Source organism: Jannaschia pohangensis (genome assembly GCF_900113875.1).
GTDB lineage: Bacteria > Pseudomonadota > Alphaproteobacteria > Rhodobacterales > Rhodobacteraceae > Jannaschia > Jannaschia pohangensis.
This window is the reverse complement of record NZ_FORA01000003.1, coordinates 220057-274261: the sequence shown is the minus strand read 5'-3', so window position 1 is coordinate 274261 and position 54205 is coordinate 220057. Positions and strand designations below refer to the sequence as shown.

At 66.4% G+C, this 54205-nt stretch carries 62 protein-coding genes (1 of these 62 cut by a window edge); 24 read left to right on the top strand and 38 right to left on the bottom strand.

Annotated features, from left to right (window positions below; all coding sequences use genetic code 11):
- Nucleotides 1-25: the 3' end of a calcium-binding protein gene (locus tag BM002_RS12495; RefSeq protein ID WP_139212364.1), read on the top strand. The gene continues 959 nt to the left of window position 1, outside the view; the window shows 25 of its 984 coding nt (coding positions 960-984); the start codon falls outside the window, past its left edge; the stop codon is at nt 23-25.
- Nucleotides 26-67: 42 nt separating this feature from the next.
- On the opposite strand, the gene BM002_RS12490 is transcribed toward BM002_RS12495, so the two are convergent.
- The 4 genes from BM002_RS12490 to cobU all read right to left on the bottom strand — a co-directional run bounded on the left by BM002_RS12490 (nt 68) and on the right by cobU (nt 3474).
- Nucleotides 68-1501, bottom strand: a complete 1434-nt coding sequence (locus tag BM002_RS12490) for an efflux transporter outer membrane subunit (RefSeq protein WP_139212363.1) — start codon at nt 1499-1501, stop codon at nt 68-70.
- Between the two features lie 159 nt (nt 1502-1660).
- On the bottom strand, nt 1661-2344 hold the full coding sequence (locus BM002_RS12485) for a glutathione S-transferase (protein ID WP_175484888.1): 684 nt from the start codon (nt 2342-2344) through the stop codon (nt 1661-1663).
- Nucleotides 2345-2401: 57 nt separating this feature from the next.
- Nucleotides 2402-2947, bottom strand: a complete 546-nt coding sequence (locus tag BM002_RS12480) for a histidine phosphatase family protein (protein WP_245749236.1) — start codon at nt 2945-2947, stop codon at nt 2402-2404.
- 11 nt (nt 2948-2958) lie between these two features.
- Nucleotides 2959-3474, bottom strand: a complete 516-nt coding sequence (gene cobU / locus BM002_RS12475; RefSeq protein WP_092781456.1) for a bifunctional adenosylcobinamide kinase/adenosylcobinamide-phosphate guanylyltransferase — start codon at nt 3472-3474, stop codon at nt 2959-2961.
- A gap of 99 nt (nt 3475-3573) precedes the next feature.
- Between cobU and BM002_RS12470 the strand changes: the two genes are divergently transcribed.
- Entirely contained in the window at nt 3574-4452 is an 879-nt protein-coding gene (locus tag BM002_RS12470) for an RNA polymerase factor sigma-32 (RefSeq protein ID WP_092781453.1), read from the top strand.
- Nucleotides 4449-5165: a ChaN family lipoprotein gene (locus tag BM002_RS12465; protein ID WP_092781450.1), complete on the top strand. Its 717-nt coding sequence runs from the start codon at nt 4449-4451 to the stop codon at nt 5163-5165. The genes BM002_RS12470 and BM002_RS12465 overlap by 4 nt, the downstream gene beginning before the upstream one ends.
- Before the next feature lie 4 nt (nt 5166-5169).
- Here BM002_RS12465 and BM002_RS12460 read toward each other — a convergent pair whose 3' ends face one another.
- Nucleotides 5170-5532: a hypothetical protein gene (locus tag BM002_RS12460; protein WP_092781447.1), complete on the bottom strand. Its 363-nt coding sequence runs from the start codon at nt 5530-5532 to the stop codon at nt 5170-5172.
- Nucleotides 5533-5641: 109 nt separating this feature from the next.
- Here BM002_RS12460 and coaBC point away from each other — a divergent pair, with 109 nt between their 5' ends.
- From coaBC to BM002_RS12420, 8 genes are all read left to right on the top strand, one after another.
- On the top strand, nt 5642-6835 hold the full coding sequence (coaBC, locus tag BM002_RS12455) for a bifunctional phosphopantothenoylcysteine decarboxylase/phosphopantothenate--cysteine ligase CoaBC (RefSeq protein WP_092781444.1): 1194 nt from the start codon (nt 5642-5644) through the stop codon (nt 6833-6835).
- Nucleotides 6832-7296, top strand: a complete 465-nt coding sequence (gene dut / locus BM002_RS12450; protein ID WP_092781441.1) for a dUTP diphosphatase — start codon at nt 6832-6834, stop codon at nt 7294-7296. The genes coaBC and dut overlap by 4 nt, the downstream gene beginning before the upstream one ends.
- Entirely contained in the window at nt 7293-8345 is a 1053-nt protein-coding gene (locus tag BM002_RS12445; protein WP_092781438.1) for a HesA/MoeB/ThiF family protein, read from the top strand. Before dut ends, BM002_RS12445 begins: the two co-directional genes overlap by 4 nt.
- Before the next feature lie 88 nt (nt 8346-8433).
- Entirely contained in the window at nt 8434-9222 is a 789-nt protein-coding gene (locus BM002_RS12440) for a transporter substrate-binding domain-containing protein (RefSeq protein WP_092781435.1), read from the top strand.
- A 21-nt stretch (nt 9223-9243) separates the two neighbouring features.
- Nucleotides 9244-10032 carry an amino acid ABC transporter permease gene (locus tag BM002_RS12435; RefSeq protein WP_092781432.1) on the top strand — a complete coding sequence of 263 codons (789 nt, stop codon included), beginning with the start codon at nt 9244-9246 and terminating at the stop codon, nt 10030-10032.
- A gap of 73 nt (nt 10033-10105) precedes the next feature.
- A complete protein-coding gene (locus BM002_RS12430; RefSeq protein ID WP_092781429.1) occupies nt 10106-10657 on the top strand; it encodes a GbsR/MarR family transcriptional regulator in 552 nt (183 codons plus the stop codon).
- Nucleotides 10654-12084 carry a cytochrome ubiquinol oxidase subunit I gene (locus BM002_RS12425; RefSeq protein ID WP_245749235.1) on the top strand — a complete coding sequence of 477 codons (1431 nt, stop codon included), beginning with the start codon at nt 10654-10656 and terminating at the stop codon, nt 12082-12084. Before BM002_RS12430 ends, BM002_RS12425 begins: the two co-directional genes overlap by 4 nt.
- Before the next feature lie 4 nt (nt 12085-12088).
- Nucleotides 12089-13105, top strand: coding sequence for a cytochrome d ubiquinol oxidase subunit II (locus tag BM002_RS12420; protein ID WP_092781423.1), 1017 nt, complete (start codon nt 12089-12091; stop codon nt 13103-13105).
- A 27-nt stretch (nt 13106-13132) separates the two neighbouring features.
- Here BM002_RS12420 and BM002_RS12415 read toward each other — a convergent pair whose 3' ends face one another.
- From BM002_RS12415 to BM002_RS12325, 20 genes are all read right to left on the bottom strand, one after another.
- Nucleotides 13133-14188 carry an ATP-binding cassette domain-containing protein gene (locus BM002_RS12415; protein WP_092781420.1) on the bottom strand — a complete coding sequence of 352 codons (1056 nt, stop codon included), beginning with the start codon at nt 14186-14188 and terminating at the stop codon, nt 13133-13135.
- Nucleotides 14188-15225 carry an ABC transporter permease gene (locus BM002_RS12410; protein WP_092781417.1) on the bottom strand — a complete coding sequence of 346 codons (1038 nt, stop codon included), beginning with the start codon at nt 15223-15225 and terminating at the stop codon, nt 14188-14190. The genes BM002_RS12415 and BM002_RS12410 overlap by 1 nt, the downstream gene beginning before the upstream one ends.
- Before the next feature lie 95 nt (nt 15226-15320).
- A complete protein-coding gene (locus BM002_RS12405) occupies nt 15321-16307 on the bottom strand; it encodes an ABC transporter substrate-binding protein (RefSeq protein ID WP_092781414.1) in 987 nt (328 codons plus the stop codon).
- Between the two features lie 160 nt (nt 16308-16467).
- Nucleotides 16468-17277, bottom strand: a complete 810-nt coding sequence (locus BM002_RS12400; protein ID WP_092781411.1) for a division plane positioning ATPase MipZ — start codon at nt 17275-17277, stop codon at nt 16468-16470.
- Between the two features lie 176 nt (nt 17278-17453).
- A complete protein-coding gene (gene rpmE / locus BM002_RS12395) occupies nt 17454-17675 on the bottom strand; it encodes a 50S ribosomal protein L31 (RefSeq protein WP_092781408.1) in 222 nt (73 codons plus the stop codon).
- An 11-nt stretch (nt 17676-17686) separates the two neighbouring features.
- A complete protein-coding gene (gene rplS / locus BM002_RS12390; protein WP_092781405.1) occupies nt 17687-18061 on the bottom strand; it encodes a 50S ribosomal protein L19 in 375 nt (124 codons plus the stop codon).
- Between the two features lie 211 nt (nt 18062-18272).
- On the bottom strand, nt 18273-19058 hold the full coding sequence (gene trmD, locus BM002_RS12385; RefSeq protein ID WP_092781402.1) for a tRNA (guanosine(37)-N1)-methyltransferase TrmD: 786 nt from the start codon (nt 19056-19058) through the stop codon (nt 18273-18275).
- Nucleotides 19059-19099: 41 nt separating this feature from the next.
- Nucleotides 19100-19852: a hypothetical protein gene (locus BM002_RS12380; RefSeq protein WP_092781399.1), complete on the bottom strand. Its 753-nt coding sequence runs from the start codon at nt 19850-19852 to the stop codon at nt 19100-19102.
- Nucleotides 19853-19883: 31 nt separating this feature from the next.
- Entirely contained in the window at nt 19884-20405 is a 522-nt protein-coding gene (gene rimM / locus BM002_RS12375) for a ribosome maturation factor RimM (protein ID WP_092781396.1), read from the bottom strand.
- Nucleotides 20402-20584 (bottom strand): hypothetical protein, encoded by a 183-nt coding sequence (locus BM002_RS19135; protein ID WP_139212362.1) that lies wholly within the window; start codon nt 20582-20584, stop codon nt 20402-20404. The genes rimM and BM002_RS19135 overlap by 4 nt, the downstream gene beginning before the upstream one ends.
- Nucleotides 20585-20605: 21 nt before the next feature.
- Complete coding sequence (gene rpsP, locus BM002_RS12370; protein WP_092781393.1) at nt 20606-21025, bottom strand: 30S ribosomal protein S16; 420 nt, start codon at nt 21023-21025, stop codon at nt 20606-20608.
- A gap of 27 nt (nt 21026-21052) precedes the next feature.
- Nucleotides 21053-21349: a chorismate mutase gene (locus tag BM002_RS12365; protein ID WP_092781390.1), complete on the bottom strand. Its 297-nt coding sequence runs from the start codon at nt 21347-21349 to the stop codon at nt 21053-21055.
- 102 nt (nt 21350-21451) lie between these two features.
- Entirely contained in the window at nt 21452-22054 is a 603-nt protein-coding gene (locus tag BM002_RS12360) for a GNAT family N-acetyltransferase (protein ID WP_092781387.1), read from the bottom strand.
- Complete coding sequence (locus tag BM002_RS12355) at nt 22051-22542, bottom strand: GNAT family N-acetyltransferase (protein ID WP_092781384.1); 492 nt, start codon at nt 22540-22542, stop codon at nt 22051-22053. Before BM002_RS12355 ends, BM002_RS12360 begins: the two co-directional genes overlap by 4 nt.
- Nucleotides 22539-22871, bottom strand: coding sequence for an NIPSNAP family protein (locus BM002_RS12350; RefSeq protein ID WP_092781381.1), 333 nt, complete (start codon nt 22869-22871; stop codon nt 22539-22541). The genes BM002_RS12355 and BM002_RS12350 overlap by 4 nt, the downstream gene beginning before the upstream one ends.
- Nucleotides 22868-23425, bottom strand: a complete 558-nt coding sequence (locus BM002_RS12345; RefSeq protein ID WP_092781378.1) for a GNAT family N-acetyltransferase — start codon at nt 23423-23425, stop codon at nt 22868-22870. Before BM002_RS12345 ends, BM002_RS12350 begins: the two co-directional genes overlap by 4 nt.
- 85 nt (nt 23426-23510) lie before the next feature.
- On the bottom strand, nt 23511-24038 hold the full coding sequence (locus BM002_RS12340; RefSeq protein WP_092781375.1) for a GNAT family N-acetyltransferase: 528 nt from the start codon (nt 24036-24038) through the stop codon (nt 23511-23513).
- Nucleotides 24035-25528 (bottom strand): signal recognition particle protein, encoded by a 1494-nt coding sequence (ffh, locus tag BM002_RS12335; protein ID WP_092781372.1) that lies wholly within the window; start codon nt 25526-25528, stop codon nt 24035-24037. The genes BM002_RS12340 and ffh overlap by 4 nt, the downstream gene beginning before the upstream one ends.
- Before the next feature lie 205 nt (nt 25529-25733).
- Nucleotides 25734-25985, bottom strand: coding sequence for a hypothetical protein (locus BM002_RS12330; RefSeq protein WP_092781369.1), 252 nt, complete (start codon nt 25983-25985; stop codon nt 25734-25736).
- Between the two features lie 300 nt (nt 25986-26285).
- Nucleotides 26286-26864, bottom strand: coding sequence for an FMN-dependent NADH-azoreductase (locus BM002_RS12325; protein WP_092781366.1), 579 nt, complete (start codon nt 26862-26864; stop codon nt 26286-26288).
- A 213-nt stretch (nt 26865-27077) separates the two neighbouring features.
- On the opposite strand from BM002_RS12325, the gene BM002_RS12320 reads away from it, so the two are divergent.
- Both BM002_RS12320 and BM002_RS12315 read left to right on the top strand, forming a co-directional pair.
- Nucleotides 27078-27971, top strand: coding sequence for a LysR family transcriptional regulator (locus tag BM002_RS12320; RefSeq protein WP_092781362.1), 894 nt, complete (start codon nt 27078-27080; stop codon nt 27969-27971).
- The gene (locus BM002_RS12315; RefSeq protein ID WP_092781359.1) at nt 27938-28843 is read left to right on the top strand and encodes a DMT family transporter; all 906 of its coding nucleotides are present in this window, start codon (nt 27938-27940) and stop codon (nt 28841-28843) included. The genes BM002_RS12320 and BM002_RS12315 overlap by 34 nt, the downstream gene beginning before the upstream one ends.
- Nucleotides 28844-28855: 12 nt before the next feature.
- On the opposite strand, the gene BM002_RS12310 is transcribed toward BM002_RS12315, so the two are convergent.
- Entirely contained in the window at nt 28856-31120 is a 2265-nt protein-coding gene (locus BM002_RS12310) for an adenosylcobalamin-dependent ribonucleoside-diphosphate reductase (protein ID WP_092781356.1), read from the bottom strand.
- Nucleotides 31121-31198: 78 nt separating this feature from the next.
- Between BM002_RS12310 and BM002_RS12305 the strand changes: the two genes are divergently transcribed.
- Nucleotides 31199-31624 (top strand): DUF1489 family protein, encoded by a 426-nt coding sequence (locus BM002_RS12305; protein WP_092781353.1) that lies wholly within the window; start codon nt 31199-31201, stop codon nt 31622-31624.
- A 10-nt stretch (nt 31625-31634) separates the two neighbouring features.
- On the opposite strand, the gene BM002_RS12300 is transcribed toward BM002_RS12305, so the two are convergent.
- A complete protein-coding gene (locus BM002_RS12300; RefSeq protein WP_092781350.1) occupies nt 31635-31823 on the bottom strand; it encodes a hypothetical protein in 189 nt (62 codons plus the stop codon).
- Nucleotides 31824-31991: 168 nt separating this feature from the next.
- On the opposite strand from BM002_RS12300, the gene BM002_RS12295 reads away from it, so the two are divergent.
- Both BM002_RS12295 and BM002_RS12290 read left to right on the top strand, forming a co-directional pair.
- The gene (locus BM002_RS12295) at nt 31992-34490 is read left to right on the top strand and encodes a GcvT family protein (protein WP_092781347.1); all 2499 of its coding nucleotides are present in this window, start codon (nt 31992-31994) and stop codon (nt 34488-34490) included.
- The gene (locus BM002_RS12290) at nt 34453-35022 is read left to right on the top strand and encodes a hypothetical protein (protein WP_139212361.1); all 570 of its coding nucleotides are present in this window, start codon (nt 34453-34455) and stop codon (nt 35020-35022) included. The genes BM002_RS12295 and BM002_RS12290 overlap by 38 nt, the downstream gene beginning before the upstream one ends.
- Here the strand turns inward: BM002_RS12290 and BM002_RS12285 are convergent.
- Nucleotides 35017-35970 carry a DUF2125 domain-containing protein gene (locus BM002_RS12285; protein WP_092781341.1) on the bottom strand — a complete coding sequence of 318 codons (954 nt, stop codon included), beginning with the start codon at nt 35968-35970 and terminating at the stop codon, nt 35017-35019. The genes BM002_RS12290 and BM002_RS12285 overlap by 6 nt on opposite strands.
- Before the next feature lie 67 nt (nt 35971-36037).
- Between BM002_RS12285 and BM002_RS12280 the strand changes: the two genes are divergently transcribed.
- The 3 genes from BM002_RS12280 (at nt 36038) to BM002_RS12270 (ending at nt 39792) form a co-directional block, all read left to right on the top strand.
- On the top strand, nt 36038-36586 hold the full coding sequence (locus tag BM002_RS12280; protein WP_092781337.1) for a gamma-glutamylcyclotransferase: 549 nt from the start codon (nt 36038-36040) through the stop codon (nt 36584-36586).
- A gap of 85 nt (nt 36587-36671) precedes the next feature.
- Nucleotides 36672-37886, top strand: a complete 1215-nt coding sequence (locus BM002_RS12275; protein WP_092781334.1) for a biopolymer transporter ExbB — start codon at nt 36672-36674, stop codon at nt 37884-37886.
- Between the two features lies 1 nt (nt 37887).
- Entirely contained in the window at nt 37888-39792 is a 1905-nt protein-coding gene (locus tag BM002_RS12270) for a peptidoglycan -binding protein (protein WP_092781331.1), read from the top strand.
- On the opposite strand, the gene BM002_RS12265 is transcribed toward BM002_RS12270, so the two are convergent.
- From BM002_RS12265 to BM002_RS12245, 5 genes are all read right to left on the bottom strand, one after another.
- Nucleotides 39789-40646, bottom strand: a complete 858-nt coding sequence (locus BM002_RS12265) for an extensin-like domain-containing protein (protein ID WP_092781328.1) — start codon at nt 40644-40646, stop codon at nt 39789-39791. The genes BM002_RS12270 and BM002_RS12265 overlap by 4 nt on opposite strands.
- Entirely contained in the window at nt 40643-41563 is a 921-nt protein-coding gene (locus BM002_RS12260) for a prephenate/arogenate dehydrogenase family protein (RefSeq protein ID WP_092781325.1), read from the bottom strand. Before BM002_RS12260 ends, BM002_RS12265 begins: the two co-directional genes overlap by 4 nt.
- On the bottom strand, nt 41548-42630 hold the full coding sequence (gene hisC / locus BM002_RS12255) for a histidinol-phosphate transaminase (protein ID WP_092781322.1): 1083 nt from the start codon (nt 42628-42630) through the stop codon (nt 41548-41550). Before hisC ends, BM002_RS12260 begins: the two co-directional genes overlap by 16 nt.
- Before the next feature lie 68 nt (nt 42631-42698).
- Nucleotides 42699-44888 (bottom strand): primosomal protein N', encoded by a 2190-nt coding sequence (locus BM002_RS12250; RefSeq protein WP_092782178.1) that lies wholly within the window; start codon nt 44886-44888, stop codon nt 42699-42701.
- 44 nt (nt 44889-44932) lie between these two features.
- Complete coding sequence (locus BM002_RS12245; protein WP_092781319.1) at nt 44933-45562, bottom strand: LysE family translocator; 630 nt, start codon at nt 45560-45562, stop codon at nt 44933-44935.
- 66 nt (nt 45563-45628) lie between these two features.
- Between BM002_RS12245 and fsa the strand changes: the two genes are divergently transcribed.
- The 4 genes from fsa to BM002_RS12225 all read left to right on the top strand — a co-directional run bounded on the left by fsa (nt 45629) and on the right by BM002_RS12225 (nt 48268).
- Nucleotides 45629-46282 carry a fructose-6-phosphate aldolase gene (gene fsa, locus BM002_RS12240; protein WP_092782175.1) on the top strand — a complete coding sequence of 218 codons (654 nt, stop codon included), beginning with the start codon at nt 45629-45631 and terminating at the stop codon, nt 46280-46282.
- Nucleotides 46279-46578 (top strand): hypothetical protein, encoded by a 300-nt coding sequence (locus BM002_RS12235; protein WP_092781316.1) that lies wholly within the window; start codon nt 46279-46281, stop codon nt 46576-46578. The genes fsa and BM002_RS12235 overlap by 4 nt, the downstream gene beginning before the upstream one ends.
- Before the next feature lie 62 nt (nt 46579-46640).
- Entirely contained in the window at nt 46641-47345 is a 705-nt protein-coding gene (locus BM002_RS12230; protein WP_092781314.1) for a DUF484 family protein, read from the top strand.
- Entirely contained in the window at nt 47342-48268 is a 927-nt protein-coding gene (locus tag BM002_RS12225; protein WP_092781311.1) for a tyrosine recombinase XerC, read from the top strand. The genes BM002_RS12230 and BM002_RS12225 overlap by 4 nt, the downstream gene beginning before the upstream one ends.
- Before the next feature lie 37 nt (nt 48269-48305).
- Here BM002_RS12225 and BM002_RS12220 read toward each other — a convergent pair whose 3' ends face one another.
- The gene (locus BM002_RS12220) at nt 48306-48650 is read right to left on the bottom strand and encodes a RidA family protein (protein ID WP_092781308.1); all 345 of its coding nucleotides are present in this window, start codon (nt 48648-48650) and stop codon (nt 48306-48308) included.
- Nucleotides 48651-48653: 3 nt separating this feature from the next.
- The gene (locus tag BM002_RS12215; protein ID WP_175484887.1) at nt 48654-49391 is read right to left on the bottom strand and encodes an SDR family NAD(P)-dependent oxidoreductase; all 738 of its coding nucleotides are present in this window, start codon (nt 49389-49391) and stop codon (nt 48654-48656) included.
- A 69-nt stretch (nt 49392-49460) separates the two neighbouring features.
- Between BM002_RS12215 and BM002_RS12210 the strand changes: the two genes are divergently transcribed.
- Nucleotides 49461-49838, top strand: a complete 378-nt coding sequence (locus BM002_RS12210) for a rhodanese-like domain-containing protein (RefSeq protein WP_092781302.1) — start codon at nt 49461-49463, stop codon at nt 49836-49838.
- A gap of 6 nt (nt 49839-49844) precedes the next feature.
- Here BM002_RS12210 and BM002_RS12205 read toward each other — a convergent pair whose 3' ends face one another.
- From BM002_RS12205 to gloB, 3 genes are all read right to left on the bottom strand, one after another.
- The gene (locus BM002_RS12205) at nt 49845-50777 is read right to left on the bottom strand and encodes a M23 family metallopeptidase (protein WP_092781299.1); all 933 of its coding nucleotides are present in this window, start codon (nt 50775-50777) and stop codon (nt 49845-49847) included.
- A 149-nt stretch (nt 50778-50926) separates the two neighbouring features.
- Nucleotides 50927-53263: an ATP-dependent Clp protease ATP-binding subunit ClpA gene (clpA, locus tag BM002_RS12200; protein WP_092781297.1), complete on the bottom strand. Its 2337-nt coding sequence runs from the start codon at nt 53261-53263 to the stop codon at nt 50927-50929.
- A gap of 151 nt (nt 53264-53414) precedes the next feature.
- The gene (gene gloB, locus BM002_RS12195) at nt 53415-54197 is read right to left on the bottom strand and encodes a hydroxyacylglutathione hydrolase (protein WP_092782172.1); all 783 of its coding nucleotides are present in this window, start codon (nt 54195-54197) and stop codon (nt 53415-53417) included.
- Nucleotides 54198-54205 lie beyond the last annotated feature (8 nt).

Below are 54205 nucleotides of genomic sequence, written 5' to 3'. Positions count from 1 at the left end.
CTATGATGACGTGCTGACCTCCTGATCGAAGCCCTGGTTCCGGGCGCGCCTGCCGTGCCCGGAGCGACTATTTCGCGGCGACGAAGACGTCCGGAGCAATCGGTGCGGCGACCGGATCTCCGGGTCTTGGGTCCGCACCCGGTGCGATGCGCACCCCATGCCCGCGTCCGGTCGCAACCGCCAATTGCGCCGCGGCCAGTGCCAGATCGCGCCGCGCCTGGATCAGATTGAGGTCGACCTGACGGATGTCCTGCTCCGCATCCAGAATCTCCAGAACCGTCGAAGCCCCGATTTCCAGCGTTTCCCGCGAGATGCGCAGCAATTCGTCGAACCTGTCCCGCGCCCGCCCGAACGCCGCAATCTCGGCCCGGGCCGTCTCCATCGACACCAGTGCCCGTTCTACATCGGACACGGCCCCCCGGATGGTCGCGCGCCAGGCCAGTTCGGCCTGATCGGCCTGGGCCATGGTTGCGTCGCGGCGCGCCAGAAGACGTCCGCGCCCAAGGATCGGCACCGAAAGACGTGGCCCGAGGATGAACTGCTCGCTCCCGTCCAGCAGGATCGAGCCATTGAGCGACAGCGCCGGATAGAGATCGGCCTCGGCCACGCCGATGGCGGCGAAGGCGGCCGACAGGCGGTATTCAGCGGCCAGCACATCGGGCCGGTTGCGCAAGAGATCGGCGGGCACCCCGACGTCCTGGCTCTGGCTCGGAACCGGTTGCCGCGTGCCCTCGGTGGCTTTCAATCGGGCCAGAATCGGCCCCACGGGCGCGTCCAGAAGCGTGGCGACGCGCAATGCGCTCAGGTGCAGACCGCTGCGCAGGGACGGGAGGTCGGCTTGCGTGCTTGCCAGATCCGCTTCGGCCCGGACGATATCCTGACGTGTCAGCTGTCCCCGCTCCAGAAGCTGCCGTGTCAACGCAAGGATCTGGGTCCGTGTCCGGATACGAAGGTCCGTCGACCGGATCGCCGCCTGGAAGAAGCGCGCATCGATCACTGCCCCGGCCAGGTCCGCCTGATACGCCAGTCGGGTCGACTCCGCCTCGAATGTCGCCGCATTGAGCGCCCGTGTCGCCTGTTGTCGCCGTCGCAGCGCCTGCCCGAAAAGGTCAAAGACGAAGTTGCCATTCAGCGTTGCGCGTTCTGCCCCGATGGTATTGCCCGATCCATCCAGAACCACGCGCGGCACTTCGATTGCCAACGTCCCAGAGGCCTGCGCATCCCGTCCGCCTTCGGCCCGCAGGAGCGCCGCTGATTCCGCGATCCGGGCCTGCGCCGTGCGAATGTCGAGGTTGCTCCGCAGTCCTTCGTGCATCAAGGCATCCAGTGCCGGATCGTCAAGAATGCGCCACCAATGCTCTTGCGCGGCGGCCTGCTGCGCCGGGGTGGGCGCAAAGGCATAGGACGAAGTGAGCGATGTGGGCTTGCGCTGAAAGTCAGGGCCGACAACAGAACAGGCCGCCAGCATGCTCACGCTGCATAGCAGGAGAAAAGGTTTCAAGGCGACTACCCAATGGTTTCTTGTTTTGAAACGACCCTACGCCAGAATCGGCTTTGTGTCGCAGATCGCCCGGTTCACGGGGGGCTGATTGTCGCGATGCGGCCACAATTGCGGCAAAGTCGTGGCAACCCCCGGGGTCGCCGGGGATGCCGGATGTCCCTAGCGCGTGCCAATCGGGAAGGGCGAGGTGGGCAGACCCATGTCGTAGTTGGACAGGGTGCGATCCCGCGCCTCGCCCGCGTCGCGCCATTCGATCAGGGGGGCGTGGTTCAGATGCGCCCTGACATAGGCCTCGGCCTCTGGCGACGCGGGCAGGCCATAGCCCGCGATGCGCACGGCGACGGGGGCAAAGAAGGCGTCGACGGCGCCATAGCGACCGAAGAGCCATGGACCGTCCCCGGCATGGGTCCGCGCCTTGGCCCAGATCGCTTCAAGCCGGGCCAGATCGGACAGGACGTCTTCGGAGGGCGCGAACCCCTCCCATTTGACGCGCAGGTTCATCGGACAGGCGCCGCGCAGGGCCGTAAACCCCGAATGCATGTCGGCCACCATGGACCGGGCCATCGCACGGGCGGGGGGCGCGTCTGGCCAGAAGCCCGCGTCCGGGTGACGTTCGGCCAGCCCTTCGGCGATGGCGATGCTGTCGGTCCAGATGGACCCGTCGTCTGCCTTGGCAATCGGCACGGTGCGCCCGCCCCAGGTCTTCGCCAACTGTGCGAACTCGGGCCGGTACATGTCGTTCACCTCGACCCGTACGGGGATGTCGAAGGCCGCGAAAAGGAGCCAGCCGCGCAGGCTCCAGGAGGAATAGGATCGGTCGCCGATCAGGATGTCGTATGTCATGGGCGCAGTCTGCCGAAGGGACGTGGCCAGGGGAAACGCCGATTTGTCATGCCGCCATCACGGATGGTGATTGGCGAAGATGGGGACGGCCCCCGATGCCGCAAGGTCGATGCGCGTGACGCTCAGGTTGTCGATCTTCTGGGCCAGCGCACGGTAGGGGCTCAGCCCGGTGGCGCGGGCCCATTGGGTCAGGATGACGCCCATATGTGTGACGACAATCAAATCGTCCTTCCCCCGCGCCAGCCCGTCTATCGCGGCACAGGTGCGCGCCGACACATCGTCCCAGGATTCGCCGCCCGGTGCCGGGATCGCGCCAGGCGCGTCAAAGAAGGCGCGGAGCGCGGGGCTGTCGATCCGCTCAAACGGCTGATCCTCCCAGTCTCCATAGTTGAACTCCCGCAGGTCGGAATCATGGGCGAGACGTGGGCGGCCGTGCGCGATGGCCGTGGCGGTATCGACGGCGCGGGCAAGATCGCTGCTGACGATGGGGGCCATTGGAAGCGAATTGTGCAAACTGCCCAAGGATTCAGCATCCGAAAGATCTGCGGGCAGGTCGGTCCAGCCGACCATCCGCGCCGCGTGGGTCGGGGCGTGACGGACCATCCAGACCCGCGTCACTTGAGCACCTGCGCCAGCCCTGCCGTCACCAGAATTACCCGGTCGGCAAGGGCGGCCAGCTCCTGATTGAGTTGCCCCTGCATCCGCTGGAACTGGCGCGCCATGGCGTTGTCCGGAGTCACCCCGCCGCCCACGTCATTTGTGACGACAACAAAGGTGGCGGGGCTGTCCGACATTGCGGAAAACCATTTCAGTGCAGCGGCTTGCCAATCGATGTCATCCATCATCAGGTTCGTCAGCCAGAGCGTCGCGCAGTCGATCAACACCACCTCACCGGCCTGACGGGCGGCGCAGACGGTGGCCAGATCCAGCGGCTCCTCGATCAGGGCCCAGCCGGTCCCGCGCCGCGCCGCATGTGCCGCCACCTTCGTCCCCATTTCCGCGTCCCAGATGCGGGCCGTCGCGACATAGATTGCCGCACCATCCAGGCGGTCGACCTCGTCCTCCGCCCAACGTGATTTCCCCGATGCTGCGTGGCCGAGTACAACAGTGATGTGAGAGGAATCTGACATGGGTTGGAACTTTTTCTGATCCGGGCGCGTAAATGAGACGTAACGTGAAGTGAGAAACCGGGCACCCGGTCGGCTTAACCAACCCAGGGGGTTCGCGAGATGGCTTTCGATTTCAGGAGCGACACGTCCATGTCAAGGCGCGCCATGAAGGCGGAATTGCTGGACGCCGAGACAGAACTCCGTCTCGCCTATGCGTGGCGCGACGAGCGATGCGAGGCGAGCCTGCATCGTTTGATCACCGCCTACATGCGTCTTGCGATCTCCATGGCTGCGAAATTCCGGCGTTATGGCGCTCCGATGAATGACCTCATTCAGGAAGCCGGCCTCGGTCTCATGAAAGCCGCCGAAAAGTTCGACCCTGATCGCGGTGTGCGGTTCAGCACCTACGCCGTCTGGTGGATCAAGGCCTCGATCCAGGACCACGTGATGCGCAACTGGTCCATGGTCCGCACCGGTTCGACCAGCAGCCAGAAGTCGCTCTTCTTCAACATGCGCCGGGTCCAGGCCCGTCTGGAACGCGAAGCCGCCGCCGAAGGGGTCATCCTCGACCGTCACACGATGCGCGAGCGCATCGCCAAGGAAGTCGGCGTGCCGCTTCATGACGTCGAAATGATGGAAGGACGTCTTTCTGGGTCCGATTTCAGCCTTAACGCCACGCAATCCTCGGATGACGAAGGGCGCGAGTGGATCGATGCCCTCGAAGACGACAGCGAACAAGCCGAGCAGACCGTAGAGCTCAAGCATGACACCGCAATGTTGCGGGAATGGCTGCTGACGGCACTTTCCGCGCTGAATGAACGCGAGCGGTTCATCGTGCGGGAGCGAAAGCTGCGCGAAGAGCCTCGGACGCTGGAGTCGCTCGGCATCGAATTGTCGCTCTCCAAGGAGCGTGTCCGCCAGCTTGAGGCGGCGGCCTTCGCCAAGATGCGCAAATCGCTTGAAAATGAAAGCAAGGAGGTGTTGGGCTTCCTCGGGTGATCCGGGCGTTTCCCTTCATAGTTCTTGCCAGTGCGGCCTCGGGGCAGGATCTGCCCCGGGCCGATATCTACGTTTTGGGCGAAATCCACGACAATGCGGCGCATCACGTGGTGCAAGCCGATCTGGTCGCCCGGATCGACCCAACCGCCGTAGTGTTCGAGCAATTGACCGATGAGCAGGCGGACCGCATCACACCGGACACGCCCCGTGATGCCGACACCCTTGGCGTTCTGCTTGATTGGGCAGAGAGCGGCTGGCCCGACATATCACTTTATGCGCCGATCATGGCCGCCGGCGGTGCCGTGATCCGGGGAGCCGAGGGCGCACCTGGTGATCTGTCGGCCTATGGACTGGATCAACCCTTGGCAGATGATGAACAGGCGCGGCGCGAAGCCCTGCAAGCCGCCGTTCATTGCGATGCCCTTCCGCCCGACATGCTGCCCGAATTCGTGGCGCGCCAACGGGCCCGCGACGCGCAGTTCGCCGCCCGCACGCTCGAGGCGTTCGATACCTTCGGGCCGCCCGTCGTGCTGATTACCGGGAATGGCCATGCGCGGACCGACTGGGGCGTGCCCGCCGCCATCGCGCGGGTCAGGCCCGAGGTGTCTGTCTTTGCCTTGATCCAGGGCGAGGGCGGAGAGACGCCACCGGGCGACATGACCCTGCAAGCCGAGCCAGAACCACGGCCCGACCCCTGCGACGCCTTCCGCTAGGGTATCATCCGATCCGGTAGCGGGTCGCCGTCGTGCCATCGGGGCGCAGGAAAGCGACCGTATTGCCCATGATCTGCACCGTCTGGCACTCGAATTGCAGCGCCGTCGCGCCAAGGGTTCCGCTGCGGCAGAATTGATCCCCTTCCTGCGTCCAGCTCAGGAACAGCGGCTCGCCCTGCGTTGTACCCGTTCCTGTTCCATCGGCGCTGAGCAGAAGGCTGCCTTGCCCATCGACCTGCGTCAGGGGGCGTCCGACAAGGCTGTCGATGCCGGTCGCGGCGGCGGGGGCGGTGCCGACCGCATCGGGCGTGGCATTGCAGCCGGTCAGCGCCAGGGCCGCCGCAAACAGGATTGCGCATCGGATCACATCATCTCTCCCTCTCGACAGTACCATCCCTTGCTAGTCCGTCCGTCCCGCCCCCGTCAAACCGTCTGCTGGCTGGACGGTCCCGCAGACCTCGCCTAGGTGTCGGTGCATGATGAATGGCAAGAGAATCCTCCTGATCATCGGGGGCGGCATCGCCGCCTTTCGAGCGCTCGACCTGATCCGCCGCCTGCGGGAAAGGGGGGCGAGCGTGACGCCCGTCCTGACACCGGCCGCCGAACATTTCGTGACGCCATTGTCGGTGTCCGCGCTGGCCGCTTCCAAGGTCTACCGCGACCTCTTCGACCTGACGGACGAGGCCGAGATGGGTCATATCGAACTTAGTCGTGCCGCCGATCTGGTGGTGGTGGCGCCGGCCACCGCGAACCTCATGGCGCGAATGGCCCATGGGTTGGCCGACGATCTGGCCGCCACGCTCCTGCTGGCGACCGACAAGCCGGTGATGATCGTGCCCGCCATGAACGTGAAGATGTGGGAGCATCCGGCCACACAGCGCAATCTGGCCACGCTGACCGGCGATGGCATCCGCACCGTCGGGCCCGTCGAGGGTGCCATGGCCTGCGGCGAATTCGGCCCGGGGCGCATGGCCGACGTCCCCGATGTGGTCGCCGCGATCGACGCCTTCTTTTTGGGCGGGCCGCTGGCGGGCAAGCATGTTCTGGTGACCTCCGGCCCCACGCACGAGCCGATTGACCCGGTGCGCTATATCGCCAACCGCTCGTCGGGGGCGCAAGGTACGGCGTTGGCCGCGGCCCTCCGTGATCTGGGCGCGCGGGTGACATTCGTCACCGGCCCCGCCGATGTGCCGCCCCCCGCAGGCGTCGACGTCCGGCGGGTCCAGACGGCGCGCGACATGCTTCAGGCAGTGCAGGCGGCCCTGCCTGCCGATGTGGCCGTGATGGCCGCCGCCGTGGCCGACTGGCATGTGTCGAATGCCAGCGGCTCCAAGATGAAGAAGGACGGCAGCGGGGCCGCGCCGGCGCTCGCCTTTGCCGAAAACCCCGACATCCTCGCCTGGGTCAGCAGGGCGGCGAACCGGCCTAGCCTGGTGGTGGGTTTCGCCGCCGAAACGGATAATGTGCTGGCCCATGCCACGGCCAAGCGCGCCCGCAAGGAATGCGACTGGATCGTCGCCAACGACGTGTCGCCCGCAACCGGCATCATGGGCGGGACAGAGAACGCCATCACCCTGATCACGGCGGAAGGGGCCGAGGATTGGCCGCGCCTCACCAAGGACGAGACCGCGCGCCGCCTGGCCCTCCGGATCGCCGAGGCGCTGGCATGACCGTGCTGATCCGCGTGACGCGGGCCGAGGGGGCGGACGCCGCACTGCCCTTGCCGCAGTACGAGACGGCGGGCGCGGCAGGGGCCGACCTGCGCGCGGATACCGGCGGCGAGACGATCACCCTGGCCCCCGGTCAGCGTCAGCTGATCCAGACCGGCTTGCGCGTCGCCATTCCCCAGGGCTACGAGATGCAGGTCCGGCCCCGTTCGGGCCTGGCGCTCAAGCATGGCGTGACGCTGGCGAACGCCCCGGGCACCATCGACAGCGACTATCGCGGGCCGCTCGGCGTGATCCTGGTCAACCTCGGCACCGAGGCCTTCGACGTGAGCCACGGCATGCGCATCGCCCAGGCCGTCGTCGCCCCCGTTGTCACCGCGACCTTCGTCGCTGTCGACGATCTGGACCAGACCACGCGTGGGGAGGGTGGGTTCGGCTCCACCGGGACGGACGCCCGGGCATGATCCTCGTCCTGCTCATGGCGGCGGCCATCTGGGGCCTTGGCATGGTCATGAAGACCCCGGTCCAGGCGCGGTTCCTGATGCTGGCGCTTCTGTATGTGGCGGTCCTTTTCGTGCAGTTCGCCTTGCCCGATGGTCATCCCCTGCGCGCGCAATTGGGGGGCGGGCCGGAGCAATGGCTGATCCTGGGCGGATTGGTCGCGGCGTTTCTGGCCTACCGCGCGGTTCTGGGTCGGGTCCGCAATCTGGCGCGCGCGTCCGAGACTGTCCAAAGCGCCGAAACCCCTGCACCCGAAGGGCCGTTCCGCGATGTGGAGCTGGAGCGCTATGCCCGCCACATCGTCCTGCGGGAGATCGGCGGCCCGGGTCAGCGACGCCTGAAAGAGGCGCGCGTTCTGGTCGTGGGGGCAGGGGGGCTCGGCTCGCCCGCGCTGCTGTATCTTGCGGCGGCGGGTGTGGGAACGATCGGGGTGATCGACGACGACGTGGTCAGCCTGTCGAACCTGCAACGCCAGATCGTCCATACGGACGCGCGCAGCGACACGCCCAAGGTCTTCTCCGCCGAGATCGGGATGCACGCCATCAATCCGCATGTGACCGTCCGCCCCTACAACCGGCGGCTGACGGCGGACATCGCCGAGGAGCTGTTCGGCGATTTCGACCTGATCCTTGACGGCTCCGACAGTTTCGCGACACGGCAACTGGTCAATGCCGCTGCCGTCGCCGCCGGCCGGCCGGTCATCGCGGGTGCCATCACACAGTGGGAGGGACAGGTGACGATCTACGATCCCGCCGGTGGCGCCCCCTGCCTCGCCTGCCTGTTCCCCGGGGCGCCCGCGCCCGGCCTTGCGCCATCCTGCGCCGAGGCGGGGGTGGTGGGTGCGTTGCCGGGGATCATCGGGTCGGTCATGGCGCTTGAGGCGATCAAGGACATCACCGGGGCGGGCACAACCCTGCGCGGCGCGATGCTGCTCTGGGACGGGCTTGACGCCGACACGCGCCGGGTGACGGTCAAACGGCGGGCGAATTGCCCCGTCTGTGGCGATATCTGACCCTTGCATCTGGTCGGTGGCACGACCGGCCCTTGTGCCCGGCCCCATCCGGTGCATCATTCCGCATCCAACTCAGAGGAGCTGCCCCATGAAAACCCTCGCCCTTGCTGCCATGCTCGGCCTTGTCGCCCCGGTCGCCTTCGCCGACGGTCACCTGCCCGATCTCGGTGGCCAGACCGTCGTGATTGCCACCGAAGACGCCTATCCCCCGCTCCAGTTCAAGGACCCGGCCACGGGCGATGCCATCGGGTGGGAGTACGACGCCATGGCCGAAATCGCCGAGCGCCTGAACATCACCGTGGAATACGAAAAGATCAGTTGGGATGCGATGATCCCGGCGGTGTCCGAAGGCCAGATGGACCTTGGCATGACCGGCATCACGATCCGCGACGACCGCAAGGAAGTGGTCGATTTCTCGGATGCCTACATGCGTTCCGAGATGGTGATGATGGTGCGCGGTGACGAAGACCGGTTTGCCGATGCCGCCAGCTTTGCCGCCGATCCCGACCTTCTGATGGCCGCGCAGCCCGGCACCACGCCGTTCTACGTGGGCGTCTATGATGTGCTGGACGGCGATGAGGCGAACCCCCGCATCAAGCTGTTCGAGACCTTCGGCGCGACGGTTCAGGCGCTGCGCGCAGGCGATGTCGACCTGATCCTCACCGATGGCACGGCGGGCAATGGCTATGTCGAAGCGTCGAACGGCGGTCTCAAGATCATCGGCGAGACACTGGGAACCGAGGATTTCGGCTTCATCTTCCCCAAGGGGAGCGCGCTGGTCGAGCCCATGAATGCCGCCATCGCCGACATGAAGGCCGACGGGACGATCGACGCGCTCAACAAGAAGTGGTTCCTCGACTTCAAAGTGGGGGGCTGATCCCCCCGGGATCTGCGCCTGATGCGTCGCACATCCAACGGGGAAGACGATTTCCCTTGGTGGTTGCTGGCTGTGGCCGTCCTTCTGGGGACGGCCTATGTCGTGGTGCTGGTCGACGATGGCACGCGACAGGTCCTGTCCACGCTGCGCAAGGGGGTCTGGATCACGGTCTTCGTGACGGTGGTCAGCTTTGCCGCCGCTTCCCTTCTGGGACTGGCCCTCGCGCTAATGTCGTTGTCGCAGTCGGTGATCCTGCGTCAAGTCGCCCGCTTCTATATCGAGATCATACGCGGCATCCCGATCCTCGTCCTGCTCCTCTATGTCGCTTTCGTCTTTGCGCCGGGCTTGGTGGCGCTATGGAACTGGGCGGGTTTGCCCGAGGTGCGGACACGGGATTTTCCGCTGCTCTGGCGGGCGATCCTGGCGCTGGTCATCGCCTATTCGTCGTTCATCGCCGAGGTTTTCCGCGCCGGTCTGCAATCGGTCGACCCGGGCCAGATCGAGGCAGCCAAGTCATTGGGTCTCAAGCGGTTTCAGCGGTTTCGCCACATCGTCTTCCCGCAGGCCGTTCGCACGATCCTGCCACCGCTCGGCAATGATTTCGTGGCGATGGTCAAGGATTCCTCGCTCGTCTCGGTCGTCGGCGTTCTGGACATCGCGCAGATCGGCAAGGTCACTGCCGCGGGCAATTTCCAGTATTTCGAGACCTACAACGTCGTCGCTTTGCTCTATCTGACGATGACCATCATTCTCAGTCTGGGCCTGCGCCGACTGGAGCGACGATTGGGAGAGTTCGACACGCGCCGCTAAGTTGTCGCACCCCCCTTTACCCCGTGGTTCAAGGCGATACATGCATTTCAGAAATTACTGAAATGACGGAATCATGACGCTGACACCGCTGCAACAGGACTTTATCCTGCATTTCGGAGAGATGGGAAACCGGTGGGGGATCAATCGCACCGTGGGCCAGATCTATGCCCTGCTGTTCCTGTCCGAGGCGCCGCTCAATGCCGAGGACATCACCACCGCCCTGTCGATCAGTCGCTCGAACACGTCCATGGGCCTCAAGGAGTTGCAGAGCTGGAACCTCGTCCGCCTGCGCCATGTACAAGGTGACCGCCGGGACTATTTCACCACGCCCGACGACCTGTGGGAGATCGTGCGGACCCTGATCGCGGAACGCCGCAAGCGGGAAATCGACCCCACCCTGACCAAGCTGCGCGAGCTCGAGATGCAGGGGCCGCAAGGCGACCCCTATGCCGAGGCGCGCATCGCCGAATTGCGGGAGCTGATCGAGATGATGACCCAGTTCCACGATGAGATGAACCGGCTGGAGACCGAACGTCTGGTCCAGCTGATGACCATGGGTCGCAAGTTGGGCGGACTGCTCGACAAGGCGCCCAATCTGAACCCGTTCCGGAGGAAAAAAGCATGATGGACACCCTGATCCTGAGCCGCATCCAGTTCGCGGCCAACATCTCGTTTCACATCCTGTTCCCGACGATCACCATCGCGCTCGGCTGGTTCCTTCTGTTCTTCAAGCTGCGCTTTCAGTGGACGGGCGAATTGAAGTGGATGGAGGCTTACCGTTTCTGGGTGAAGGTTTTCGCGCTTTCGTTCGCCATGGGTGTGGTGTCGGGCATCACCATGTCGTTCCAGTTCGGCACCAATTGGCCCGGCTTCATGGAAAGCGTGGGCAACATCGCGGGGCCGCTTCTGGCCTATGAGGTGATGACGGCCTTCTTCCTCGAAGCGGTATTCATCGGCATCATGCTGTTTGGCTTTTCCCGCGTGCCGGGGTGGCTCCATACACTTGCAACCTTCCTCGTGGCCTTCGGGACGACCATGTCGACCTTCTGGATCATCGTGCTGAACAGCTGGATGCACACGCCCCAGGGGTTCGAGATGATCGACGGCGTGGCCCATGCGACCGACTGGTGGGCCATCATCTTCAACCCGTCGATGCCGTATCGCCTGATCCACATGCTGCTGGCATCCGGCCTGACCGTCGCCTTCCTGATCGCGGGCATCTCGGCCTATCGCTGGCTGCGCGGCGACCGCAAGGACTCGGTCCGCTCCTCGATGCGGGTGGCGCTCGGGTTCGCGGCGCTGCTGATCCCGGCCCAGATTCTGATGGGCGATTTCCACGGCCTGAACACGCTGGAGCATCAGCCCCAGAAGGTCGCCGCCATGGAAGGCAACTGGGAGACGCAGGGCAACGTCCCGCTGGTTCTCTTTGCCCTGCCGAACGAGGAGACGCGGTCCAACGATTTCGAGATTTCGATCCCGAACCTTGCCTCGATCATCCTGACCCACGACCCGGCGGGCGTCGTGCCCGGTCTGAACGATTTCGTGGCGGAAGATGGCACGGTCCTGCACCCGCCGGTCGGCAAGGTGTTCTGGTCGTTCCGCGTGATGGTCGGCACGGGCATGGCCATGCTGGTGCTCAGCTGGCTGTCGGTCGCGCTGATGATGCGCAAGGACGATCAGGGCCGTCGCTTCCGGATCAACCGCCTGCCCAAGCCGATGCTGATCGCGCTGGTGCCCATGGCGCTGTCGGGATGGGTCGCCACCCTTGCGGGCTGGTACACGACCGAGATCGGGCGTCAGCCGTGGCTGGTTCAGGGTGTCCTGACCACCGAAGCCGCAGTCGCCGATGTGCCCGCCCCCTTGGTCCTGTCGACGCTGATCGGCTATCTGGTCATCTATGCGGTGCTGCTCTTGGCCTATATCGGCGTGATCCTGTACCTCGCGACCAAGGCGCGGCACGACGAACCCCTCGAAAGCCTGACGCCCGCTTCGGGCGAGGCCATGGTCGACATCATCGCGCGCGAAGATCGCGGCGCGGTCCCGGCGGAGTAGCGACATGGAACTGTTCGGATATCTGCCGGAAATCTGGTTGCCCTTCGTCTTTGCCGCCCTCATGGGTGGATCGATCCTGCTCTATGTGATCCTTGACGGCTACGATCTGGGGGTCGGGATCCTGACCCCCTTCGCCGCCGACGATCAGGAGCGGGACATGATGGTCGCCTCCATCGGCCCGTTCTGGGACGCGAACGAGACCTGGCTCGTGCTGGCGATCGGCCTGCTGCTGGTTGCTTTCCCGTCGGCGCATGGCCTGATCCTGACGACGCTGTACCTGCCGGTGTTCTTCCTTCTGGTCGGGCTGATCCTGCGGGGCGTGTCGTTCGAATTCCGCGTCAAGGCCCGGGCCAAGTATAAAAACCTCTGGAACTGGATGTTCTTCGCCGGGTCCCTGATGGCGACGCTGGCGCAGGGGTTCATGCTCGGCCTCTACGTGATGGGGCTGGAAATCACGGCCGGAACGCTGGCCTTCGCGGTGCTCTGTGCCTTGGCGCTGACCCTCGGCTATGCCTTCATCGGGGCGACCTGGCTGATCCTGAAGGGCGAGGGCGTGTTGCAGCGCGATGCCGTCAGATGGGCGCGCAACTGCATCTGGGGCCTTGCTGCCGGGATCGGGGCGATTTCGCTCGCCACGCCGCTGGTGTCGCCCCGCATCTGGGAGCGGTGGTTCGTCTGGCCCGACATGCTCTGGCTGTCGCCCCTGCCGATCCTGTCGCTGGCGCTTCTGGCGTTCCTGTGGCGGTCGCTCGCGTCCCTGCCGCGCAGCGATGACAAGGGGGCCTGGGGGCCGTTCGTCTCGGCCCTGGGCCTGTTCACCTTGGCGTTCCTCGGGCTGGCCTACAGCTTCTATCCCTACGTCGTCCCCGAAAAGCTGACCCTCTGGGAGGCGGCGAGCGCGCCAGAAAGCCTGATGATCATCCTCATCGGCGCGCTCTTCGTGGTGCCGACGATCCTGGGATATACGGCGCTTGCCTATTGGGTGTTCCGGGGCAAGACGAAGACCCTGCGCTACTACTGAGGCGGGGTCTTCGGCGTTCGGGTGGTGTCAGGCCACCTGGCGCGCGGGGTCCGCGGCCTCGACCGGGACCAGTGCGATGACGAGGTCGCGCATGTGCAGAAGGCCGACCTGCTTGCCATCCCGCATGACGCGGTAGTGCAGGTTGGTATCCCCACCCGACAGGGCGATGACCGACTCCAGGTTCTGGTCCCACTGGACCTCACCGGCAAGGCCCGATCCCTCGCGCTCGGTTTCCTCCATGACCGACGCCACGCGCAGCACCCGGGCGCGGTTGATGTCGGCGATGAAGTCGATGATGTAGGGATCGTTCGGATGCAGCAGGATATCCTGCGGCTCCCCCTGCTGGACGATGGCGCCGTCCTTCAGGATCACCAGATGGTCGGCCAGCTTCAACGCCTCGTCCAGATCATGGGTGATGAAGACGATGGTCTTCTGCAACTCGCGCTGCAATTCCAGCAGAAGGTCCTGCATGTCGGTGCGGATCAACGGGTCGAGCGCGCTGAAGGCTTCGTCCATCAACATGATCTCGCTGTCGGAAGACAGGGCGCGGGCGATGCCGACACGTTGCTGCATGCCGCCCGAAAGCTGTGCCGGGTAGTGGCTGCCATAGCCGCCAAGTCCGACCCGCTTGAGCCATTTGTCCCCTTCGGTCGCCCCCACCGACGCCCCTTCGCCGCGCACGATGCGGGACATGCCGGCGTTTTGCAGCACGGTGCGATGCGGAAACAGGGCGAACTTCTGGAACACCATCGACATCGTGTTCTGGCGCAGCTTGGCGAGGCGTGGCTGATCATAGGCCAGCACGTCCTCGCCGTTGACGATGACTTCGCCCGCCGTGGGTTCGATCAGGCGGTTGAGGTGCCGGATCAGGGTGGATTTCCCCGATCCCGACAGCCCCATGATGACGGTGATCTGGCCCGCCTGCATGTCGACGTTGATATCCTGGAGGCCGAGCACATGGTTGTAATCGGCCAGCAGCTCTGGCTTGCCCATGCCCGCGCGGACCTTTTCCAGTGCCATCTTCGGGTTGGGGCCGAAGATCTTGTACAGGTTGCGGATCGAGATCTTGATATTGTCGGTCATCAGCGCGCGCTCGAGTCGATGCGGCCAAGTGCGGCCTTGGTGGAGCGGTCGAGGACGACCGCGAGAAGGACGATGCAGAAGCCCGCGACCAGGCCCACGCCCAGTTCCAGGTTTCGGATGCCCGCCAGAACCTTGACGCCCAGTCCCGGGGCCGAGACCAGCGAGGCGATCACGACCATGGCGAGCGACATCATGATGGTCTGGTTGATGCCCGCCATGATGTTGGGCAGGGCCAGCGGCACCTGCACGCCCCAGAGTTTCTGTCGTTTCGACATCCCGAAGGCGTCGGCCGCCTCGATCACGTCCTTGTCGACCAGGCGGATGCCCAGATCGGTCAGGCGGATCACCGGCACGATGGCATAAAGGATGATCGCGATGCCGTAGAGCTTCGATTCCGTGACCGAGAACAGGTAGATGAGCGGGATCAGGTATACGAAGGTCGGAAGGGTCTGGAGCATGTCCAGAACCGGGATGGCCATCCGTTGCAACGTGTTCGACCGCGACATGGCGATGCCGATGGGAACCCCCAAAGCGACGGATATGATTGTGCAGACGAACACGATCGACAGCGTCTGGATCGCGTCGTGATAAAAATCGATGAACGCCATGAACACGAAGGTTGCAGCCACGAGGACGGTGACGCCGACCTTGCGCGACGCGAACCAGGTCAACGCGACGAGCAGCGGGATCATGATGAACCAGGGAACCGCCTGAAACGTGTCGAGTGCGGCATCCAACATCCAGCTGAGCGGTTGCGTCAGCGGGTCGAGGACGACTTTCAACGGATCCTTGAGCGCCAGAAAGCCCTGCTCCACCCCTTCGGTCATGTCGCGGGACCGCGGGACGGCGTCGCAGGATTTGTTCAGGGCATCGAGGGACGGGAACGGCAAGTCCAGGATCGACGTCTCGGGGGCATTGCCGGAAGCCTGGGCCATCAGCTCGGCCATGGTCATGGGCTTTTCCGCAGCCCCCTCCACTCCGCTGTTGCACCAGTTTTCAAGGCCAGTCGCCTCGAACAGCTTGTCGTATGTGGCCATCGTTTTCCCCGGACGTTCATTCTTCTTGCGGCGCAGATCATGCTGCTGCCCGATGTGAAAGCGGGCCCTTCCGGGCCCGCTCCTGTCGTATCAGATCACTTGATCAGACCGGCCAGCTTTTCGCGGGCCGCATCGTTCACCCAACCGGACCAGACGTCCGAATAGTTCGTCAGGAAGTAGACCGCCGTCTCGTCCGGCGAGGCGTTGTTCGCTTCCTGCCAGGCGAGGATGGTGTTCATCTGATCGTTGGTGAAGGTGAGGTTGGTCATCAGCTCGGCCAGGTCGGGGTGATCCGTGGCAAAGCTGGTCGTGACGACCGTCTTCACGGGACCGACCGGATAGGACGACATGCCCACGTCTTCGCAATCGGGATCCGAGTTGCAGGTGTGGGCTTCCTCGTTGTACTCGCCGAGGTCGACCATGGTCATGTCGTACTTGCCCAGAACGCTGGTCGGCCCCCAGTAGTAGCCGAGCCAGGGCTCCTGGTTCTCGACGGCGGATGCGATCGAGGTTGCCATCGTCTCGCCCGAGCCGTGCTGGAAGATCTCGAATCCCGCGCCTTCCAGGTCAAGCGCCCGGATGATGCCCGCGTTCGTGTTCTTGCAGCCCCAGCCTTCGGGACACTGGTGGAAGCGACCGCCGACCAGGTCGGGGTTGGCCAGAAGGCCTTCCAACGTTGTCAGCTCGGGGTGGGCTTCGGCGAGGTAGGTGGGGATCCACCAACCCTCGACGCCGCCGGGCAGCAGGACGTCGGTCAGGGTCGTGATCGTGCCCGCCTCGGACAATTCCTTGTAGGCGGGGGTGCCGTTGATCCACAGCTCGGTGACGATGTCGGGCTTGCCCGTCTCGGAGACGGAAGCCAGCGACGGCGTGGTCGAGGACGGCACCTTGGTGACGTCGCAGCCATAGCCCTGCTCCATCAGGAACGAGGCGACGCTGGTGACAACTGCGGCCGAGGCCCAGTTCATTTCGGTGATCGTGATCTCACCGCAGGCGGCGTGGCCGTCTGCCTGTGCGGCACCCGCGAACATCGCGGTCGCCGATGCGGCGGCGAAGGCCGTCGTAATCAGAAACTTCTTCATTTTTCCACTTCTCCCTGTCGTGGATCGTGACCGGCGCCGTGGTGGGGCTCCGGGGCCGTTCTTTGCGGACGGCTCACATTAGCTGCGCGTTGATGCGCGGGCTATCCATAGCGTCGCAAGGCCCGCGAGGGAGGTCAACCAGCTATTGCGACGCAGGAAGTTAGAAAACGACATCCACGCCGGGAAGGTTCAACGCCTTGATCAGGTCGCGAACTTCTTGGCGTGCGGCGACATTCGACAGGTTCAGATTGGCAACGCCGATGTCCTTGAGGTCCAAAAGCGTCATCCCGCGCGGAAAGAGTTCGCGAAAAATAACGCGTTCCGTGAAGCCGGGCGCCACGCGGAAGCCGATCCGCTTGGCCAGATCCTCGAGCGCCTGCCCCATCTTGCGCTTGTTGTGCATCTCCTGCGCCCCGAGTCGGTTGCGCAGGACGATCCAATCGATCGGCTTCAGCCCCGCCTTGGCGCGCAGCTGGCGGGCATGCCAGACCATCTCGGAATAGACCGAGGGCCCAAGGATCTTGGAGGAGTCGGGGTCGATCCGGGCCAGAAGGTCAAAATCGACGAAACTGTCGTTGAGCGGCGTGACCAGGGTGTCGGCCAGGCTGTGGGCGACCTGACTGAGCCGCGTGTGGCTGCCGGGGCAGTCGATGATGATGTAATCGCTGGTTTCTTCCAGCTTGGCGACCGCCAGGCTCAGCGATTTGTCGAACGGGTTCTCGCCCTCGGCCAGGTCCGCGCGGTCGACCTTGGGCAAGCCCATGACGTCGGGGCTGGGCAATTGCACGCCGTGGCGCGCGCCGTATTCGGCACGGTTTTCGAGGTATCGCGTGAACGTCCGCTGCCGAAGGTCGAGGTCCAGCGCGCCGACACGTTGCCCGGCCCGCACCAGCGCCGTCGCCGTGTGCATGCAGGAGGTCGACTTGCCCGAGCCCCCCTTTTCGTTTCCGAAAACGATGATATGCGCCATGTTCCGGCCCCTGCGTTTTCTTTTGGTCTTATCGCTTCGGCAGGGTCTTGCCTAGGCGATGCGAATCGCTTGGCGCGTGAAACCGCGAAGGTTTGGCAAAAAGGGCGCGTTTGCCCATCCCGCAAACGAAAACGCCGCCCCGAAGGGCGGCGCATCCGGACAAGACGGGGCGTCGATCAGAAGCCGAGGCCCGCGTACTTGTTCTTGAACTTCGACACGCGGCCGCCGGTGTCCATCAGGCGCGAGGTGCCGCCGTTCCAGGCCGGGTGGACCGAGGGGTCGATGTCGAGCGACATCTGATCGCCTTCCTTGCCCCAGGTCGATTTCATCTGGACCACGGTGCCATCGACCAACTTGACGTCGATGAGGTGGTATTCGGGATGCAGATCCTTTTTCATCGGGTCTCTCCTCAGGCCTTGGGGGCGCGGTAGTTGGTCTGCTCGACGATCCGGGCCGACTTGCCGCGACGCGTGCGCAGATAATACAGCTTCGAGCGGCGAACGCGACCGCGACGCACAACCTCGATGTTGTCGATGTTGGTCGAGTGGAGGGGGAACACACGCTCCACGCCCTCGCCGAAGGAAATCTTGCGGACCGTGAACGACCCGGCGATGCCGGACCCGTGCTTGCGGCTGATGCAGACGCCTTCGTAGTTCTGAACCCGGGTGCGGGTTCCTTCGGTGACCTTGAAGCCGACGCGAATCGTGTCGCCGGCCTTGAAGTCGGGAATGTTGTTGCCGAGAGCGGCGACTTGTTCCGCCTCGATCTGTGCGATCAGGTCCATCGGACCCTCCTATGATACGACGCGGTTTGCCCGCGGATGATGTCCTGCACCTTTGCGGCGCGGCTTTTCTTTGTTTTGCGGCCCGAACGGGTCCGGCCAATGCAGAGCGCCCCGGCGGGCCGGGGCGGTACATCGTGGGGGGCGATTACATCGGGACCGCCCTTTGCGCAAGGGGCCAGGGGCCGATCCCGCGCCAAAGCGCGCGGGGATTTCAGCGGGCCGTCGGGTCGCGGTACGCGGCCCAGAGATCGGGGCGCCGCTCGCGGGTCAGCGCCTCGGCCTGTTCGCGCCGCCAGGCGGCCACCTTGCCGTGGTTTCCCGACAGCAGAACCTCGGGGATGGGGCGACCCTGCCATTCGGCGGGCTTGGTGAATTGCGGATGCTCCAGCAGCCCGTCCGAGAAGCTTTCCTCTTCGGTCGAGGCCATGTTTCCGAGGACCCCCGGCAACAGGCGGACCGTCGCATCGAGCAGGGCCTGGGCCGCGATCTCGCCCCCGGTCAGGACGTAGTCACCCATCGACACCTCGGTCATCGCGTAGTGGTCGAGGACGCGCTGATCGACCCCCTCGAACCGCCCGCAAAGAAGGGTGACGCCGGGCCCGGCGACCAGTTCGCGGGCCATGGCCTGAGTGAAGGGCGTGCCGCGGGGGCTGAGATAGATCATCGGGCCGGGGCCGCGCGCCGCCTCCAGCGCCGGGCCCACGACATCGGCGCGCAGCACAAGGCCCGCGCCGCCACCGGCGGGCGTGTCATCGACGCTACGGTGCTTGGTCAGCCCGAAGCGGCGCAGGTCCGTCGCCGCCAGCTCCCAAAGCCCGTCCTTGAGTGCTGTGCCCGTCAGGCTGTGCCCCAGAACGCCCGGGAAAGCCTCGGGGAACAAGGTGACCACCCGCGCCTGCCACGCACCGACACGGGACCTCTCGGCCATCAGGTCGCGGGGCTGCCCCGAGGCGCGGATGGTTTTCATACCAAGGGAACGGGAGGGCGTATCGGTCATGCCCGGCCCTTACCGCGCCGGCACGGGGCGGGGAAGGGCCGTCAGCAGGGAGAGACGCTGGCAGTGATGTTCAGGCTTTCGCAGATCGTGTTTATGATCCCACCCGTTATGCTGCCATGCAGGAAGGCGATATCGAACAGGAACAGGAAGATGACCCCGGCAAAGATGCTGTAGCCATAGCCGACGAAGTCCCCGGTCAGCAGGATCAGCAACCAATCCTGACCCGCGACGTACCAGCTTGCCGCCAGAAGGACGGTCAGCGTCATCAACCCCGACACCAGCAGCAGGTGCTTGGCCGCCCGCCCCTTGAAGGCCGACAGGCCAAGGGCGGCGGCAAAGAGGGCGAGGTTCGTCGCCGCGAAGATCGTCAGCGACCACAAAAGGCCGTCCCTGCGCTCTTCGAATTTCTCTTTCACCCAAGGCTCCGCCTTGTCCAGCAAGGGCGCCAGAACGCGGGGCAAGCCTTCGGTGACGGCGCAATCGTCGCAATCGCCGCCCACCACCTTGCCGACCCAGGGAACCAGACGGTCGCGCAGGGCGGCTTCGGCATCGTCGGCCCGGTCCAGCGCCCGTTCCGCCCCGCTGGCCAACAGGCGTTCGGTCAGAGTGCCTTCGTCGCCAGCGGCAAGTTCGGTCAAACGGTCACGGGTCTTCTCCGCCACATCCGCCGCGACGAAATCGCCGACCCGGGTCGCCAGATCGCCGGGGGCATATTGCACCCAGAGCAGCATGGCAGCGAAGAGGATCGACCCGAACAGGGTCACGACAAGGTTCAGACGGCGTGCGGTTTCCATACCTCAAGCATCGGAAGTCGCGGCTGACGTTTCAAGTCTCGGGGTCGCCTTCGTCCGAAAACAATCCGGCGGGCGGGTCGATCACGACACGCCGGGCTTGCAGGTCGACCGTCGGAACGATGGCGCGTGTGAAGGGGACCAGAACGGAGGCACCGCCTTGCGCCCGCACCTCCAGCAGGTCGCCCGCGCCATGGTCGTGGACGGCATGGATGCGGCCCAGATCGACGCCGCCCGTATCAACCGCCGTCAGACCGATCAGGTCGGAATGGTAGTATTCGTCGTCCGCGAGGTCTGGCAGGGCCGTGCGGGGGGCCCAGAGGCGTCGGCCGCGCAGGGCATCGGCGGCCTCCTTGTGGGGGACGCCGGACATGCGGACGGCATAGCCGCCCTTGATGGGGCGCAGGACGGTCACCTTGTACTGTCGGCCCGTGTCGTCGGTCAGCGCGCCGTAGTCGCCGATGGAGGCGGGATCGGCGCAGAAGCTCTTGACGCGGGCTTCGCCCTTGACGCCGTAGCTGCCCATGACGGCGCCGAGGCAGACGTGGTCTTTCATGACAGGGCTCCGATGACAGAGGCAAGCAGGACGAGCGCGGCCAACAGGCCCAGACCGATCCGGCGCAGCCCGGGTCGTTCCGACTGAATGATGAACACCACGGCCAGCACGGCGACAAGAAGGCCAATGGCAAGGGCAGCGATGGTGAGATGCGCCATGGTGGCAAGACGGCGACCCACGGGGGGCCGCCGTCCAAACCCTTATTCCGAAGCGGTTTCTTCGGCTGCGGCCTCTTCTGCCGGAGCAGCTTCCTCGGCCGGGGCGTTGGCGGCTTCTTCGGCGGCGGCGGCTTTCTCGGCCTTTTCCTTGGCGCGGTCCTGGGCGGCTTTGCCCGGCTCGCCCTTCTTGAGGTTGGCGCGCTCTTTCTTGGGCAGGACGCCGGCGGTCTCGAGGAAGCGCGACACGCGGTCGGTCGGCTGTGCACCCTTGTCGAGCCAGTACTGGACGCGCTCCATGTTCATCTTGACGCGATCCTCGGAGTCCTTGGGCAGGAGCGGGTTGTAGGTGCCCAGCTTCTCGATGAAGCGGCCGTCGCGGGCCATGCGGCTGTCGGCGGCGACGATCGCGTAATGCGGGCGCTTCTTGGAGCCGCCGCGGGCGAGACGAATTTTCATAGCCATGGTGTATTTTCCTTTGTTTGGCGTATCTTACGATTGATGAGTCCGGTGATGACGGATGACTTCCTCGATCACGAAACCGAGGAATTTCTTGGCGAAGTCGGGGTCGAGTCCGGCTTCTACGGCGAGCTTTTCAAGCCGCGCGATCTGTTGGCCTTCGCGGTCGGGGTCCGACGGCGGAAGGGCGTGTTCTGCCTTGAGCCTGCCGACGGCCTGGGTATGGGCGAAGCGTTCGGCGAGGGTGTAGACCATCACGGCATCGAGGCGGTCGATGCTGGCGCGATGCTCCTTGAGAAGCGTGGCGGCGCGGGCGGCGGAATCGGTCATGAGGCCCTCCGGGACTGGGGGAAATCGAGGTATGATCCACGTCGGATGCACGTCGGATATGCGTCGGACGCGAAGGCGGCGGCGTGGCTGGTGGGTGTCAGGTCAGTCAACGGGCATCCCCTCGGGCCGGAGTTTCGGGTCGGCATAATGCGCGATCTCGCGGGCGATGCCGTAGGCCAGCTGCGTGTCGACCAGGGCGGCGGGCGCGGGATGGCGATAGACGACGTCGTTGCCGTCGACCGTCGCCGCCTCCGGGTCGCGCCGCGCGCCCAGGCGTTCGCACAGGCGGATCGAGTCGAGGTGCTTGGGGTCCACATAGCTGACCGCTGTGGTCCAGCCCTGACCATAGAGATGGCGGCGCACGGCATCCGTCGCCTCGAGCGCATAGCCCTGACCTGCGGCGGCGGGCCAGATGATCCAGGCGAGTTCGCGCTCGGGCCAGCCGGCCGGTTGCCAGCCCCCGGCCATGCCCAGGGTCGCGTCGGTCACGCGGTCATGGATCATCCACATGCCAAAGCCGCGAATGTCCCAATGTCCGATCTCGGCGGCATAGAGCATCCACGCCTCGTAGGTGTTGAGCGGGCCGCCCATGAAGCGCGAGCGATAGCTGGCGAAGGTCGCCTTGAAGTTGGGATAATCTCCCGGCTCGGGGCCCCGCAGGACCAGGCGCCGGGTGTTGAGAACGGGGATCGCGGCGCGGGTCATGCGGCGGCCTCGCGGTGCAACCAGACCTTGCATTCGGGGGCGTGGGCAGCGTGTTCGCCCGTATCGACGGCCCCCAGACGGTCGGCAACCCGCTCGGACGCGTCGTTGCGCGGGTCGATGTTGCTGACCACGCGCGACCAGCGCGCCCCGGCCCAGGCGAGGGCCGCGCGGGCGGCTTCGGTGGCAAAGCCCCGACCCGTGGCGGAAAACAGCGACCAGCCCAGTTCCACATCGCGACGCCCGGCGGGCAGATGAAAGCCGCAGGTTCCGATGCAGCCGTTGCCGTCGTCCAGTGCCCACCAGCCGAAGCCGCGCAGGTGCCAATGGCCGACATCGTTGGACAGCACCTTCCAGGCGCGCGTCTCGTCCAGCGGGCCGCCGATGATCTCGGACCGGGGCGAGGCATAGAAGGCGGCATAGGCCGCGTGGTCCCGAAGTTCGGGCAGGCGCAGGGTGAGCCGCGCGGTCGTCAGGGTCGGGACGGTCACAGGCCAAGTTCCTCAGGGGAGGCGCCTTGCAGGAGCGGACGCTCGAAGGTGCGGTCGTAGCGGCGGATGCAGCCGGTGTCGCGCGCGAAGGCATAGACGCGCTGGCATTCCGGGTCGGCGTCCATGCGGGCGCGGTAGTCTTCGTAAGCGGCCAGCGACGCGAAGGAGAAGTGGCAGGAGGCGCGGTCGTTGGCCCCTTCGTGCGGCATGAAATAGCCGTGGTGGGTTCCGCCGAGACGAGTCACCAGATGGATCCAGGCCTTGGCGTAAATCTCGAATTCGGCGAGCTTGTCGGGGTCGAGTTCGTAGTGGACGGTGCAGGTGATCATGCGGTCGTCCCCCAATGGCGCCAGACAGTGATCTGACCGTCCAGCAGCGTGCCGTCCGGACGCGCGCCAAGGCGGCGGGCCAGACGTTCGGACCGGGCGTTGCCGGGGGCGATGTAGCTGACCAAGGAGGGCAGGGCGAGCGTCTCGCGGGCGAAGTCGCGGGCGGCGCGGGCGCCTTCGTGGGCCAGGCCCATGCCTTCGAACGGGGCGCAGAGCAGCCAGCCCAATTCGTGTTCACGGTCGCCCGGTTCGGTGCCGATCAGGATGAATCCCGCCACATGGCCCCCGGCCTCCATCGTCCACATGCCGTGGCCGCGCAGAAGCCAGGTGGCCGTCATGCCGCAAAAATCGGACCAGCTTTCGGCTTCGGTCGAGGGGCCGCCCTCGAATTCGGCGCGCGCGCTGCCGGTGATGGAATGGAGCGCGTCGTAGTCGGTCAGGCGCGGCGCGCGCAGGACCGCGCGGGGCGTCTGCAGCACGGGCACGGCGGCCTCCAGTGCGGCGGCACGGGCGGCGGCGGCGGGGGCCACGGGGATGGTGCGGGGCGCGATCATGGGGCGATGGTCCGCGTGTGGCGGACGCCGGGGGCTCTGCCCCCGGACCCCCGGGATATTTCTGCCGAGAAGAAGACGGACGCGGTCATGCGGCCTCCGGGGCGGGGTGCCGCCAGATCGTCATGTCGCCGTACATGGCGTGGGAGAAGGTCCCGTCCGGGCGGCAGTCGAGGCGTTCGGCCAGGGCGATGGACCGGCTGTTCGCGTTGGAAACCAGGCTGATGATCGTCGACCAGCCCAGGGTGTCGTAGGCAAAGGCGCGGGTGGCGCGGGCGGCTTCCTGCGCGATGCCGCGACCTTCGGCCTGGGCAAAGACGGACCAGCCGATTTCGGGTTCGGGCCAGTCGTCGGGATGGAAGATGCCCACCACGCCAAGCGGCGCGTCATCGGCCCGGTCGGCCACGATCCAGCGGCCATAGCCGCGCAGCGCCCACTGCCCCGCCAATGCGGTGAACTGCCCCCAGGCCGTTGTGCGGTCGACGGGGCCGCCCAGGTGGGCCATCTGCGTGCTGGCGCGGAAATCGGCGAATGCGTCGAAATCCGCGAGCCGGGGGGCGCGCAGGGTCAGACGCTCGGTCGTGAGCGTGGGGATATGGAAGTCGGTTCCGGTCACTTCTTCTTGCCGAAGCCGCCGAGACCACCCAGACCGGGCAGGCCGCCGCCCATGCCGGGCATGCCCGGCAGGCCTTTCATCGAGCCGAGTTGGCGCGACGCGGCCTCCAGTTCGGCGGGGTCCATCTTGGACGGGTCGGGCAGGCCGCCCTTGCCGCCCATCATCGACATCGCCTTCTTCAGCATGCCGCCCTTGCCCATCTTCTTCATCATGTCGCCCATCTGGCGCTGCATCTTGAGAAGCTGGTTCAATTCGCTGACCTCGAGGCCCGCGCCCTTGGCGATGCGTTTCTTGCGGCTGGCCTGCAAGAGTGCGGGGTTGGCGCGTTCCTTCTTGGTCATGGAGTCGATGAGGGCGATCTGACGCTTGAGGATGCTGTCATCCAGACCCGCGCCGTCGATGGCCTTCTTCATCTTGCCCATGCCGGGCATCATGCCCATCATCCCTTCCATGCCGCCCATCTTCTGCATCTGCTGCAGCTGAGCCTTGAGGTCGTTCATGTTGAAGAGCCCCTTCTGGAAGCGCTTCATCATGCGCTCCTGGGCCTCGACCTCCATGACTTCCTGGGCCTTCTCGACCAGGCTGACGATGTCGCCCATGCCGAGGATGCGGCCGGCGATGCGGCTCGGCTCGAAGGTTTCGAGGGCGTCCATCTTTTCGCCCATGCCGACGAAGCGGATGGGCTTGCCGGTGACGGCGCGCATGGACAGGGCGGCACCGCCGCGTCCGTCGCCGTCCATCCGGGTGAGCACCACACCGGTCACACCGACCTTGGCGTCGAATTCCTGCGCCACCTCGACGGCGACCTGGCCGGTCAGGCCGTCGACCACCAGCAGCGTCTCGCGCGGCTGGACGGCGGCATGGACCTGCGCCACCTCGTCCATCAGCACCTGATCGATCTGGAGCCGACCGGCGGTGTCAAGAAGGTAGACGTCATAGCCACCCAGGGCCGCCTGCGTCTTGGCGCGCTTGGCGATGTCGACGGGACGCTGGCCCGGAACGATGGGCAGGGTGTCGACGCCGATCTGGGTGCCGAGGATCGCCAGCTGTTCCATGGCGGCCGGGCGGTTCACGTCGAGCGACGCCATGAGGACGCGCTTGCCCTCCTTCTCGGTCAGGCGCTTGGCCAGTTTGCCGGTGGTGGTCGTCTTGCCCGACCCCTGAAGGCCGACCATCAGGATGGGGGACGGCGGGTTGTCGATCTTGAGGGGGGGCAGCCCTTCCTCCCCGGCCAGGACGTTCTGGAGTTCGTCGTGGACGATCTTGATGACCTGCTGGCCCGGGGTGATCGACTTGGTGACGGCGGCGCCGGTGGCCTTGGCGGTGACGCGCTTGACGAAATCGCGCGCGACTTCCAGCGAGACATCCGCCTCGAGCAGGGCCACGCGGACCTCGCGCATGGCGGTGCGGACGTCATCCTCGGACAGGGCGCCCTGTTTGGTCAGGCGGTCAAAGACGCCGCCAAGGCGGTCTGACAGGCTCTCGAACATCGCGTCTCTCCTCGGGTTGCGAGACCCCGATGTGGGGTCGCGCGGCGAAATGCACAAACGCCCCCGTGGGCGCGATGCGCTGACGGAGGGCGATCCCCGCACCGGCGGGGACCGGAAGGCCGAGCTTCCGGAATTGCGACGCGGATACGCAGGGCGAGACGCCGAGTCAAGGCGGTCTGCCTCGCGGACGGGACGTCCGACCCGGTCAGACGTCGCCCGGTTCGCCGGTGTCGGCCCGTTGCACCCTTGTCACGAAACTTTGGTCAAGCTGAGGGGGGACGTGCAGGGCCGTGTTGCGGTCACCTGCCACGGGTTGCGGCATGACGACCGACCGGACGATGTCGGGCCATGTGCCAGACGTTTTCAAGCATTTTCGCCACGCCGTCGGGCGCATCTGGAAGGTCATCGCTTCGGACAGGGCCACCGGGACGATGGTGCGCGATGGCAAAACCGACATGGATATCGGCGCGAAAGAACCTTCGCCCCGGGCGTCCGGTTCGCAAGGCCCTCAGAGAGAGGCCGGGCCAACCTGGCGCCCCGTGACGGGCCACAGTTTTCCGCTCGCGTGGACATCGTCGACACCGATCTCCGGTCGTCGATCCGGAGGCGGGGCGGGCAGCCTGCCCGCCGGTGCCTCGGCGCGACCGGCGGAACAGTTGAGCATTTATCTATCCTGCCGCGCCTCCGGGACGGGCGCGGCAATCCGGCCTTGCACCAAGCGCGTCACGGTGACCGGACGCGATCGGTCGGTGCAATGTCAGGCGGCAAGCGTCTCGATCTGCGACTCCGCCTGCGTCTTCGATTCGTCGCCAAGAACCGCAAGCTGATCGGCGGCGATGAAGGTCACATCGGTGATGCCGATGAAGCCGAGGATGTGGCGCATGTAGGGGGTCGCGAAGTCGATCTCCGACCCGACCTTCGTGCCGCCCGAGGCGACGGCCACGATGGCGCGCTTGCCCTCCAGCAGGCCGACGGGGCCCGTTTCGGTGTATTTGAACGTGACACCGACGCGGCAGACCAGGTCGATCCAGGCCTTGAGGCTGCCCGGAACGGTGAAGTTGTAGATCGGCACGGCGATCAGGATCGTATCGGCGGCCTGCAATTCGGCCACCAGTTCGTCGGACAGGGCCAATGCGGCCTTCTGCGCCTCGGTCCGCTGGTCACTGGGTGTGAAATTCGAGCCGACCCAGGTTCCATCGATCTGCGGGACGGCGGCGCGGCCAAGGTCGCGGCGGTTGGTCGCCTTGCCGATCCTCGCCTCGATCTGGTCGAGAAGGGACGCGGTGACGGAGCCTTCGGGTTTGGCGGACGTGTCGATACGGAGGATGTGGGGCATGGGATCGGTCCTTTGAACGGGTTGCCCAACCAATGTGTCCTTTGCGTTTGCGAACGCAATTGAGCCAGATCTCAGAGTCTCTGTGCGCAATTGCAGATTCCAAACCCTTGACGTCCCCGCGGGATGGAAGCGCGCCGATTTCCGATAGCGGACTGGAAAGCCTGCCGCGCAGATGATAGCGACAGGACAGGTGTTTGGTGGAGAAATGCACAGATGGCATTCAATGATTGGGACGAGGTCCGGACGGCGTTTCAGGTGGCCCGACTGGGAACGGTTTCGGGCGCGGCCCAGGCCCTCGGCGTGCATCATGCCACGGTGATCCGCCACATCGACAGTCTGGAACAGAAGCTGGAAACCAAGCTGTTTCAGCGACATGCCCGGGGCTATACGCCGACCGAAGCGGGCAACGACCTGTTGCAGGTCGCGCAGTCGACCGACGATCAGCTGGCGCAATTGGCCAACCGCATCAAGGGTCGCGGCAACGAGGTGACGGGCGAGTTGATCATCACCTCCATTGCCGTGCTGGCCCCGCTGCTGTCCCCGGCACTGGCCGCCTTCCGGGAGGAGCATCCCGATCTGCGGGTCAAGTTCCTGACCGACGAGCGGGTGTTCCGGCTGGAATACGGCGAGGCGCATGTGGCCGTGCGCGCGGGCTCCCCCCCGGATCAACCCGACAACGTGGCGCAGAAGTTCTATAATCAGGGGTTCGCGCTTTACGCTTCCAAGGATTACGTGGAGCGCCACGGCATGCCCGAAAGCCTGGAGGATGTCGGCAACCATGTCTTCATCGGATCGGCCGACGACACGCCCCGCGCGCCATTCTTTGCCTGGCTCAAGGCCAACGTCCCGGCGGCGAACATCGGGTTTCAGGTCAATCAGGTGACGGCGATCGCCCCGGCGATCCATGCGGGCATCGGCATCGGATTTTCGACCACCTGGGCCGAGGCCGGACGCGACGATGTGGTGCAGGTCTTCGCGCCGCGCCCCGAGTGGAACAGCCAGCTCTGGCTGGTGACCCACGTTGATCTGCACCGCACGGCCAAGGTCCAGACCTGTCTGAGCTTCCTGAAGGAATGGGCAAAACGCTGGCCGGCGCAGGAAGCCTGACGCCGACCCGTCAGGGGCATCTGGCGATGCTTCTGTTCTCGGCGCTGGTCGCCGGGTCGTTTCCGCTTGGCGCGGCGGCGGCCAACGATATCGCGCCGTTGGCCCTGAACGCCGTGCGGTTCGCGCTGGCCTCGGTCGTGATCGGGGGCGTCGTGATCTGGCGCGGGGCGGGGTCGCGGGCGGCGCTGGCCGCACCCTGGCGCTACGCGGTTCTGGGCGGCATCTTCGCCATCTATTTCGTCCTGATGTTCGAGGGGCTGAAGACGGCGGCCCCGGTGTCGTCGGCGGCGGTCTTCACCCTGACCCCGATCATGGCGGCGGGCTTCGGCTGGCTTCTGTTGCGACAACGCACGGGCCTGCGGGTGGCGGGGGCGCTGGCCCTGGGGGCCACGGGCGCGCTCTGGGTCATCTTTCGCGCTGATATAGCGGCGCTGCTGGCCTTCGACATTGGCCTCGGAGAGCGGATCTTCTTTGTCGGCTGCGTGGCCCACGCGATCTATACGCCGCTGGTGCGACGGCTGAACCGGGGCGAAAGCGCGCTGGTCTTCACCTTCGGCACGCTGGTGGCGGGGACAGCCGTGTTGGTCGTGGTGGGCGCGCCCGCGATCGGGGCGACCGATTGGGGCAACCTGCCGCCGCGCGTCTGGGTGGCGGTCGTCTATACGGCGGTCTTCGCCTCGGCCGCGACCTTCACCCTGTTGCAGTTCGCTACGCTGCGCCTGCCCGCGTCGAAGGTGATGGCCTATACCTACCTCGTGCCCGCCTGGGTGACGGTCTGGGACATGGCCCTGGGGGCATCTGCCCCGCCCTTGGGCGTGCTGGCCGGCGTGGCATTGACCGTTCTGGCGCTGCTGCTGTTGCTGCGTGACTGAGGGGTCAGCCCCTCAGCCGCATTTCGAGAAGCCGCAGTTGGCGCAGGTGGCACAGCCCTCGGCCATGTGGACGTCGAAGCTGCCGCAACTGGGACAGGTCGGGCCCGGCAGGGTGACGGCGGCGACATCGGTCTGGTCGCGCGGATCGACCGGGTCGGTCTTGAGCCCCAGACCTTCGCCCGCAAGAAAGCCGGTGGCGACCATGTGCCGCTCGATCACGCCGCCGATGGCCGCAAGGATGGACGGCACGTATTTGCCCTGCACCCAGGCTCCGCCGCGCGGATCGAAGACGGCCTTCAACTCCTCGACCACGAAGGACACGTCGCCGCCGCGCCGGAACACCGCCGAAATCATCCGCGTCAGGGCGACGGTCCAGGCGAAATGCTCCATGTTCTTCGAGTTCACGAAGATCTCGAAGGGGCGGCGCTGGCCGTCCACTTCCAGATCGTTGATCGTGATGTAGAGGGCGTGTTCGGACTGCGGCCATTTGATCTTGTAGGTCTCGCCGGTCAGCGTCGCGGGCCGGTCGAGGGGCGCGAAGAGCTGCACGACCTTGGCCTCGGTTTCGGCGGGTCTGGGGCGGTCTTCGGTGCTCAGCACGCTGCCGGTGATCGCATTGGGGCGATAGGTCGTGCAGCCCTTGCAGCCCTGCGCCCAGGCCGACAGATAGACGTCCTTGAAGGCATCGAAGTCGATGTCTTCGGGCACGTTGATCGTCTTGGAGATGGAGCTGTCGATCCACTCCTGCGCCGCCGCCTGCATCCGAACGTGATCTTCGGGGGCGAGGTCGGCGACCGACACGAAGGCGTCAGGCAGGGGGGCATCGCCGTGCAGACGCCGCCATTCGGAGACGGCGAAATCGCGGACCACCTCCTCGGTGCGGCTGCCGTCGGGTTGCAGGACCTTGCGAGTGTATTCCTGCGCGAAGATCGGCTCGATCCCCGAACTGACGTTGCCCGCCAGAAGGCTGATGGTGCCGGTCGGCGCGATGGAGGTCAGGAGCGCGTTGCGCAACCCGTGTTCCGCGATGGCCGCGCGGGTCACATCGGACAGGCGCTGGACCATCGGCGCGGCGAGGATCGCCTCGCGATCAAAGAGCGGGAACGCCCCCTTTTCGGCGGCCAGCCGGGCCGAGGTGCCATAGGCGGCGTTGGCCATCACTTCCAGCCATTCGCCCGTCTGCGCCGCCGCCTCGGGCGCGCCATAGCGCAGCCCGGTCATGGCCAGCGCATCGGCCAGACCCGTGACACCCAGACCGATGCGGCGTTTCGCGCGGGCCTCCTCGGCCTGCGCCTCGAGCGGGAAGCGGCTGGCGTCGACGACGTTATCCATCATCCGGATGGCGGTCGCCGTCAGATCGGCCAGGGCATCGGTGTCGAGCGTGGCGTCGTCGGTGAACGGATCGGCGACCAGCTGCGCCAGGTTGACCGACCCCAGAAGACATGCGCCATAGGGCGGCAGGGGTTGTTCGCCGCAGGGGTTCGTGGCGGCGATGGTCTCGGCATAGGCCAGGTTGTTGGTCGCGTTGATGCGGTCGATGAAGATCACGCCCGGTTCGGCATAGTCGTAGGTCGCCCGCATGATCGCATCCCAGAGGTCGCGCGCCCGGATCGTCCGCCGCGTCTGGCCGCCGAACACGAGGTGCCAATCGGCATTCGCCGCCACGGCCTCCATGAAGGGGTCGGTGATCAGGACGGACAGGTTGAACATACGCAGCCTGGCCGGGTCGCGCTTGGCGGCGATGAACTCCTCGATATCGGGGTGGTCGCAGCGCAGGGTTGCCATCATCGCGCCGCGCCGCGACCCGGCGGACATGATCGTGCGGCACATCGCGTCCCACACATCCATGAACGACAAGGGCCCCGAGGCATCGGCGGCCACGCCGCTGACCCCCGCGCCCCTGGGCCGGATGGTCGAGAAGTCATAGCCGATCCCGCCGCCCTGCTGAAGGGTCAGGGCCGCTTCCCGCAGGGCAGCGAAGATGCCCGACATGCTGTCTTCGATGGTGCCCATGACGAAGCAGTTGAAGAGCGTGACGCTGCGCCCCGTGCCCGCCCCTGCGACGATACGCCCGGCGGGCAGGAAACGGAAATCCTGGAGGGCGGCGCGGAATCGCGGCTCCCATTCGGCGGGGTTCGCTTCGGGGGCGGCGAGGGCCTTGGCGATGCGGTCCCAGGTCGCCTCGATCGTGGCGTCGATGACGGCCCCGTCCTGCGCCTTCAGGCGGTATTTCATGTCCCAGATCTGTTCGGCAATGGGTGCGGCGAAGTCAGACATCTGTGGAGAACCCCCAAGGGTTGGTTGCGCGACGGGTCAGAGGCTCTAGATATACCCTCAACGCCGGAGAGTCATCACATGCCCCTGAACCTCATCAAATTGAGCGTCGGATCCGAATCTGTCGACACCCTGGCCAATTGGCAGAGGACGGTTCGGGCCCGATATCAGGACGGTTTGCCACGCCACGTCACACGGATGTGGCCCAAACGGGCCGAAGAGGTGTTGGCGGGAGGGTCGATCTTTTGGGTGATCAAGGGCGCGGTCCAATGCCGCCAGAAAGTGCTCCGCTTCGACGAGGCACTGGGCGACGATGGCATCCTGCGCTGTGCCTTCGTGCTGGACCCGGAGCTGGTGCCGGTCGTCCCGTCTCTCAAGCGACCGTTCCAGGGGTGGCGCTATCTGCGGCCCGAGGACGCGCCCATCGACATGGATCCGGAGCGCGCCACCGAAGGCGCGTTGCCGCCAGAGCTTTCGGTCGCCCTGGCGGAAATCGGCGTGCTCTAGACGCGGGCCCTCAGGACTCGCGCTTGGAGTAGGCAAAGAGAGCCAGGGCTGCGCCCAGGATGCCCAGGGCGACCGCGCCGAAGAGCATGGCCTGGAACATGGTCGCGCTTTCAGCGGGGATGCCGCCACGGGCCATGATGGTGCGAAGTGCGAACAGGGCGGTGCCCAGGACGATGAGGAGAATGCCGTTTCTAAACATGGGATGGTTCCTTTTTTCCATTGCCAGCGACGGTGAGGGCCCTGTTTGCAACCGGTCAAGGGGGAATCCGGCGCATAGGTCGCTTTCGCTTCGCGCCGTGTCGCGCGCGTTTCGCCATTGGCAGGATTGCGGCGGCACAAAGGCGGAAATCGGACCGGAGAGCGCCCCATGAAGACCCATGTCAAAGCCCTTGTCGTCGGCGGCGGCGCCGTCGGGACGGGGATCGCCTATCATCTGGCGAAAGCGGGCTGGTCCGATGTTGTCCTGCTGGAGCGGGATGAGCTGACCTCCGGCTCGACCTGGCACGCGGCGGGTCTGCTGCCGTTGTTCAACATGGGGTATGCGACAAGTCACATTCACGACTATTCGGTCAAGTTCTACAAGACGCTGGAGGAGGAGACGGGTCTCAACCCCGGCTTTTCGGTCGTGGGCAACCTGCGGATGGCGCAGACGCAGGACCGGATGGACGAATACGAGCTCTATGCCTCGACCGCCGAAACCGTCGGCATTCCCCATGAGTGGATGACCCCCGCCCAGATCAAGGATCGTTGGCCGCTGGTGCGGACCGAAGACCTGAAGGGCGCGCTGTTTCACCCGACGGACGGCTATATCAACCCCGCCGACGTCACGATGGCCATGGCCAAGGGCGCGCGGCAGCGCGGCGTGACGATCGAACGGCGCTGGCAGGTCGATGGCTATGCCTGGACGGGCGACCACTGGGACGTCACCGTGACCAAGATGGCCGAAAAGGGCGGCAATCTGGTCGCGACTGACGAACAGATGGTGATCCACGCCGAACACGTGGTCACCGCGACGGGCAACCATGCGCAGCGGACGGCGCGGCTTCTGGGCATCCGGACCCCGGCTGTGGTGGTGGAACATCAGTACATCGTGACCGAGCCCGATCCGGCGCTGGTCGAATACCGCAAGACCAATCCGCAGCATCCCGTCCTGCGCGACGCCGACGCCAAGTGGTATGTGCGCGAGGAGCGGGGCGGCTGGATCCTCGGCCCCTATGAGAAGAACGCGCCCGCCCGGTTCGAATACGGCGTGCCGGACAGTTTCCGCGCCGACCTCTTCCCGCTCGACCTGGAGCGGATCGAGGCGGAATACATGTCCTTCATCCACCGCATTCCGTCATCCGAGACCACGGGCCTCAAGGACGATTACAACGGGCCGATCTGCTATACGCCCGACGGCAATCCTCTGGTCGGGCCGGTGCCGGGCCTGCGCAACATGTGGCTGGCCGAGGGGTTCAGCTTCGGCATCACGGCGGCTGGTGGCACTGGGTATTACCTCGCCCAGATGATGGTGGAGGGCGAGGCCGAGATCGACATGGCCTCGCTCGACCCGCGCCGGTTCGGGCGCTGGATGACCACCGAATATGCCGCCCGCAAGAACGAGGAGGCCTATGACCACGTCTTCATCCTGCACCACCCCGATGAAGAACGTCCCGCCTGCCGCCCCCTGAAGACCGCGCCCTGCTATGACCGCATGAAGGCACGGGGCGCGCAGTTCGGGCAGGTGAACGGATGGGAACGGCCCAACTATTTCGGCCCCCTCGATGCCCCCGACAGTTTCGACCACGATGCGCGGTCGTTCCGGCGCGGCGGCTGGTGGCAGCATGCCGTGGACGAGACCAAGGCCATCCGCGAGACGGCGGGCATGATCGACGCCACGGCCTTCACCAAGCACATGCTGCGCGGTCCGGGGGCGGCGGCCTTCCTCGACTGGTTCACGACCAACAAGCTGCCCAAGGTGGGCCGCATCAACCTGACCTATGCGCTGACCGATGCGGGGACGACGCGGACGGAATACACGATTGTGCGGCTGGCCGAGGATACGTTCTACCTCGTGTCGGCCGGTGCCTGGCAGAGCTATGACAGCGATTACCTGGCGCAGGCGATCAATGACAATGTGGACCGCTTCGGGCCGATGTGGCTGGATGATTGCACGGGGCAGCACGGCGTGTTCGCGCTGGCCGGCCCCAATTCCCGCGCGATCCTGAACGAGATCGTGCGCGATGCCGACCCGGCGACGGTCCTGTCCAACAAGCGGTTCCCTTGGTTGTCCGCGCGGCGGCTGGAGTTGCTGATGTGTCCGGTCAACGCGATCCGCGTGGCCTATACCGGCGAACTCGGGTGGGAACTGCATCACCCGATGGAGATGCAGAACTACCTGTTCGACCGGCTGATGGAAGCGGGCGAGGGGCATGGCCTGAAACTGGTCGGGGCGCGGGCGCAGAACTGGCTCCGGCAGGAGAAATCCTATCGCGCCTTCGGCACGGAACTGGGCCGCGACGCCACTCCGCTCGAAGCCGGGCTGGACCGTTTCGTTGACCTGTCCAAGGACTTCCGCGGCAAGGCGGCGATGGAGAAGATCGGCATCCGTTCGAAATGCGTGACGCTCCTGATCGACGGGCCGTCGGATGCCGACCCCTGGGGGCGCGAGGCACTCTATGACGGGGACACGAAGATCGGGCGGCTGACCTCGGGCGGCTATTCCGTCGCATTTGGGAAAAGCATCGGCATGGGCTATGTCCGCCCTGACCTCGCGGTGCCGGGCACCAGGGTGAAGGTCAGGATGCAGCGCAAGCTGTGGGATGCCGAAGTGACCGAGGACAGCCCCTATGACCCCACCAACGCGCGGATTCGTCAGGACGGCTAGGGCTGCGGTCTTCCTCGGGCTGGCCTTTGCGGCGGGCCTCGTGGTCCGGGGGGCTTTCGTGCCCGCCGTGCCTCAGACCCTGCATATCAGCGGGGATGGCGCGGATCAGTTGGCCGAGGGGCTGTTCGTCTGGCGCGGGCCGGACCGCGCAGCCGACCCGGCCTTTGCCGACATGCAGGTCATCGCGCTGCGCCGCTGGCAGAACCTCGACGGGCTGACCGATCTGCGCCGCCTGTGCGGTGTGGCCTGCAACGGGGAGGCACCCGTGGTCCTGCTGCGTCGGCCGTCGCTCAACGGGATGACCAAGGTGTTGTTCATCGACATGGGCGCGCATGGGGCGGGGTCGATGCTGGACCGGGGCGAACCGATCCCGGAGTATCTGCTGTCGTGCATCGTGCAGGAAATCTGGCTGCAATGGCGCGACGAGGGCTGGAAGATCACGAAATGCGACGTGCAGGAGAGCGTTGACGTCTGGCGCCCGCGCCTGTGGACACCGCAGCCGCCCTGGCCCGGGATCCTGCGCGGACTATAGCTGCGGCGCGGGGCCAAGGGGGATCGCGCCAAGCCGCATCTGTCCATTCTCGAACAGCAGCTCCGCGCTGACCTTGCCGTCGCCAGCGGCCATTCCCGCCAGACCCGCCCGGATCAGCGGGGCCCGGTCGGCAGGCACCAGCCCAAGGCGCATCGCGAAGTCGAAGGCCGTCTCCCACCCCGTCAGGTCCAGTGTCAGCCTACCTTCGGGGCGGCGGTCCGGACCGACCTGCATCGCGCCGTTCAGGTCGATGCGCATGTCGCCCCAGACGAGCGTCGCCTGCCGCAGGTCGAGGGCGCCAAGTTGCGAATCCGGGGGCAGGGTCGCGGTCGCATCCACTTCGATCAGCTCGAAGGTGTCCGGCAGCTGGCGGTCGGGGTCCAGGAGGCCATGCAGAAAGGGCTGCATCCGCAGCGTCGTCAGGGTCGCGGCCAGATCGTAGGTGTCGGCCCGCCCCTCGGTCTGGCGAAGGGCGATCTGCCCGGCGGCCACTGTGACGCCGAACTCCGGGTCATCCACGTTCAGGGATTGGGCAACCAGCGTCGCGCGCTGCAACTCCGGCTCGGACGAGACGGAGATCATGGCCGAGGCGCGCAGATCCTCTGACGTCGCCTCGACCATGCGGCCCGCCAGATCGAAGGTCATCTGCGGCGGGGCGACGGCGATGATCTGGTTCGGGCGATAGGACAAGGCAAAGACCTGAACGAAGGGCGCGGTCCAGCCGAAGGCCCCGTCCGGGGTCACCAGACGGGGTGCGGTGACGGTGGTGTCGAACCGGTTCGGAAAGCCCCCGACCGACAGGTCGTCATAGGTCAGCGTCCAGCCCTGGGCGCGCAAGTCCGCGATGGCGGCATCCGCGCCCCGGGTCACGGCGGTGCGCCCGGCGAACCAGTACCCGCTCCACAAGGCTGCCAGAACAGCCACAAGGATCGTCAGCCAACGCGCCATCGTCACCCCTTTCGATTTCGGTCGCCCCCGTCTATCCGGGGCGGCAGACGGGGGAAAGGAGGCAGCGATGCCGGATCAGGACGACTTGTGGGTCTTTGCCTATGGCTCCCTTCTGTGGAACCCGGGGATCGACGTGGCCGAGACGCGCCGCGCGACCCTGACCGGTTTTCGCCGCCGGTTCTGCATGTGGTCGATCCACCATCGCGGCTCCGAGAGCGATCCGGGGCTTGTCCTGGCGCTTGAGCCGCATCCGGGCGCAACCTGCACCGGGGTCGCCATGCGCGCCGCCGACCCGGTCGCGGCCCTGGCCGAACTGCGCGCGCGGGAGCTGATCTCTTCGGCCTACGAAGAGCAATCGGTGACGGTGGCCTGCGACGCGGGCAAGCCGATCGAGGTGCTGGCCTATGTCATCAACACCAACCACGTGCAGTATGTGCCCGACCTGTCGCTGGACGCGCAGGCGGCGATCATCGCGCGGGCCCATGGCGGGCGGGGGCCGAACCACGAATATCTGACGAATACCGTGGCGGGCCTGCGCCAGATCGACATCGAAGACCCCGACATGTCCTATTTGGTCGCCCGCGTGCAACAGATCATGGCGGAGGGCACATCGTGATGCGGCACCGCTTGTTTCGGGGGGCGGGCCACGTCTAGAGTCCGCCGCAGGCAGAACAAAAAGACCCGAAAGGGGTCAAGGGCAGATGGCACGCGCACCGCTACAGACGGAAACGCAGTTTTCGCAACCAATCCGTCAGATCGTCTACATGATGGCGGTTCTCGTGGCTGTGGGCGGGGCGACCTTCCTGGCCTATCCGACCGTGGCCCCGATCTTTTCGGCCAATCCGTGGCTGAACGGTACGATCATCCTGGTCTTCGTTCTGGGCGTGATGGCCTGTTTCGCGCAGGTCTTTCAGCTTTTCTCCTCGGTCAGCTGGATCGAAGGCTTCGCCGAAAGCCGCGACGGCCATGACCTGACGCGCCCGCCCGGCCTCTTGGCGCCGCTGGCCTCCATGCTGCGGCAGCGGTCGGCCAAGAGCCAGATTTCATCGACCTCCTCCCGCTCGATCCTCGATTCCGTGGGCGCGCGGATGGAGGAGGCGCGGGACATCACGCGCTATATCGTCAACACGTTGATTTTCCTGGGCCTTCTGGGGACGTTCTGGGGCCTTGCGACGACGGTTCCGGCGGTGGTCGATACCATCCGCAACCTGAACCCCGAAAACGGCGAGGGCGGCGTGGCCGTCTTCTCGCGCCTGATCGGCGGTCTGGAAGAGCAATTGGCCGGCATGGGCACGGCCTTCGCCTCCTCGCTTCTGGGTCTGGCCGGGTCGCTTGTCGTGGGCCTTCTGGAGCTGTTCGCGGGCCATGGCCAGAACCGCTTCTACCGCGAGATGGAGGATTGGCTGTCCTCGATCACCCGCGTGGGTCTGGTGGGCGACGGTGGCGAAGAGACCATCGACCAGTATTCGCTGGCCGCGGTCCTCGACCACATGAACTACCAGATGGAGAGCCTGCAGGAGATGTTCCAGAAGGCGGAATCCGGGCGTCTGGCCGCCGACACCAAGATGGGTGCCCTTGGCGACGCCGTGGCCGCGATGGCCATGAACATGGAATCCGGCGGCGCGACGACGCAGGCCCTCGACCGGATCGCCACGGGGCAGGAACAGATCATCGAAGTGCTCAGCGGGACGATGGGGTCGGGCGGCATGGGCGGCGACGGTCTGGATGCCGAAAGCCGTATGCGCCTGCGGTCCATCGACGTGCAGCTTCTGAAGGTGTTCGAAGAGATGCAGCAGGGACGCCAAAGCTCCATCGACGATCTGCGCGGCGACATCGGCGCGCTGACCCGCACCCTGCGCCACCTGACGCGTCAGGTTCAGGCCTCGCAGGGACAGACCGACGAAGGGGACGGCTGAGATGGCCTTCGTCCGCCGCAGCGGGCAGCGGTTCACCGCGAACGTCTGGCCCGGTTTCGTCGATGCGATGACGGCGCTTTTACTGGTGCTGATGTTCGTGCTGTCGATCTTCATGATCGTGCAATTCGTCCTCTCTGAGACGATTTCGGACCAGGGGCTGGAACTGGACGCCCTGGGTCAGGAAGTCGCGTCGCTGGCCGATGCGCTCGGCCTCGAGACGGCGCGGGCGTCGGCTCTGGAAAGCGAGGTCGCGACGCTCGGGTCGGAGCGGGACGCCCAGGCCGTGCTGATCGCCACGCTGAACGCGCAGCGCGACGAGTTGACCAGCCGTGTCGCCAGTTTCGAGGAACAGGTCGCCAGCCTGATCGCCACCCGCGACCGGCTGAGCGCCTCGCTCGAGACGACCGAGGGGGAGCGCAGCGCGCTGGCCGCGCAGCTTGAAACCACGGCGGGCGAACTGACCCGCGTCATCGACGAGCGCGAGGCGCTGCAACTGGCGCTCGCCACCGCGCGCGACGAGGTCGATGCCCAGGCCGAGGCCGCGCGTCTTGCGGCAGCACAGCGCGATGCGGTCGAGGCCCTGATGGCCGACTTGCGCGCCGAGGCCCGCACCCGCGAGGCGACGCTGGCCCAGACCCTTGCCGCGCTCGAAGGGCAACAGGCGCAGGCGGCCACGCTGGAGGATCAGGTGGCGGACCTCCAGAACAACCTTGATGCCGCCGAGGCCGCGCGTCTTGCCGAACTCGCCGCCGCCGAGGCATTGCGCACCCGTCTGGCCGAGGCGGAGACAACCTTGAGCGAAGAGGAGTCGCGCCGTCTGGCCGATGCCGCCGCCGCCGAGGCCCTGCGCGAACGGCTGGCCAATTCGGACGCCGAACTGACCGCGATGACCCTGGCCCTGGAAGAGCAGCGCCGCGAGGCCGAAGAGACGCTCACCCTTCTGGCCGCGACCGAGGCGAGCCGCGATGACCTGAACGCCCGACTGGCGGCGGCGCTGACCAATCTGAACGCCGAAGGCAGCCCGGAGCAGCAGTTGTCGGAGGCGCTAGCCGCCCTCGAAGACCGCGCCCGGACCGAGACCGAGTTGCGCGACCAGCTTGCCGCCGCCCTGGCCGCCAAGGTCGCCGCCGAGAACATCGGCTCCACCGCGCTGACCGAGGCGCAGCAGCGCAGCATCCTGCTCGATCAGGCCCGGGTCGAACTGGCGCAGGTCGAGGAGAGCCGCCTTGTCGCGCAGCGCGAGGCCGCCGTGCTCAACCAGCAGGTCGCCGAATTGCGCAGCCAGCTGTCGGGGTTGCAGAACCTTCTGGACGCCGCCGCCGATCGCGACTCCGAGGCGCGGGTGCAACTCGATTCCCTTGGCAACCGCCTGAACGCCGCCTTGGCGCAGGTCGCTTCCGAACAGCGGGCCCGCGCCGATCTGGAAGAGGCCGAGCGTCGTCGGCTGGAGCGTTTCCAATCGGCGTTCTTCGGTGAGTTGCGGGATGTCCTGGGCGATCGGGAGGGGGTCGAGATCGTGGGCGACCGCTTCGTCTTCTCGTCCGAGGTTCTGTTCGCGGCGGGCGACGTCACGCTGCAACCTGAAGGGCGCAGACAGATCGCGCAGGTGGCCCGTCTGATCCTGGAAGTGGCTGACGAGATCCCGTCAGACCTCGACTGGATCCTTCGGGTCGACGGACATACCGACGATCTGCCGCTGAGCGGGCAGGGCCGCTATCGCAGCAACTGGGAGCTGAGCCAGGCGCGCGCGCTGTCGGTCGTGCTCTACATGATCGAGGAGCTTGGCGTGCCGCCGCGCCGTCTGGCCGCGACGGGCTTTGGCGAATTCCGCCCCGTCGATCCGGCCTCGACGCCCGAGGCGCGGCAACGCAACCGCCGGATCGAACTCAAGCTGACCGAGCGCTAGCGACAGTAGCTGCCCGAGCGATAGCGGGCCGTGTCGAAGTGGAAATGGTCGCGGTGATAGCGGTCGCTTTCGGGCCCCAGAACTGTGCCGAACGGGCCGCAGGCCGCTTGCCAGAGGGCGCGCAGGATCTGACCGTTGCGGCCTTGTCCCCAGTCGGTCAGCACGGTGATCCGGCTGCCGTTGGCCAGCTGGATCGCGCTGATGTCGATGGCGCGGCCCTTTGCGTGCTCGCTGAGCTTGGCGCCCGACTGGTTGTTGCGCCCCCGGCAGGCATAGCCCGCCGCGACCCGCAGCGCGACCGCGCCGCCGCCGGTGTTGCCGACCGTGGGCAGAAGGCCGGTGCGGACCCAGTCATCGAGCGCCTGCGCGGTGCCGCAATCCATCCGCGCGGGCTGGATCAGGTCCACGCCCGAGACGCGGGTGATGCGAACGGGGTCCGGGATGCCGCAGGCCCCGGCTCCGGTGACGGTCGGGATCGAAGCGCCCTGAATCGACGACCGCCCGCACAGACCGCCGCCACCGCCCCGGTCGGGGCGCGGACGCCCGGCGGCCACGGTGATCAGGTCGGCGGGGCGCGACAGGGGTCGGTCCGACAGGCGCACGAAACCCAGGGCGTCGATCACGGGCTCGGGCGCGCGAAGCGCTGCGGCGACGCGCAGGGCTTGCCGGTCTGCCTCGGTGCGGCGCACGACCGGGCGCACCGAGGCGTCGGGCGTGGTGCTGTCGGGCAGTTCCGTGGTGCCGCGCGACGACATGATGACGATATCAGGTGTCGGACGCGGCATGGGCCGGATGTCGGCGGCGACCGGACCGGCAAGGCAGGCGGCCAGCAAAAGAGCGAGCGCGCGCATCATCGCGGCTTCCCCCGACCGAAATCCGGGGCGGCGGTGTCCTGCCCCGCCTCGATGATGCCGCGCCGGATCGCGCGGGTGCGGGTGAAGTAATCGTGCAGCATCTCGCCGTCTCCCGTGCGGATAGCGCGTTGCAACGCGAACAATTCTTCGGTGAAGCGCCCCAGGATTTCCAGCGTCGCCTCGCGGTTGTTCAGGAACACATCCCGCCACATCACCGGGTCAGAGGCCGCGATGCGGGTGAAATCGCGGAAACCGGCAGCGGAATACTTGATGACCTCGCTGTCGGTCACCCGCCGCAGGTCGTCGGCCACGCCGACCATCGTATAGGCGATGAGGTGGGGCGCATGGCTTGTCACGGCCAGAACGCGGTCATGGTGATCGGGGTCCATCGCCTCGACGTTCGAGCCGAGCGCCTGCCACAGGCGGGTCACCCGGTCGATGGCATCGGCATCGGTCGTCACCGGGGTCAGAAGGCACCAACGATTCTCGAAGAGTTCCGGAAAGCCCGCGTGCGGGCCGGAGTGTTCGGTCCCGGCAAGGGGGTGTGCGGGCACGAAATGGGTGCCCTCGGGCAGATGCGGCTGGACGGCCTCGATCACGGCGCGCTTGACCGAGCCGACATCGCTGACCACGGCACCGGGTTTCAGGTGCGGGGCGATTTCGCGGGCGACGGCCTCCATGGCGCCGATGGGCACGCAGAGCACGACCAGATCGGCGTCCCTGACGGCCTCGGCGGCGGTGGCGGTGATCCGATGGCAGAGGCCAAGCGCCTCGGCTGCCTCGCGGGTGGGGGCCGAGCGGGAAGTTCCCACGACCTCGCGGGCCAGACCGTCCTGCTGAATGCGCAGGCCCATGGAGCCTGCGATGAGGCCCAGGCCGATCAGGGCGATGCGCTCGAAGATCACCGGTCCCGCCATGCGGCCAACCCCTCCAGCAGGCGGTCCACCCCGGTTGCGGTGCCGACGGTCATGCGCAGGCAATCGGGCAAGCCATAGCCGACGGGGTGCCGCACGATGATGCCGCGCGATTTCAGGAAGGCGTCGCAGTCCGCAGCCTCGGTCGCGTCGGCAAAGCGGGCCAGCACGAAATTCGCCTCGGACGGGTCGGCGGCAAGGCCCAGATCCGCCAGACCGGCCAGCAGGCGGGCGCGCTGCGCGGTGTTGTCGGCGAGGCAGGCGGCGGCGAAATCACGGTCGCGCATCGCGGCTTCGGCGGCTGCCAGCGCCACATTCGACAGGTTGAACGGCCCGCGCAGGCGGTTCAGCACGTCGATCACCGATTGCGCACCGTATCCCCAACCGACACGCATCCCGCCCAGACCGTACATCTTGGAGAAGGTGCGCGTGACGAAGACATTCTCGCGCGCCTGGGCTAAACCCAGTCCGCCGTCGAAATCGGCCACGTATTCGGCATAGGCCCCGTCCAGCACCAGAAGACAGCCGTCGGGCAACCCGTCGGCCAGCCGCACGACATCCTGCCCGCCGATCATCGTGCCGGTCGGGTTGGCGGGGTTGGCCAGGAACACCAGCCGCGTCCGGTCGGTTGCGGCCCGCAGCAGGGCGTCGACATCAACGGTGCGGTCCCGTTCGGGCGCGACGACGGGGGTGGCGCCGGCACCGCGCGCGCTGATGGCATACATCAGGAAACCGTATTCAGGGTGCAGCACCTCGTCCCCAGGCCCGGCATAGGCCTGACACAGAAGGTGGATGATCTCGTCCGATCCCACGCCGCAGATGATCCGCTCGGGGTCCAGGCCGTGGACCTCGCCGATGGCGGCGCGCAGGCCCGCGTGGTCGGTGTTCGGATAGAGATGCATGGCCCCGGCGGCCTCCCGCGCGGCCTCCTGCGCCGATTGCGGCGCGCCGTGGGGGTTCTCGTTCGAGCTGAGCTTGAGGATGTCATCCACGCCCGCGACCCTGGACGCCCCGCCCTGATAGAGCGCGATCTCCATGATCCCCGGCTGGGGTTTCGGCGCGGCCTGCATGTCTGTCTTTCCCTTCGGGTTCGCGCCGTTCTAGCGGGCACGGCAGGGCACATCAATCGCGTGCGACGTCACAGGAAGCTCTGGGGGTCGATGTCGATGCTCAGCCGCGTGCTGCGCGGCAGGTCGATGCCCGCGACCCAGGCGGCCAATGCGGGCTGAATCGGGGCTTGGCGCGGGGCCTTGACCAGAAGGCGCACGCGGTGACGCCCCCGGATGCGCGCAATGGGGGCGGGGGCGGGGCCATAGACCTCGGCCCCGATTTCATCCAGTCCGGCGGTATTGCGGGCCAGAGCATTGCCCACGTCGAAGGCGACGCCAGCATCCGGGTCGGAAATAACGATTCCCGCCATGCGGCCATAGGGCGGCACCCCGGCGGCGCGACGCTGCGCCGCCTCTTCGCGCAGGAACGCCTCCTCGTCCCCAGTCAGGATCGCGCGGATCACGGGATGGTCGGGTTGATAGGTCTGGAGCAGGGCCTGACCGGGTTTGTCGGCGCGTCCGGCCCGGCCCGAGACCTGTCGCATCAGCTGAAACGTGCGTTCGGCGGCGCGCAGGTCCGAGCCCTGCAATCCCAGATCCGCGTCGATCACGCCCACGAGGGTGAGCTTGGGGAAGTTGTGGCCCTTGGCGACCAATTGGGTGCCGACGATGATGTCCGCCCCGCCCGAGGCGATCTCCTCGACCTTGGCCTTGAGCGCGCGGGCCGACCCGAACAGGTCCGACGACAGGATCGCCACCCGCGCCTCGGGGAACAGGGCCGTGACCTCTTCGGCCATCCGCTCGACACCCGGGCCGACGGCGGCCAGCTTGCCCTCCACCCCGCAGGACGGGCAGACCTCGGGCATCGGCGCGGTTTCGCCGCATTGGTGGCACATCAAACGTTTGAGGAAGCGGTGTTCGACCATCCGCGCGTCGCATTGGTGGCAGGCGACCTGCTGCCCGCAGGCCCGGCAGAGCGTCACCGGGGCATAGCCGCGCCGGTTGAGGAAGATCAGGCTCTGCTCGCCCGCGATGATCCGCGCCTCGACCGCGCGCTTCAGGGTCGGGGAAATCCAACGTCCGCCCGCCACCGCCTCGTCGCGCATGTCGATGGTCGCCAGTTTCGGCAGCACAGCCTCGCCGAAGCGGGAGGTCAGGTCGAGCCGCTTGTATTTGCCCAGTTCCGCGTTGGCCCAGCTTTCGAGGCTGGGCGTGGCGGTCGCCAGAACGACCTGCGCGCCTTCGCAGCTGGCCCGCAGAACCGCCATGTCGCGGGCGGAATAAAGGACGCCGTCCTCCTGCTTGTAGGAGGTGTCGTGTTCCTCGTCGACGACGATCAGGCCCAGGTCGCGGTAGGGCAGGAACAGGGCCGAGCGCGCGCCGACGATCAGGCGTGCCTGACCCTCGGCGGTCTTGGCCCAGGTCCGGCGGCGTTCGGCCTGGGTGACGCCCGAGTGCCATTCGGCGGGCCGCGCCCCGAACCGCGCCTGCACCCGGGTCAGGAATTCAGCCGTCAGCGCGATTTCCGGCAACAGGACCAAAGCCTGCCGCCCCCGCGCCATGCATTCGGCGACGGCCTCCAGATAGACCTCGGTCTTGCCCGACCCGGTGACGCCGCGCAGGAGCGTTGTGCCATAGTCGCCGGTCGCGATTTCGGCCCGCAGTGCATCGGCGGCCTCGGCCTGGTCGGGGGCAAGGGGCTTGCCCGCGCGGGCGGGATCGAGCGGCGGGAAGTCGGCGTCGCGCGGCATCGCCTGTTCCAGCACCGCGCCCGAGGCGCAGAGCCCCTTGACCACGCTGGTCGACACCCCGGCCAGATCGGCCAGTTCCGACAATGCAAACAGGTCGGTTGGTCGGTCCCGCAGCGCGTCGATGACTTTCTGGCGCGCCGGGGTCGCACGGTCGGGTGTGCCGGTGCCCAGGCCGTAGACCCGCCGCTTGCCCGGCACCTCGCCCAGACCGGGCGCGCGCAGACCGAGGCGCAGCATCGCGGGCAGGGGCGTCAGCGTATAGGCTGCGGCGCGTTCGATGAAATCGCGGAACGGCGAACCCATGGCGGGCACCTCGAGGACGCGCAGGATGGGCCGCAGTTTCTCGACCGGCCAATCGCCCGCCGCCTCGCCCCAGACCACGCCCAGAACCTTGCGGGGCCCAAGCGGCACCTCGACGAAGGCGCCATCTTCGACCCCGCCGGTCGGCGCGCGATAGTCGAGCGCCCGATCAAGCGGCTGCGTCGTGAGCACCGCGACGGGGGCACCGGGGGGATGAAAGCGGGTCATGGGCCCCATATCGCCCCTGAACCGATTGGATGCCAGTGGGCGCGTCAGGCCGTCCGTCGGGTCAAGGCGGTCACGGCCCCCATGGCGATCAGCGCGGCCCCGCCCCCTTGGGTCATTCGGCGCAGCACGGCGGGCCGCTTCAACCCGACCCGCAACCGGTCGGCCAGAAGCGCATAGGCCAGCGCGTTCAGCGTCGCGAGGGTGACGAAGGTCGCGATCAGGATGGCGAATTGCGGCAGCAGGGCCGCCTCGGGGCGGATGAACTGCGGCACGAAGGCGATGAAGAAGACGATGCTCTTGGGATTGAGAGCGGTGACCACGGCGGCATGGCCAAAGACCGCGCGGGCCGTCACGTCGTCGGCCGTGCCGATGTCGCCAAGCCGGGCCGATCCGGCCGACCGCCAGAGCTTGATCCCCATCCAGATCAGATAGGCCGCGCCGACCCATTTGAGGATCGTGAACAGCGTGGCCGAGGCCAGCACCAGCGCCCCCAGACCCGCCAGCGACGCCGTCATCGCCACCGCGTCGCCCAGGGCCACCCCGCCCGCCGACGCCACCGCGACGCGCCGCCCCTGGGACAGCGCATAGCTCATCACCAGAAGGATCGTGGGCCCCGGAATCATCAGAAGGGCGGTCGAGGCGGCAACGAAGGTCAGCCAGAGCGTGAAATCCATGGGGATGGTCCTGCGATGATGTTGGCGTTACACAGCGACCAAATCACACCCACGCCCGAGGTCACCATGAAATTCTTCGTAGACACCGCCGAAATCGACGCCATCCGGGAGCTCAACGATCTGGGCATGGTCGACGGGGTCACCACGAACCCCTCGCTGATCCTGAAATCCGGGCGCGATATCCAGGAAGTCACCCGCGAGATCTGCGATATGGTCGAAGGCCCGGTCAGCGCCGAAGTGGTGGCGACCGACTTCGACCAGATGCTGAAAGAGGGCAAGCACCTCGCGACGCTGGCGCCGAACGTTTGCGTCAAGGTCCCGCTGACATGGGAAGGCCTGAAGGTCTGCAAGATCCTGACGGGCGAGGGCACCAAGGTGAACGTCACCCTCTGTTTCAGCGCCAATCAGGCCCTGCTGGCCGCCAAGGCGGGCGCGACCTTCATCAGCCCCTTCATCGGGCGTCTGGACGACATCAACATCGACGGCATGGACCTGATCCAGGACATCCGCACGATCTATGACAACTACGGGTTCGAGACCGAGATCCTCGCCGCGTCGATCCGGTCGGCCAACCACATGAAGGACGCCGCCCTGATCGGGGCCGACGTGGCCACCGCGCCTCCGGCCGTCATCAAGGCGATGATCAACCATCCCCTCACGGCCAGCGGTCTTGCGCAATTCGTCAAGGATGCCGAAAGCGCCGGCATCAAGATCGTTTGAACGCTGACGCATTTGCCGACCGTCTTCGGGCGGTCGGCTATGTCGATGACGGCTCGGCCTGGGTCCTGAGACGCGGGACCCGTCGCATCGTGTTCGATACAAGTTCCTGGATGGAGCTGGAGATCGTCGGGGTTGGGCGGATCTTCGATGTCCCGGTCCCCGAACCGTCCATTGGCGCGGATTGGACCCTGAACCTGATCGAACATCTGTTCGCCACGTCCGAACGCCTTGCCCTTCAGGGCGCGGACCCGTCGCCACAGTTTCCGAGAAATTCGAAAGACGGCGCCGTTTTTTGACCGCACCGTCGTTTGCCATGCTACCCCCTGAAAAAAATCGGCACAGACCGGAGCAGAGGCAGATGGCAGAAAATACCGCACGCGCGGCGCAGGATTGGCGTGACCGCGTCCTGAACGATCCCGACATGATCCTGGAAGACCGCGACCTGATGCGCGCGCTGATCGCCGCGAACGAGCGGCAGATGGGCAAGAACATCGTCGACCTGCGCGGCATCGCCATGGAGCGGCTGGAGGCCCGGCTGGACCGGCTGGAAGACACGCACCGCAATGTCATCGCCGCCGCCTATGAGAACCTTGCCGGGACGAACCAGATCCATCGCTGTGTTCTGCGCCTTCTGGAGGCGGACACTCTGCCCGCCCTGCTGGACCTTCTGGTCGGCGACCTGAGCGATATCGTCCGGGTCGATCGTGTCCGGCTGGTGCTGGAAAGCGCCGATCCGACCGATGCCCCGCATGTGGCGATCGTGCCGGTCGAGCCGGGGTTCGCCCGCAGCTATGTCACCCAGGGCCGCGAAGTTCCGATCCGGACGGTCACACTGCGCCAATGCGCCCCCGCGTCCGAGACGATCTTTGGCGAGGCGGCGACCTGGATCCGGTCCGAGGCGCTGTTGCAGCTCGACCTAGGCGACGGGACCCTGTCGGGCATGCTGGTCTTCGGGGCCGAAGACCCGCATCAGTTCCGCGCCAATCAGGGGACCGAGCTTCTGGAATTCTTCGCGCAGGTGTTCGAGATGGTGCTGCGTCGCCATCTGGCCCAGGCGGGATGACAACACAGATCAGCCCCGGCGCACGCGACGCGCTGGAGGCGTGGGTGGCGCATCTGCGCGCGCTCGACGGGGCGGCGGAGAACACGCTGACGGCCTATGCGGGCGACCTTTCGGCGTTTCTGGCGTTTCAGGCGTCGCACCGGGGCGGCCCCATGGGCCTTGCGCAGATCGCGACGCTGACAAGTTCCGACATGCGCGCCTGGATGGCGGGTGAGCGGCTGCGCGGGGCAGGGCCCCGGTCGGTCGCCCGGCGGCTGTCGGCGGTGAAGTCCTTCGTGCGCTGGTTGTGCGAGCGCGAAGGCTTCGACCCGACGGCGATCCTGTCGACGCGCGCGCCCAAGTTCCGCAAACCCCTGCCGCGTCCATTGGCCCAGTCGGCGGCCAAGGATCTGATCGCGACCGTCGGCCTGCAACACGAAACGCCCTGGATCGCCCTGCGCGATGTGGCCGTCGTCACGGTGCTTTATGGCTGCGGATTGCGGATATCCGAGGGACTGGGCCTGACCGGGGCGGATGCGCCGCTGGCCGACGTTCTGCGCATTCGCGGCAAGGGCGGCAAGGAACGTCTGGTGCCGGTGCTCCCCGCCGCGCGGGCCGCCGTCGACCGATATGTCGCGGCCTGTCCGTTCGACCTGGGGCGGTCGGAGCCGCTGTTTCGGGGCGCAAGGGGCGGTGCGCTGAACCCCCGGATCGTCGCGGGGGTCATGGCGCGCGCCCGGATGCAACTGGGCCTGCCGTCGTCGGCCACGCCCCATGCCCTGCGCCATTCCTTTGCGACACATCTCCTTGAGGCCGGGGGCGATCTGCGCTCCATTCAGGAGTTGCTCGGCCACGCCTCGCTGTCGACGACGCAGGCTTACACGGCGGTCGACACGGTGCATCTGATGGAAACCTATGCCAGGGCCCATCCGCACGGGCGCTGAGCCGATCGTTCGCAGGGCTCGCAGCCTGCCCTGACGTTCAGGTCCCCTTGGCGGCGATCACGATGATTTCCACGCGGAACTTCGGAGCGGCCAGCTTGGCCTCGCCGGTGGCGCGGGCGGGGGCCTGGCCCTTGGGCACCCAGGCATCCCAGACGGCGTTCATCTCGGCGAAGTCGGCCATGTCGGCCAGCCAGATGGTCGCCTGCAGTATGTGGTCCTTCGACGATCCGGCCTCTGCCAGAAGGGATGCCACCTGATCGAGACAGGATTGGGTCTGGGCCGCGACCGTGTCGCCTTCGCCCACTTGCCCCGCCAGATAGACCGTGTCGCCGTGGATGACGATCTGGCTCATCCGGTCGTTCGTGTGATGTCGTTCGATCATGTCCTACACCGTGTAGTTGAGGCCGAGGCGTCCGCCGTCGACATAGATGGTTTCGCCCGTGATATAGCTGGCTTTCGCGCTGGCAAGGAAGGCCACGACATCGCCGATTTCGCGCGCCGTCCCCGGGCGTTTCAGGGGTGTGCGCGACATTGCGCGGGCCATGGCGGCGGGGTCGGCGTTGACGGCGGCCATCATCTCCGTGTCGATGGAGCCGGGGCCTACCGCGTTCACCCGGATGCCATGGGGCGCAAGCGCCAGCGACGCGACCTTGGTCAACTGCATCACCCCGCCCTTGGACGCGCAATAGCCCGCGATGGCCGGGATCGCGACCTGGGCGTTGATCGACGACATGTTGACGATGGCCCCGGCGATCTTCTGGTCGACCATGGTGCGGGCGGCGCGCTGTGTCGCCAGGAAAACGCCTGTCAGGTTGATGTCGATGACCTTCTGGAAATCGGCTAGCGACATCTGGAGAAAGTCCGCCGCGATGGCGACACCGGCGTTGTTCACCAAGGTCTGGACCGGCCCGACCTCGGCCTCGATCTTGTCGAAGAGCTCTGCGATCTGCGCCGGGTCGCCCATATCACAGACGTAGCCCGTGCCGCCCAGGGTGGCGGCGGCGTCGTGCACGCTGTCCTTGATGTCGGCCAGCACGATCCGGCAGCCATCTTCGGCGAGGGCCTCTGCGCAGGCCAGCCCGATCCCCTGTGCGCCGCCAGTGATGAGTGCGATGCGGTCCATGATGGCCTCCGTCGATTATTTCCTGCCGCGAGGATTGAACCCCGGGGCCGGGCACGTCAACGTGGCGGCATGAAGAAAGTCGCAGACATGGTGACCGAGGCGCGCGCCCGGATCGAGGAATGGGACGTGGCCCGCCTGATGGCCACGCCCGACGCCGTGGTCGTGGACATCCGCGACGTGCGCGAACGGGCCAAGGGGTTCATCCCCGGGTCGGTCCACGCGCCGCGTGGGATGCTGGAATTCTGGTGGGACCCGGACAGCCCCTATCACCGGGAGGTGTTCGCCGGGCCCGGCCCCTACGTTCTGCATTGCGCCATGGGCTGGCGGTCGGCGCTGGCGGCGGCGACGCTGACCGACATGGGGTTCGAGGTTGCCCATCTGGACGGCGGGTTCGAGGCCTGGACCGCCGCCGACGGGGCCGTCGAGATGCCCAAACCGCGGGACTGATCCGGTCTATTCCAAAGTGACCTCGGTGGTAATCCGGTCCAGTTCCGCGCCGTCGCGGCTCAGGATCACCGTGCCGATATAGCGCCCGCCCCGCCAGCGTGCCGCATTGAGCCTGCGCCCCGCCGCGCGGAAGACCTCTGCCTGGGTCCGTTCCAGCGTCACGTCGTTGGCAAAGACCTCGCGCCCGTCGGGGCCGTCGATGGTCAGGGTCATGACATCGCCCGCCCGCGCCCCGAACATCGCGCCCCAGACGACCAGCGCGGGCGCATCGACGGCGAGGGTGGCTGCATCCGCCGTGCCCGCCTTGACCGCCTGGAAGTCCGGGATGTCGGAGGCAAAGCCCGCCGACAGGAGGCCGCCGGGTTCATAGTCCGGTTCGTCCGCCCAAAGGTCGGCCACGAAGGGGTCCACCACATCGCCATTCCGGCGGACGGCGATATGGACATGGGGGAATTGTGTCGCACCGGACAGGCCGATCTCGGCCAGTGGTTGCCCCTGCCGCACCCGGTCCCCCTGTGTCACGCGCAGCGACCCGCGTGCCAGGTGACACAGCTGCGTCTCCCAGCCATTGCCGTGGTCGAGGACGATGCCGTTGCCGCATTCGCGCCCCTCCACCTCTGCCAGGTCGGTGATGGCGCGGTCGTCCATCCCGTCGCGCAATGCCCGCACCATGCCGTCCGCCGGGGCAAGGACCGGGACACCAGCGGTCATCGCTTCGACGTCTGCCACCCGGAAATCGGTGCCCTTGTGGCCGTCATAGCTCAGCGGGCCACCGGTGTGGTCGCGCGCGCCGGGGCCGGGGTCGGCGTCGACATATTGCTGGATGAAGCAGGTCTCGCCCAGGGTGCAATCGAGCGGCAGGCGCAGCGACAGATCCTGGGCCGTGGCCCCGGTCGCGGCGACGATCACGGCGAGGATGGTCAGGGCGAACCTGTTCATGGCCGACACTCCGTCTGCGGGTTTCGCGAGGGTCGCCGCCTTTGCGATTGGCGGTCAAGGGGGCGCGGAACACCGGCGCACCATCGGCGGGTGCCGCGCATGAAAAAAGGCCCCCGCCGGGTCGGGCGGGGGCCTGAAATCGATGCGCGTCAGTCAGCCGTCAGAAGCGGAGGCTTCTTGTTGGTGATCTTGGGCGCGCCCGGCTCCTCGATCCGCAGATCGAGAGCGCCGGCTTTCACGCCGACCTTCACCAGGCCGCCCTTGGCCAACTTGCCGAACAGCAGCTCTTCGGCCAGGGGCTTCTTGACGTATTCCTGAATGACGCGGCCCAGGGGGCGCGCACCCATCTTGTCGTCATAGCCCTTGTCCGCGATCCATTCGGCCGCTGCCTTGGTCAGCTCGATCGTCACGCCACGGTCCAGAAGCTGCGCTTCCAGTTGCAGCACGAACTTCTCGACCACCTGCAGGATCGTCTCTTTCGGCAGTGCGCCGAAGCTGATGACGGCATCCAGACGGTTGCGGAATTCCGGCGTGAACGTCCGCTCGATGGCGGCGGTATCCTCACCCTCGCGGCGATCCCGGCCAAAGCCCAAGGGCGCGCGCGCGGCATCGGAGGCCCCGGCGTTCGACGTCATGATCAGGATGACGTTCCGGAAGTCGACCGCCCGCCCGTTGTGGTCGGTCAGTTTGCCGTGGTCCATGACCTGAAGCAGGATGTTGAACACATCGGGATGCGCTTTTTCGATCTCGTCGAGGAGCAGCACGCAATGCGGATGCTGGTCGATTCCGTCGGTGAGCATCCCGCCCTGGTCAAAGCCGACATAGCCCGGAGGCGCGCCGATCAGGCGGCTGACAGCGTGCTTCTCCATGTATTCCGACATGTCGAAGCGCAGCATTTCCACGCCCAGGGTGTCGGCCAACTGCTTGGCCACCTCGGTCTTGCCGACGCCCGTGGGTCCGGCGAACAGGTAGTTGCCGATGGGCTTTTCCGGCTCGCGCAGGCCCGCGCGGGCCAGCTTGATCGCGGAGGCCAACGCCTCGATGGCGGCATCCTGACCAAAGACCACCCGCTTGAGCGAGGCTTCGAGATCCTTGAGGACCTGCGCATCGTTCTTGGACACGTTCTTGGGCGGGATCCGCGCGATCTTGGCCACCACGGCCTCGATCTCCTTGGTGCCGATGGTCTTGCGACGCTTGCTGTCGGGCAGGAGGGCCTGAGCCGCGCCCGCCTCGTCGATGACGTCGATCGCCTTGTCGGGCAGCTTGCGGTCGTTGATGTAGCGCGCCGACAGTTCGACGGCGGTCTTGATCGCCTCGGCGGTGTATTTGATCGAGTGGTGATCCTCGAAATAGGTTTTTACACCCTTCAGGATCTTCACGGTGTCATCGACCGAAGGCTCGTTCACATCGATCTTCTGGAACCGGCGCGACAGGGCGCGGTCCTTTTCGAAGTGCTGACGAAATTCCTTGTAGGTGGTCGATCCCATGGTCCGCAGCTTGCCACCGGCCAGCGCGGGCTTGAGGAGGTTGGACGCATCCATTGCACCGCCCGACGTGGCCCCCGCACCGATGACGGTGTGGATCTCGTCGATGAAAAGGACGGCATCGGGATGCTCTTCCAGTTCGGTGACGACGGCCTTCAGCCGCTCCTCGAAATCGCCGCGATAGCGGGTGCCCGCCAGAAGCGCGCCCATGTCGAGGCTGTAGATCGTGGCGCCGGACAGAACGGCGGGCACTTCACCCTGCACGATCTTGCGCGCCAGCCCCTCGGCGATGGCGGTCTTGCCCACGCCGGGGTCGCCCACCAGAAGCGGGTTGTTCTTGCGGCGACGGCAAAGCACCTGGATCGCGCGCTCCACCTCCTGCTCGCGTCCGATCAGGGGGTCGATGTCCCCCTTGGCCGACTTCTTGTTGAGGTCGACGGTGTATTTGGCCAAGGCGCTTTCGCGGTTTTCGGAGGGGTTCGGACCCGATTGCTCGGTCTCGCCGAAACCATCGTTGTCGTCGTCGGCCCCCTGCACGGGACGGTTTTCACCGAATTCGGGATCCTTGGCGACGCCGTGGGCGATGAAGTTTACTGCATCGTAGCGGGTCATGTCCTGCTCCTGCAGGAAATAGGCCGCGTTGGATTCGCGTTCGGCAAAGATCGCGACCAGCACGTTGGCACCGGTCACTTCGGTCCGGCCCGAGGATTGCACATGAATGGCCGCGCGCTGAATCACGCGCTGGAAGGCCGCCGTCGGCACCGCTTCGGAGCCTTCGACGTCGGTGACCAGGGTGCTCAGGTCGTCTTCGATGAAGTCTTCGACCGTCGTGCGCAGCTCGTCGAGATTGACGCCGCAGGCCTTCATGACGCGGGCGGCATCGGGTTCGTCGATCAGCACCAGAAGGAGATGTTCGAGGGTGGCAAGTTCATGACGACGCGCGTTGGCCTGAGCCAAAGCTGCGTGGATCGCCTGTTCGAGGGTATTCGAGAACGAGGGCATGATGTTCTCCTTCAGCCGCCAGCGGGGATCATGGGAGTATGACCCGCCTTTCTTTAAGTTTTGGTTGTCACGCGTCGCGCTTCAACCCTTTTTATTGTCCGGTCGCAGTTCCGTGACCCCGAGGTGATGTGGAAAGGACTCACATGCGCCTTCAAAAGGCATCTTTAGCACGGCGAATGGCCGCAAAGGTGGCACTGTCGGGTCGACCGCGTGTTTTCGTCGCGTGCTTCAGCGCCGGATCGTTGACGCGAAGGTAAGGGTTTGTATCCCGTTCCGTCGACAAGAGGGACGGTACGGTGGGCGTGTCCGTCGCCCGCAGTCGGGCGACCTCTTCCTGCCTAGACGTAAGCGCCGGGTTGTCGGGTTCAAGGTCGCGGGCAAAGGCGATGTTGGCCGCGGTATATTCGTGACCCGACGCGATCAGCGTGTCGCCGGGCAGGGCGGCAAATTGCCCCAGGCTGGCGTGCATCTGCTCGGGCGTGCCCTCGAACAGGCGACCGCAACCGCCGACCATCAGACTGTCGCCGGTGAAGGCGATGCCGTCGAAGATATAGGCGACATGCCCGATGGTGTGCCCCGAGACATCCCAGACCACGCCCGTTTCGCCGCCGATGTCGATGCGGTCGCCGGGGGAGAGCGGATGGTCCAGTGGCGGCAGGCGGTACGCATCCGCGCGATTGCCCCAGACCTTCGCCCCGGTGGCCGCCACGATATCGGCGACGCCCGCCACGTGGTCGGGATGGTGATGCGTCAGAAGGATGTCGGTGATCGTCCAGCCGCGCTCTGCCGCCGCCGCGAGGATCGGGTCGCCCTTGGCGGCATCGACGGTGACGACCCGGTCGCCCGCCCGCCACAGAAATCCGTAGTTGTCGAGCAGATCCGGAAATCTGTCCTGCAGCATCGGGATGGTGACAAGGGTGTCCGCAAGGGTCATGGCAATCT

What these genes read in the sequence shown, in the direction of transcription:
- BM002_RS12485 (WP_175484888.1), bottom strand. Translation starts at nt 2,344, where the DNA reads ATGACATACGACATCCTGATCGGCGACCGATCCTATTCCTCCTGGAGC.
- BM002_RS12480 (WP_245749236.1), bottom strand. Translation starts at nt 2,947, where the DNA reads ATGGTCCGTCACGCCCCGACCCACGCGGCGCGGATGGTCGGCTGGACC.
- cobU (WP_092781456.1), bottom strand. Translation starts at nt 3,474, where the DNA reads ATGTCAGATTCCTCTCACATCACTGTTGTACTCGGCCACGCAGCATCG.
- BM002_RS12470 (WP_092781453.1), top strand. Translation starts at nt 3,574, where the DNA reads ATGGCTTTCGATTTCAGGAGCGACACGTCCATGTCAAGGCGCGCCATG.
- coaBC (WP_092781444.1), top strand. Translation starts at nt 5,642, where the DNA reads ATGATGAATGGCAAGAGAATCCTCCTGATCATCGGGGGCGGCATCGCC.
- dut (WP_092781441.1), top strand. Translation starts at nt 6,832, where the DNA reads ATGACCGTGCTGATCCGCGTGACGCGGGCCGAGGGGGCGGACGCCGCA.
- BM002_RS12445 (WP_092781438.1), top strand. Translation starts at nt 7,293, where the DNA reads ATGATCCTCGTCCTGCTCATGGCGGCGGCCATCTGGGGCCTTGGCATG.
- BM002_RS12440 (WP_092781435.1), top strand. Translation starts at nt 8,434, where the DNA reads ATGAAAACCCTCGCCCTTGCTGCCATGCTCGGCCTTGTCGCCCCGGTC.
- BM002_RS12435 (WP_092781432.1), top strand. Translation starts at nt 9,244, where the DNA reads ATGCGTCGCACATCCAACGGGGAAGACGATTTCCCTTGGTGGTTGCTG.
- BM002_RS12430 (WP_092781429.1), top strand. Translation starts at nt 10,106, where the DNA reads ATGACGCTGACACCGCTGCAACAGGACTTTATCCTGCATTTCGGAGAG.
- BM002_RS12425 (WP_245749235.1), top strand. Translation starts at nt 10,654, where the DNA reads ATGATGGACACCCTGATCCTGAGCCGCATCCAGTTCGCGGCCAACATC.
- BM002_RS12420 (WP_092781423.1), top strand. Translation starts at nt 12,089, where the DNA reads ATGGAACTGTTCGGATATCTGCCGGAAATCTGGTTGCCCTTCGTCTTT.
- BM002_RS12415 (WP_092781420.1), bottom strand. Translation starts at nt 14,188, where the DNA reads ATGACCGACAATATCAAGATCTCGATCCGCAACCTGTACAAGATCTTC.
- BM002_RS12410 (WP_092781417.1), bottom strand. Translation starts at nt 15,225, where the DNA reads ATGGCCACATACGACAAGCTGTTCGAGGCGACTGGCCTTGAAAACTGG.
- BM002_RS12405 (WP_092781414.1), bottom strand. Translation starts at nt 16,307, where the DNA reads ATGAAGAAGTTTCTGATTACGACGGCCTTCGCCGCCGCATCGGCGACC.
- BM002_RS12400 (WP_092781411.1), bottom strand. Translation starts at nt 17,277, where the DNA reads ATGGCGCATATCATCGTTTTCGGAAACGAAAAGGGGGGCTCGGGCAAG.
- rpmE (WP_092781408.1), bottom strand. Translation starts at nt 17,675, where the DNA reads ATGAAAAAGGATCTGCATCCCGAATACCACCTCATCGACGTCAAGTTG.
- rplS (WP_092781405.1), bottom strand. Translation starts at nt 18,061, where the DNA reads ATGGACCTGATCGCACAGATCGAGGCGGAACAAGTCGCCGCTCTCGGC.
- trmD (WP_092781402.1), bottom strand. Translation starts at nt 19,058, where the DNA reads ATGACCGATACGCCCTCCCGTTCCCTTGGTATGAAAACCATCCGCGCC.
- BM002_RS12380 (WP_092781399.1), bottom strand. Translation starts at nt 19,852, where the DNA reads ATGGAAACCGCACGCCGTCTGAACCTTGTCGTGACCCTGTTCGGGTCG.
- rimM (WP_092781396.1), bottom strand. Translation starts at nt 20,405, where the DNA reads ATGAAAGACCACGTCTGCCTCGGCGCCGTCATGGGCAGCTACGGCGTC.
- rpsP (WP_092781393.1), bottom strand. Translation starts at nt 21,025, where the DNA reads ATGGCTATGAAAATTCGTCTCGCCCGCGGCGGCTCCAAGAAGCGCCCG.
- BM002_RS12365 (WP_092781390.1), bottom strand. Translation starts at nt 21,349, where the DNA reads ATGACCGATTCCGCCGCCCGCGCCGCCACGCTTCTCAAGGAGCATCGC.
- BM002_RS12360 (WP_092781387.1), bottom strand. Translation starts at nt 22,054, where the DNA reads ATGACCCGCGCCGCGATCCCCGTTCTCAACACCCGGCGCCTGGTCCTG.
- BM002_RS12350 (WP_092781381.1), bottom strand. Translation starts at nt 22,871, where the DNA reads ATGATCACCTGCACCGTCCACTACGAACTCGACCCCGACAAGCTCGCC.
- BM002_RS12345 (WP_092781378.1), bottom strand. Translation starts at nt 23,425, where the DNA reads ATGATCGCGCCCCGCACCATCCCCGTGGCCCCCGCCGCCGCCGCCCGT.
- ffh (WP_092781372.1), bottom strand. Translation starts at nt 25,528, where the DNA reads ATGTTCGAGAGCCTGTCAGACCGCCTTGGCGGCGTCTTTGACCGCCTG.
- BM002_RS12330 (WP_092781369.1), bottom strand. Translation starts at nt 25,985, where the DNA reads ATGTCGGTTTTGCCATCGCGCACCATCGTCCCGGTGGCCCTGTCCGAA.
- BM002_RS12325 (WP_092781366.1), bottom strand. Translation starts at nt 26,864, where the DNA reads ATGCCCCACATCCTCCGTATCGACACGTCCGCCAAACCCGAAGGCTCC.
- BM002_RS12320 (WP_092781362.1), top strand. Translation starts at nt 27,078, where the DNA reads ATGGCATTCAATGATTGGGACGAGGTCCGGACGGCGTTTCAGGTGGCC.
- BM002_RS12315 (WP_092781359.1), top strand. Translation starts at nt 27,938, where the DNA reads ATGGGCAAAACGCTGGCCGGCGCAGGAAGCCTGACGCCGACCCGTCAG.
- BM002_RS12310 (WP_092781356.1), bottom strand. Translation starts at nt 31,120, where the DNA reads ATGTCTGACTTCGCCGCACCCATTGCCGAACAGATCTGGGACATGAAA.
- BM002_RS12305 (WP_092781353.1), top strand. Translation starts at nt 31,199, where the DNA reads ATGCCCCTGAACCTCATCAAATTGAGCGTCGGATCCGAATCTGTCGAC.
- BM002_RS12300 (WP_092781350.1), bottom strand. Translation starts at nt 31,823, where the DNA reads ATGTTTAGAAACGGCATTCTCCTCATCGTCCTGGGCACCGCCCTGTTC.
- BM002_RS12295 (WP_092781347.1), top strand. Translation starts at nt 31,992, where the DNA reads ATGAAGACCCATGTCAAAGCCCTTGTCGTCGGCGGCGGCGCCGTCGGG.
- BM002_RS12290 (WP_139212361.1), top strand. Translation starts at nt 34,453, where the DNA reads ATGACCCCACCAACGCGCGGATTCGTCAGGACGGCTAGGGCTGCGGTC.
- BM002_RS12285 (WP_092781341.1), bottom strand. Translation starts at nt 35,970, where the DNA reads ATGGCGCGTTGGCTGACGATCCTTGTGGCTGTTCTGGCAGCCTTGTGG.
- BM002_RS12280 (WP_092781337.1), top strand. Translation starts at nt 36,038, where the DNA reads ATGCCGGATCAGGACGACTTGTGGGTCTTTGCCTATGGCTCCCTTCTG.
- BM002_RS12275 (WP_092781334.1), top strand. Translation starts at nt 36,672, where the DNA reads ATGGCACGCGCACCGCTACAGACGGAAACGCAGTTTTCGCAACCAATC.
- BM002_RS12270 (WP_092781331.1), top strand. Translation starts at nt 37,888, where the DNA reads ATGGCCTTCGTCCGCCGCAGCGGGCAGCGGTTCACCGCGAACGTCTGG.
- BM002_RS12265 (WP_092781328.1), bottom strand. Translation starts at nt 40,646, where the DNA reads ATGATGCGCGCGCTCGCTCTTTTGCTGGCCGCCTGCCTTGCCGGTCCG.
- BM002_RS12260 (WP_092781325.1), bottom strand. Translation starts at nt 41,563, where the DNA reads ATGGCGGGACCGGTGATCTTCGAGCGCATCGCCCTGATCGGCCTGGGC.
- hisC (WP_092781322.1), bottom strand. Translation starts at nt 42,630, where the DNA reads ATGCAGGCCGCGCCGAAACCCCAGCCGGGGATCATGGAGATCGCGCTC.
- BM002_RS12250 (WP_092782178.1), bottom strand. Translation starts at nt 44,888, where the DNA reads ATGACCCGCTTTCATCCCCCCGGTGCCCCCGTCGCGGTGCTCACGACG.
- BM002_RS12245 (WP_092781319.1), bottom strand. Translation starts at nt 45,562, where the DNA reads ATGGATTTCACGCTCTGGCTGACCTTCGTTGCCGCCTCGACCGCCCTT.
- fsa (WP_092782175.1), top strand. Translation starts at nt 45,629, where the DNA reads ATGAAATTCTTCGTAGACACCGCCGAAATCGACGCCATCCGGGAGCTC.
- BM002_RS12230 (WP_092781314.1), top strand. Translation starts at nt 46,641, where the DNA reads ATGGCAGAAAATACCGCACGCGCGGCGCAGGATTGGCGTGACCGCGTC.
- BM002_RS12225 (WP_092781311.1), top strand. Translation starts at nt 47,342, where the DNA reads ATGACAACACAGATCAGCCCCGGCGCACGCGACGCGCTGGAGGCGTGG.
- BM002_RS12220 (WP_092781308.1), bottom strand. Translation starts at nt 48,650, where the DNA reads ATGATCGAACGACATCACACGAACGACCGGATGAGCCAGATCGTCATC.
- BM002_RS12215 (WP_175484887.1), bottom strand. Translation starts at nt 49,391, where the DNA reads ATGGACCGCATCGCACTCATCACTGGCGGCGCACAGGGGATCGGGCTG.
- BM002_RS12210 (WP_092781302.1), top strand. Translation starts at nt 49,461, where the DNA reads ATGAAGAAAGTCGCAGACATGGTGACCGAGGCGCGCGCCCGGATCGAG.
- BM002_RS12205 (WP_092781299.1), bottom strand. Translation starts at nt 50,777, where the DNA reads ATGAACAGGTTCGCCCTGACCATCCTCGCCGTGATCGTCGCCGCGACC.
- clpA (WP_092781297.1), bottom strand. Translation starts at nt 53,263, where the DNA reads ATGCCCTCGTTCTCGAATACCCTCGAACAGGCGATCCACGCAGCTTTG.
- gloB (WP_092782172.1), bottom strand. Translation starts at nt 54,197, where the DNA reads ATGACCCTTGCGGACACCCTTGTCACCATCCCGATGCTGCAGGACAGA.